Origin of the sequence: Paenibacillus azoreducens, assembly GCF_021654775.1 — a bacterium.
GTDB classification, from domain to species: domain Bacteria; phylum Bacillota; class Bacilli; order Paenibacillales; family Paenibacillaceae; genus Paenibacillus_AQ; species Paenibacillus_AQ azoreducens.
In genome coordinates, this window is sequence record NZ_AP025343.1 from 6,623,014 (window position 1) to 6,679,273 (window position 56,260).

The 56,260-nt window shown below is 48.4% G+C and carries 68 protein-coding genes, 2 tRNA genes, 3 rRNA genes and 1 other annotated feature (1 of these 74 cut by a window edge); of the genes, 3 read left to right on the forward strand and 70 right to left on the reverse strand.

Annotated elements, in window-relative coordinates:
• Positions 1–97: 97 nt before the first annotated feature.
• The 7 genes from L6442_RS29725 to L6442_RS29755 all read right to left on the reverse strand — a co-directional run bounded on the left by L6442_RS29725 (position 98) and on the right by L6442_RS29755 (position 6,637).
• Positions 98–3,026: ribosomal RNA gene (locus L6442_RS29725) — 23S ribosomal RNA — on the reverse strand.
• Between the two features lie 224 nt (positions 3,027–3,250).
• Positions 3,251–3,326, reverse strand: a tRNA-Ala gene (locus tag L6442_RS29730).
• A 98-nt stretch (positions 3,327–3,424) separates the two neighbouring features.
• Positions 3,425–3,501, reverse strand: a tRNA-Ile gene (locus tag L6442_RS29735).
• 47 nt (positions 3,502–3,548) lie between these two features.
• Positions 3,549–3,665, reverse strand: a 5S ribosomal RNA gene (gene rrf / locus L6442_RS29740).
• Between the two features lie 103 nt (positions 3,666–3,768).
• A 16S ribosomal RNA gene (locus L6442_RS29745) occupies positions 3,769–5,322 on the reverse strand.
• Together the 16S, 23S and 5S rRNA genes with 2 tRNA genes alongside form the textbook arrangement of a ribosomal RNA operon.
• Positions 5,323–5,668: 346 nt before the next feature.
• Positions 5,669–5,899, reverse strand: a complete 231-nt coding sequence (locus tag L6442_RS29750; RefSeq protein WP_194234568.1) for a hypothetical protein — start codon at positions 5,897–5,899, stop codon at positions 5,669–5,671.
• Between the two features lie 129 nt (positions 5,900–6,028).
• Entirely contained in the window at positions 6,029–6,637 is a 609-nt protein-coding gene (locus tag L6442_RS29755; RefSeq protein ID WP_212980834.1) for a stage II sporulation protein M, read from the reverse strand.
• Positions 6,638–6,883: 246 nt separating this feature from the next.
• On the opposite strand from L6442_RS29755, the gene pdaB reads away from it, so the two are divergent.
• Positions 6,884–7,690 (forward strand): polysaccharide deacetylase family sporulation protein PdaB, encoded by an 807-nt coding sequence (gene pdaB / locus L6442_RS29760; protein WP_212980833.1) that lies wholly within the window; start codon positions 6,884–6,886, stop codon positions 7,688–7,690.
• A 250-nt stretch (positions 7,691–7,940) separates the two neighbouring features.
• Here the strand turns inward: pdaB and L6442_RS29765 are convergent, their stop codons facing one another.
• On the reverse strand, positions 7,941–8,531 hold the full coding sequence (locus tag L6442_RS29765; protein ID WP_212980832.1) for a KinB-signaling pathway activation protein: 591 nt from the start codon (positions 8,529–8,531) through the stop codon (positions 7,941–7,943).
• 125 nt (positions 8,532–8,656) lie between these two features.
• Here L6442_RS29765 and gerD point away from each other — a divergent pair, with 125 nt between their 5' ends.
• A complete protein-coding gene (gene gerD, locus L6442_RS29770; protein ID WP_212980831.1) occupies positions 8,657–9,352 on the forward strand; it encodes a spore germination lipoprotein GerD in 696 nt (231 codons plus the stop codon).
• A gap of 128 nt (positions 9,353–9,480) precedes the next feature.
• On the opposite strand, the gene L6442_RS29775 is transcribed toward gerD, so the two are convergent.
• From L6442_RS29775 to L6442_RS29800, 5 genes are all read right to left on the reverse strand, one after another.
• Complete coding sequence (locus L6442_RS29775) at positions 9,481–10,578, reverse strand: Mrp/NBP35 family ATP-binding protein (RefSeq protein WP_212980830.1); 1,098 nt, start codon at positions 10,576–10,578, stop codon at positions 9,481–9,483.
• A gap of 454 nt (positions 10,579–11,032) precedes the next feature.
• On the reverse strand, positions 11,033–11,806 hold the full coding sequence (gene cwlD, locus L6442_RS29785) for an N-acetylmuramoyl-L-alanine amidase CwlD (RefSeq protein WP_212980829.1): 774 nt from the start codon (positions 11,804–11,806) through the stop codon (positions 11,033–11,035).
• 77 nt (positions 11,807–11,883) lie between these two features.
• Positions 11,884–13,053, reverse strand: coding sequence for a sulfate adenylyltransferase (sat, locus tag L6442_RS29790; protein WP_212980828.1), 1,170 nt, complete (start codon positions 13,051–13,053; stop codon positions 11,884–11,886).
• A gap of 25 nt (positions 13,054–13,078) precedes the next feature.
• Positions 13,079–13,771, reverse strand: coding sequence for a phosphoadenylyl-sulfate reductase (locus L6442_RS29795; protein WP_212980827.1), 693 nt, complete (start codon positions 13,769–13,771; stop codon positions 13,079–13,081).
• Positions 13,772–14,036: 265 nt separating this feature from the next.
• Entirely contained in the window at positions 14,037–14,537 is a 501-nt protein-coding gene (locus L6442_RS29800; protein WP_212980826.1) for a spore coat protein, read from the reverse strand.
• Positions 14,538–14,688: 151 nt separating this feature from the next.
• Here L6442_RS29800 and L6442_RS29805 point away from each other — a divergent pair, with 151 nt between their 5' ends.
• Positions 14,689–15,030: a hypothetical protein gene (locus tag L6442_RS29805; protein WP_237100130.1), complete on the forward strand. Its 342-nt coding sequence runs from the start codon at positions 14,689–14,691 to the stop codon at positions 15,028–15,030.
• 176 nt (positions 15,031–15,206) lie between these two features.
• Here the strand turns inward: L6442_RS29805 and rpsI are convergent, their stop codons facing one another.
• The 57 genes from rpsI to gltX form a co-directional block, all read right to left on the reverse strand.
• Complete coding sequence (gene rpsI, locus L6442_RS29810) at positions 15,207–15,599, reverse strand: 30S ribosomal protein S9 (RefSeq protein ID WP_194234558.1); 393 nt, start codon at positions 15,597–15,599, stop codon at positions 15,207–15,209.
• A 20-nt stretch (positions 15,600–15,619) separates the two neighbouring features.
• Positions 15,620–16,057 carry a 50S ribosomal protein L13 gene (gene rplM / locus L6442_RS29815; protein WP_194234557.1) on the reverse strand — a complete coding sequence of 146 codons (438 nt, stop codon included), beginning with the start codon at positions 16,055–16,057 and terminating at the stop codon, positions 15,620–15,622.
• Between the two features lie 173 nt (positions 16,058–16,230).
• Positions 16,231–17,016: a tRNA pseudouridine(38-40) synthase TruA gene (truA, locus tag L6442_RS29820; RefSeq protein WP_212980825.1), complete on the reverse strand. Its 786-nt coding sequence runs from the start codon at positions 17,014–17,016 to the stop codon at positions 16,231–16,233.
• A 242-nt stretch (positions 17,017–17,258) separates the two neighbouring features.
• Positions 17,259–17,624 carry a 50S ribosomal protein L17 gene (gene rplQ / locus L6442_RS29825; protein WP_194234555.1) on the reverse strand — a complete coding sequence of 122 codons (366 nt, stop codon included), beginning with the start codon at positions 17,622–17,624 and terminating at the stop codon, positions 17,259–17,261.
• Positions 17,625–17,657: 33 nt separating this feature from the next.
• Positions 17,658–18,602 (reverse strand): DNA-directed RNA polymerase subunit alpha, encoded by a 945-nt coding sequence (locus L6442_RS29830; RefSeq protein ID WP_194234554.1) that lies wholly within the window; start codon positions 18,600–18,602, stop codon positions 17,658–17,660.
• Between the two features lie 135 nt (positions 18,603–18,737).
• Positions 18,738–19,133 carry a 30S ribosomal protein S11 gene (gene rpsK, locus L6442_RS29835; protein WP_194234553.1) on the reverse strand — a complete coding sequence of 132 codons (396 nt, stop codon included), beginning with the start codon at positions 19,131–19,133 and terminating at the stop codon, positions 18,738–18,740.
• A 19-nt stretch (positions 19,134–19,152) separates the two neighbouring features.
• Positions 19,153–19,521 carry a 30S ribosomal protein S13 gene (rpsM, locus tag L6442_RS29840; protein ID WP_194234552.1) on the reverse strand — a complete coding sequence of 123 codons (369 nt, stop codon included), beginning with the start codon at positions 19,519–19,521 and terminating at the stop codon, positions 19,153–19,155.
• A gap of 21 nt (positions 19,522–19,542) precedes the next feature.
• The gene (rpmJ, locus tag L6442_RS29845; protein ID WP_003322638.1) at positions 19,543–19,656 is read right to left on the reverse strand and encodes a 50S ribosomal protein L36; all 114 of its coding nucleotides are present in this window, start codon (positions 19,654–19,656) and stop codon (positions 19,543–19,545) included.
• A gap of 228 nt (positions 19,657–19,884) precedes the next feature.
• Entirely contained in the window at positions 19,885–20,100 is a 216-nt protein-coding gene (gene infA / locus L6442_RS29850; RefSeq protein ID WP_006212898.1) for a translation initiation factor IF-1, read from the reverse strand.
• Between the two features lie 2 nt (positions 20,101–20,102).
• On the reverse strand, positions 20,103–20,417 hold the full coding sequence (locus tag L6442_RS29855; RefSeq protein WP_194234551.1) for a KOW domain-containing RNA-binding protein: 315 nt from the start codon (positions 20,415–20,417) through the stop codon (positions 20,103–20,105).
• Positions 20,418–20,420: 3 nt separating this feature from the next.
• Positions 20,421–21,173, reverse strand: a complete 753-nt coding sequence (map, locus tag L6442_RS29860) for a type I methionyl aminopeptidase (RefSeq protein WP_212980824.1) — start codon at positions 21,171–21,173, stop codon at positions 20,421–20,423.
• Positions 21,174–21,178: 5 nt separating this feature from the next.
• Positions 21,179–21,823 (reverse strand): adenylate kinase, encoded by a 645-nt coding sequence (locus L6442_RS29865; RefSeq protein ID WP_194234549.1) that lies wholly within the window; start codon positions 21,821–21,823, stop codon positions 21,179–21,181.
• A gap of 90 nt (positions 21,824–21,913) precedes the next feature.
• A complete protein-coding gene (secY, locus tag L6442_RS29870; protein ID WP_212980823.1) occupies positions 21,914–23,212 on the reverse strand; it encodes a preprotein translocase subunit SecY in 1,299 nt (432 codons plus the stop codon).
• Positions 23,212–23,652 (reverse strand): 50S ribosomal protein L15, encoded by a 441-nt coding sequence (rplO, locus tag L6442_RS29875; protein WP_194234547.1) that lies wholly within the window; start codon positions 23,650–23,652, stop codon positions 23,212–23,214. Before rplO ends, secY begins: the two co-directional genes overlap by 1 nt.
• Before the next feature lie 46 nt (positions 23,653–23,698).
• Positions 23,699–23,884, reverse strand: coding sequence for a 50S ribosomal protein L30 (gene rpmD, locus L6442_RS29880; RefSeq protein ID WP_194234546.1), 186 nt, complete (start codon positions 23,882–23,884; stop codon positions 23,699–23,701).
• A 12-nt stretch (positions 23,885–23,896) separates the two neighbouring features.
• The gene (gene rpsE, locus L6442_RS29885) at positions 23,897–24,394 is read right to left on the reverse strand and encodes a 30S ribosomal protein S5 (protein ID WP_194234545.1); all 498 of its coding nucleotides are present in this window, start codon (positions 24,392–24,394) and stop codon (positions 23,897–23,899) included.
• Positions 24,395–24,420: 26 nt separating this feature from the next.
• Positions 24,421–24,789, reverse strand: a complete 369-nt coding sequence (rplR, locus tag L6442_RS29890; RefSeq protein WP_194234544.1) for a 50S ribosomal protein L18 — start codon at positions 24,787–24,789, stop codon at positions 24,421–24,423.
• A gap of 83 nt (positions 24,790–24,872) precedes the next feature.
• Positions 24,873–25,415, reverse strand: a complete 543-nt coding sequence (gene rplF, locus L6442_RS29895) for a 50S ribosomal protein L6 (RefSeq protein ID WP_194234543.1) — start codon at positions 25,413–25,415, stop codon at positions 24,873–24,875.
• Between the two features lie 30 nt (positions 25,416–25,445).
• Entirely contained in the window at positions 25,446–25,844 is a 399-nt protein-coding gene (rpsH, locus tag L6442_RS29900) for a 30S ribosomal protein S8 (protein WP_194234542.1), read from the reverse strand.
• Positions 25,845–25,876: 32 nt separating this feature from the next.
• Positions 25,877–26,062 (reverse strand): type Z 30S ribosomal protein S14, encoded by a 186-nt coding sequence (locus L6442_RS29905; RefSeq protein ID WP_074961883.1) that lies wholly within the window; start codon positions 26,060–26,062, stop codon positions 25,877–25,879.
• A gap of 46 nt (positions 26,063–26,108) precedes the next feature.
• Positions 26,109–26,651: a 50S ribosomal protein L5 gene (gene rplE / locus L6442_RS29910; RefSeq protein ID WP_194234541.1), complete on the reverse strand. Its 543-nt coding sequence runs from the start codon at positions 26,649–26,651 to the stop codon at positions 26,109–26,111.
• A 31-nt stretch (positions 26,652–26,682) separates the two neighbouring features.
• Complete coding sequence (rplX, locus tag L6442_RS29915; protein WP_160045382.1) at positions 26,683–27,036, reverse strand: 50S ribosomal protein L24; 354 nt, start codon at positions 27,034–27,036, stop codon at positions 26,683–26,685.
• A gap of 84 nt (positions 27,037–27,120) precedes the next feature.
• On the reverse strand, positions 27,121–27,489 hold the full coding sequence (gene rplN, locus L6442_RS29920) for a 50S ribosomal protein L14 (protein ID WP_160045381.1): 369 nt from the start codon (positions 27,487–27,489) through the stop codon (positions 27,121–27,123).
• Positions 27,490–27,527: 38 nt separating this feature from the next.
• Positions 27,528–27,794, reverse strand: coding sequence for a 30S ribosomal protein S17 (gene rpsQ, locus L6442_RS29925; RefSeq protein WP_194234540.1), 267 nt, complete (start codon positions 27,792–27,794; stop codon positions 27,528–27,530).
• A 43-nt stretch (positions 27,795–27,837) separates the two neighbouring features.
• A complete protein-coding gene (gene rpmC / locus L6442_RS29930; RefSeq protein ID WP_036712586.1) occupies positions 27,838–28,035 on the reverse strand; it encodes a 50S ribosomal protein L29 in 198 nt (65 codons plus the stop codon).
• Complete coding sequence (gene rplP, locus L6442_RS29935) at positions 28,025–28,459, reverse strand: 50S ribosomal protein L16 (protein WP_194234539.1); 435 nt, start codon at positions 28,457–28,459, stop codon at positions 28,025–28,027. Before rplP ends, rpmC begins: the two co-directional genes overlap by 11 nt.
• Before the next feature lie 2 nt (positions 28,460–28,461).
• Positions 28,462–29,127, reverse strand: a complete 666-nt coding sequence (rpsC, locus tag L6442_RS29940) for a 30S ribosomal protein S3 (protein ID WP_127606518.1) — start codon at positions 29,125–29,127, stop codon at positions 28,462–28,464.
• Positions 29,128–29,140: 13 nt separating this feature from the next.
• A complete protein-coding gene (gene rplV / locus L6442_RS29945) occupies positions 29,141–29,473 on the reverse strand; it encodes a 50S ribosomal protein L22 (protein ID WP_076176740.1) in 333 nt (110 codons plus the stop codon).
• A 34-nt stretch (positions 29,474–29,507) separates the two neighbouring features.
• Positions 29,508–29,786 carry a 30S ribosomal protein S19 gene (rpsS, locus tag L6442_RS29950; protein WP_076176739.1) on the reverse strand — a complete coding sequence of 93 codons (279 nt, stop codon included), beginning with the start codon at positions 29,784–29,786 and terminating at the stop codon, positions 29,508–29,510.
• Positions 29,787–29,855: 69 nt separating this feature from the next.
• Positions 29,856–30,686, reverse strand: coding sequence for a 50S ribosomal protein L2 (gene rplB, locus L6442_RS29955; RefSeq protein ID WP_194234538.1), 831 nt, complete (start codon positions 30,684–30,686; stop codon positions 29,856–29,858).
• 12 nt (positions 30,687–30,698) lie between these two features.
• Positions 30,699–30,992, reverse strand: coding sequence for a 50S ribosomal protein L23 (gene rplW, locus L6442_RS29960; RefSeq protein WP_194234537.1), 294 nt, complete (start codon positions 30,990–30,992; stop codon positions 30,699–30,701).
• Positions 30,992–31,615, reverse strand: coding sequence for a 50S ribosomal protein L4 (gene rplD / locus L6442_RS29965; RefSeq protein WP_194234536.1), 624 nt, complete (start codon positions 31,613–31,615; stop codon positions 30,992–30,994). Before rplD ends, rplW begins: the two co-directional genes overlap by 1 nt.
• A gap of 26 nt (positions 31,616–31,641) precedes the next feature.
• Positions 31,642–32,265 carry a 50S ribosomal protein L3 gene (gene rplC / locus L6442_RS29970; RefSeq protein WP_212980822.1) on the reverse strand — a complete coding sequence of 208 codons (624 nt, stop codon included), beginning with the start codon at positions 32,263–32,265 and terminating at the stop codon, positions 31,642–31,644.
• Positions 32,266–32,304: 39 nt separating this feature from the next.
• Positions 32,305–32,613 (reverse strand): 30S ribosomal protein S10, encoded by a 309-nt coding sequence (gene rpsJ, locus L6442_RS29975; protein WP_005544556.1) that lies wholly within the window; start codon positions 32,611–32,613, stop codon positions 32,305–32,307.
• 524 nt (positions 32,614–33,137) lie between these two features.
• Positions 33,138–34,328: an elongation factor Tu gene (tuf, locus tag L6442_RS29980; protein WP_194234534.1), complete on the reverse strand. Its 1,191-nt coding sequence runs from the start codon at positions 34,326–34,328 to the stop codon at positions 33,138–33,140.
• Positions 34,329–34,442: 114 nt separating this feature from the next.
• On the reverse strand, positions 34,443–36,524 hold the full coding sequence (fusA, locus tag L6442_RS29985) for an elongation factor G (RefSeq protein WP_194234533.1): 2,082 nt from the start codon (positions 36,522–36,524) through the stop codon (positions 34,443–34,445).
• 47 nt (positions 36,525–36,571) lie between these two features.
• The gene (gene rpsG, locus L6442_RS29990; RefSeq protein ID WP_194234532.1) at positions 36,572–37,042 is read right to left on the reverse strand and encodes a 30S ribosomal protein S7; all 471 of its coding nucleotides are present in this window, start codon (positions 37,040–37,042) and stop codon (positions 36,572–36,574) included.
• A 45-nt stretch (positions 37,043–37,087) separates the two neighbouring features.
• The gene (rpsL, locus tag L6442_RS29995; RefSeq protein WP_036712553.1) at positions 37,088–37,507 is read right to left on the reverse strand and encodes a 30S ribosomal protein S12; all 420 of its coding nucleotides are present in this window, start codon (positions 37,505–37,507) and stop codon (positions 37,088–37,090) included.
• Positions 37,508–37,683: 176 nt separating this feature from the next.
• The gene (locus L6442_RS30000) at positions 37,684–37,935 is read right to left on the reverse strand and encodes a ribosomal L7Ae/L30e/S12e/Gadd45 family protein (protein ID WP_212980838.1); all 252 of its coding nucleotides are present in this window, start codon (positions 37,933–37,935) and stop codon (positions 37,684–37,686) included.
• A 183-nt stretch (positions 37,936–38,118) separates the two neighbouring features.
• On the reverse strand, positions 38,119–41,733 hold the full coding sequence (rpoC, locus tag L6442_RS30005) for a DNA-directed RNA polymerase subunit beta' (RefSeq protein ID WP_212980821.1): 3,615 nt from the start codon (positions 41,731–41,733) through the stop codon (positions 38,119–38,121).
• An 80-nt stretch (positions 41,734–41,813) separates the two neighbouring features.
• Complete coding sequence (gene rpoB / locus L6442_RS30010) at positions 41,814–45,359, reverse strand: DNA-directed RNA polymerase subunit beta (RefSeq protein ID WP_212980820.1); 3,546 nt, start codon at positions 45,357–45,359, stop codon at positions 41,814–41,816.
• 357 nt (positions 45,360–45,716) lie between these two features.
• Positions 45,717–46,322: a class I SAM-dependent methyltransferase gene (locus L6442_RS30015; RefSeq protein WP_212980819.1), complete on the reverse strand. Its 606-nt coding sequence runs from the start codon at positions 46,320–46,322 to the stop codon at positions 45,717–45,719.
• 260 nt (positions 46,323–46,582) lie between these two features.
• Complete coding sequence (gene rplL, locus L6442_RS30020) at positions 46,583–46,948, reverse strand: 50S ribosomal protein L7/L12 (protein ID WP_194234528.1); 366 nt, start codon at positions 46,946–46,948, stop codon at positions 46,583–46,585.
• A 69-nt stretch (positions 46,949–47,017) separates the two neighbouring features.
• Positions 47,018–47,521, reverse strand: a complete 504-nt coding sequence (gene rplJ, locus L6442_RS30025; RefSeq protein ID WP_194234527.1) for a 50S ribosomal protein L10 — start codon at positions 47,519–47,521, stop codon at positions 47,018–47,020.
• A gap of 95 nt (positions 47,522–47,616) precedes the next feature.
• Positions 47,617–47,775: a sequence feature (ribosomal protein L10 leader region), on the reverse strand.
• 65 nt (positions 47,776–47,840) lie between these two features.
• A complete protein-coding gene (gene rplA, locus L6442_RS30030) occupies positions 47,841–48,533 on the reverse strand; it encodes a 50S ribosomal protein L1 (protein ID WP_194234526.1) in 693 nt (230 codons plus the stop codon).
• 89 nt (positions 48,534–48,622) lie between these two features.
• Positions 48,623–49,048 carry a 50S ribosomal protein L11 gene (rplK, locus tag L6442_RS30035; protein ID WP_212980818.1) on the reverse strand — a complete coding sequence of 142 codons (426 nt, stop codon included), beginning with the start codon at positions 49,046–49,048 and terminating at the stop codon, positions 48,623–48,625.
• 69 nt (positions 49,049–49,117) lie between these two features.
• Positions 49,118–49,651: a transcription termination/antitermination protein NusG gene (gene nusG / locus L6442_RS30040; protein WP_036712536.1), complete on the reverse strand. Its 534-nt coding sequence runs from the start codon at positions 49,649–49,651 to the stop codon at positions 49,118–49,120.
• Positions 49,652–49,682: 31 nt separating this feature from the next.
• Positions 49,683–49,874 carry a preprotein translocase subunit SecE gene (gene secE, locus L6442_RS30045; RefSeq protein ID WP_194234524.1) on the reverse strand — a complete coding sequence of 64 codons (192 nt, stop codon included), beginning with the start codon at positions 49,872–49,874 and terminating at the stop codon, positions 49,683–49,685.
• Between the two features lie 21 nt (positions 49,875–49,895).
• Entirely contained in the window at positions 49,896–50,045 is a 150-nt protein-coding gene (gene rpmG, locus L6442_RS30050) for a 50S ribosomal protein L33 (RefSeq protein WP_076176720.1), read from the reverse strand.
• 395 nt (positions 50,046–50,440) lie between these two features.
• Positions 50,441–51,085, reverse strand: coding sequence for an RNA polymerase sporulation sigma factor SigH (sigH, locus tag L6442_RS30055; protein ID WP_194234523.1), 645 nt, complete (start codon positions 51,083–51,085; stop codon positions 50,441–50,443).
• A 163-nt stretch (positions 51,086–51,248) separates the two neighbouring features.
• Positions 51,249–51,770: an NYN domain-containing protein gene (locus L6442_RS30060; RefSeq protein ID WP_194234522.1), complete on the reverse strand. Its 522-nt coding sequence runs from the start codon at positions 51,768–51,770 to the stop codon at positions 51,249–51,251.
• 6 nt (positions 51,771–51,776) lie between these two features.
• Positions 51,777–52,520, reverse strand: coding sequence for a 23S rRNA (guanosine(2251)-2'-O)-methyltransferase RlmB (gene rlmB / locus L6442_RS30065; protein WP_194234573.1), 744 nt, complete (start codon positions 52,518–52,520; stop codon positions 51,777–51,779).
• 19 nt (positions 52,521–52,539) lie between these two features.
• A complete protein-coding gene (locus tag L6442_RS30070) occupies positions 52,540–53,007 on the reverse strand; it encodes a Mini-ribonuclease 3 (RefSeq protein ID WP_237100131.1) in 468 nt (155 codons plus the stop codon).
• Positions 53,004–54,410 carry a cysteine--tRNA ligase gene (gene cysS / locus L6442_RS30075; RefSeq protein ID WP_212980817.1) on the reverse strand — a complete coding sequence of 469 codons (1,407 nt, stop codon included), beginning with the start codon at positions 54,408–54,410 and terminating at the stop codon, positions 53,004–53,006. Before cysS ends, L6442_RS30070 begins: the two co-directional genes overlap by 4 nt.
• Before the next feature lie 93 nt (positions 54,411–54,503).
• Positions 54,504–55,187, reverse strand: coding sequence for a serine O-acetyltransferase (cysE, locus tag L6442_RS30080; protein WP_212980836.1), 684 nt, complete (start codon positions 55,185–55,187; stop codon positions 54,504–54,506).
• 140 nt (positions 55,188–55,327) lie between these two features.
• Positions 55,328–55,513, reverse strand: a complete 186-nt coding sequence (locus L6442_RS30085; RefSeq protein WP_212980816.1) for a hypothetical protein — start codon at positions 55,511–55,513, stop codon at positions 55,328–55,330.
• Between the two features lie 244 nt (positions 55,514–55,757).
• Positions 55,758–56,260, reverse strand: the 3' end of a protein-coding gene (gltX, locus tag L6442_RS30090; RefSeq protein ID WP_212980815.1) for a glutamate--tRNA ligase. Its footprint extends 961 nt past the window's final position; 503 of the gene's 1,464 nt are visible here — the last part of the coding sequence; its start codon lies off the right edge, out of view — the gene reads right to left on this strand; the stop codon is at positions 55,758–55,760.

Sequence of the window (56,260 nt, forward strand, 5' to 3'; positions counted from 1 at the left end):
TTAATTCTCCGTAGCATTTCCCGGTTTTAAATCCCGGGTCCCTCAAAAAGTAATCGGAATCATCCGCGAAGCATACGCTTCACTTTTTGGGGTAATTTAGGATAAGCCCTCGACCGATTAGTATTGGTCAGCTCCATGCATTGCTGCACTTCCACCTCCAACCTATCTACCTCGTCGTCTTCAAGGGGTCTTACTAGTTGGGAAATCTCATCTTGAGGGGGGCTTCACGCTTAGATGCTTTCAGCGCTTATCCCTTCCGTACGTAGCTACCCAGCCATGCTCCTGGCGGAACAACTGGTGCACCAGCGGTACGTCCATCCCGGTCCTCTCGTACTAAGGACAGCTCCTCTCAAATTTCCTACGCCCACGACAGATAGGGACCGAACTGTCTCACGACGTTCTGAACCCAGCTCGCGTACCGCTTTAATGGGCGAACAGCCCAACCCTTGGGACCTACTTCAGCCCCAGGATGCGATGAGCCGACATCGAGGTGCCAAACCTCCCCGTCGATGTGGACTCTTGGGGGAGATAAGCCTGTTATCCCCAGGGTAGCTTTTATCCGTTGAGCGATGGCCCTTCCATGCGGTACCACCGGATCACTAAGCCCGACTTTCGTCCCTGCTCGACTTGTAGGTCTCGCAGTCAAGCTCCCTTCTGCCTTTGCACTCTTCGAATGATTTCCAACCATTCTGAGGGAACCTTGGGGCGCCTCCGTTACTCTTTAGGAGGCGACCGCCCCAGTCAAACTGCCCACCTGACACTGTCCCCGCACCGGATTACGGTACCAGGTTAGAACCTAGATACGATCAGGGTGGTATCCCAACGGCGCCTCCACCTAAGCTGGCGCTCAGGCTTCTTAGGCTCCCACCTATCCTGTACAGATCGTACCCAAATCCAATATCAAGCTGCAGTAAAGCTCCATGGGGTCTTTCCGTCTTGTCGCGGGTAACCTGCATCTTCACAGGTATTAAAATTTCACCGGATCTCTCGTTGAGACAGCGCCCAAGTCGTTACGCCATTCGTGCGGGTCAGAATTTACCTGACAAGGAATTTCGCTACCTTAGGACCGTTATAGTTACGGCCGCCGTTTACTGGGGCTTCGGTTCACAGCTTCGGATTGCTCCTAACCGCTCCCCTTAACCTTCCAGCACCGGGCAGGCGTCAGCCCGTATACTTCGCCTTACGGCTTCGCACAGACCTGTGTTTTTGCTAAACAGTCGCTTGGGCCTTTTCACTGCGGCCCCCTCGTGCTATTCACACTACCGGGGCACCCCTTCTCCCGAAGTTACGGGGTCATTTTGCCGAGTTCCTTAACGAGAGTTCTTCCGCGCGCCTTAGAATTCTCTTCTCGCCTACCTGTGTCGGTTTGCGGTACGGGCACCTTCACCTGGCTAGAGGCTTTTCTTGGCAGTGTGAGATCATGACCTTCGGTACTGTAATTTTCCCTCCCCGTCACAGCCCAGCCTTATCGATGTGCGGATTTGCCTACACATCAGCCTCACTGCTTGGACGAGCATCCATCAGCTCGCGTCACTACCCTCCTGCGTCACCCCATCGCTCGTAGCGGTTTACGGTGGTACAGGAATTTCAACCTGTTGTCCTTCGACTACGCCTTTCGGCCTCGCCTTAGGTCCCGACTTACCCTGAGCGGACGAGCCTTCCTCAGGAAACCTTGGGCTTTCGGCGGATCAGATTCTCACTGATCTTTTCGTTACTCATACCGGCATTCTCACTTGTATACGCTCCAGCGCTCCTTACGGTACACCTTCAACGCTGTATACAACGCTCCCCTACCCCTGATACTTGCGTATCAAGCCATAGCTTCGGTGGTGTGTTTAGCCCCGTTACATTTTCGGCGCAGAGTCACTCGACCAGTGAGCTATTACGCACTCTTTAAATGGTGGCTGCTTCTAAGCCAACATCCTGGTTGTCTGTGCAACTCCACATCCTTTCCCACTTAACACACACTTGGGGACCTTAGCTGATGGTCTGGGCTGTTTCCCTTTTGACAATGGATCTTAGCACTCACTGTCTGACTCCCGGAACTAAGTCTATGGCATTCGGAGTTTGACTGAGCTTGGTAACCCTTGCGGGCCCCGCACCCAATCAGTGCTCTACCTCCACGACTCTTCTTTCCGAGGCTAGCCCTAAAGCTATTTCGGGGAGAACCAGCTATCTCCGAGTTCGATTGGAATTTCTCCGCTACCCCCACCTCATCCCCGAATTTTTCAACATTCGTGGGTTCGGGCCTCCAGTGCGTGTTACCGCACCTTCACCCTGGACAGGGGTAGATCACACGGTTTCGGGTCTACGTCCACGTACTATATCGCCCTATTCAGACTCGCTTTCGCTGCGGCTACGGCTTCTCACCTTAACCTTGCACGGGAACGTAACTCGCCGGTTCATTCTACAAAAGGCACGCCATCACCCATAGATCGGGCTCTGACTTCTTGTAAGCACACGGTTTCAGGTTCTATTTCACTCCCCTTCCGGGGTGCTTTTCACCTTTCCCTCACGGTACTGTTTCACTATCGGTCGCTAGGGAGTATTTAGCCTTACCAGATGGTCCTGGCAGATTCATACGGGGTTTCACGTGCCCCGCACTACTCGGGATCCGTCTCGGAGGGAACTGACTTTCGGCTACAGGGCTTTTACCTTCTATGCCGGGCCTTTCCAGACCTCTTCGCCTAACCAATTCCTTTGTAACTCCATGTGAGACGTCCCACAACCCCGGCCAGCAAGCTGACCGGTTTAGGCTAATCCGCGTTCGCTCGCCGCTACTGACGGAATCACTATTGTTTTCTCTTCCTCAGGGTACTTAGATGTTTCAGTTCCCCTGGTATGCCTCTTCACACCCTATGTATTCAGATGTGAGTGACTGGCTATTACACCAGCCGGGTTTCCCCATTCGGACATCCCCGGATCAAAGCTTGCTTACAGCTCCCCGAGGCAGTATCGTTGTTCGCCACGTCCTTCATCGGCTCCTAGCGCCTAGGCATCCTCCGTGTGCTCTTAGTAGCTTAACCATGTTCGCTCCGGTTTTGCGCTCATCGCTCTGTTGTTCGCTTGTTTCTCGATTGAATTAAATCAAGGTGGAAACAAGCTCGCAAAGGATCGCTGATCTCAAAACCTTCGCTGCTACTTTTTTTTACTTGGTCTTACAATGAAGACACAAGCAGCTAAAAGGATATTTCTAAAACGCAAATTCGTTTCGTTATCTAGTTTTCAAGGATCAAATGTAAATCATCATTGGTGGAGCCAAGCGGGATCGAACCGCTGACCTCCTGCTTGCAAGGCAGGCGCTCTCCCAGCTGAGCTATGGCCCCATATTTTGCCCCAAAAAGTAACGACAAGCTACGAAGTTTATCCCGATTACTTTCCGGAGACCCCGTATAAAGCAAGAAGTTTAGTTATGGGATTTATATGGTGGGCCCTAGTGGACTCGAACCACCGACCTCACCCTTATCAGGGGTGCGCTCTAACCAACTGAGCTAAGGGCCCATATTATTTTCTTGTGTACGCTCTTATGGTAACCCATAAGGGCATGCGCTTGGCAACGTCCTACTCTCCCAGGACCCTTCGGTCCAAGTACCATCGGCGCTGGAGGGCTTAACGGTCGTGTTCGGGATGGGTACGCGTGGAACCCCTCCGCCATCGCCACCAAACGCATTTTGAAAGAGGTTTGCTCTCTCAAAACTGAGCAACGAGTGAGATCGTTTTGCCTTACGGCATATTTGAATGTCTTCCTCAGAAGACGATTCTCCATAGAAAGGAGGTGATCCAGCCGCACCTTCCGATACGGCTACCTTGTTACGACTTCACCCCAATCATCTACCCCACCTTCGGCGGCTGGCTCCTTGCGGTTACCTCACCGACTTCGGGTGTTGTAAACTCTCGTGGTGTGACGGGCGGTGTGTACAAGACCCGGGAACGTATTCACCGCGGCATGCTGATCCGCGATTACTAGCAATTCCGACTTCATGCAGGCGAGTTGCAGCCTGCAATCCGAACTGAGACCAGCTTTGATAGGATTGGCTCCATCTCGCGACTTCGCTTCCCGTTGTACTGGCCATTGTAGTACGTGTGTAGCCCAGGTCATAAGGGGCATGATGATTTGACGTCATCCCCGCCTTCCTCCGGTTTGTCACCGGCAGTCATTCTAGAGTGCCCACCTTAAAGTGCTGGCAACTAAAATCAAGGGTTGCGCTCGTTGCGGGACTTAACCCAACATCTCACGACACGAGCTGACGACAACCATGCACCACCTGTCTCCTCTGTCCCGAAGGAAAGGTCTATCTCTAGACCGGTCAGAGGGATGTCAAGACCTGGTAAGGTTCTTCGCGTTGCTTCGAATTAAACCACATACTCCACTGCTTGTGCGGGTCCCCGTCAATTCCTTTGAGTTTCAGTCTTGCGACCGTACTCCCCAGGCGGAATGCTTAATGTGTTAACTTCGGCACCAAGGGTATCGAAACCCCTAACACCTAGCATTCATCGTTTACGGCGTGGACTACCAGGGTATCTAATCCTGTTTGCTCCCCACGCTTTCGCGCCTCAGCGTCAGTTACAGCCCAGAGAGTCGCCTTCGCCACTGGTGTTCCTCCACATCTCTACGCATTTCACCGCTACACGTGGAATTCCACTCTCCTCTTCTGCACTCAAGTCACCCAGTTTCCAGTGCGAACCAAGGTTGAGCCTTGGCCTTAAACACCAGACTTAAGCGACCGCCTGCGCGCGCTTTACGCCCAATAATTCCGGACAACGCTTGCCCCCTACGTATTACCGCGGCTGCTGGCACGTAGTTAGCCGGGGCTTTCTTCTCAGGTACCGTCACTCCGTTAGCAGTTACTCTAACGGTCGTTCTTCCCTGGCAACAGAGCTTTACGATCCGAAAACCTTCATCACTCACGCGGCGTTGCTCCGTCAGGCTTTCGCCCATTGCGGAAGATTCCCTACTGCTGCCTCCCGTAGGAGTCTGGGCCGTGTCTCAGTCCCAGTGTGGCCGTTCACCCTCTCAGGTCGGCTACGCATCGTCGCCTTGGTGAGCCGTTACCTCACCAACTAGCTAATGCGCCGCAGGCCCATCTGCAAGTGACAGATTGCTCCGTCTTTCATTACCGCTTCATGCAAAGCGATAAATTATCCGGTATTAGCTAACGTTTCCGCTAGTTATCCCAGTCTTGCAGGCAGGTTGCCTACGTGTTACTCACCCGTCCGCCGCTAACCATCAGAGGAGCAAGCTCCTCATCAAGTCCGCTCGACTTGCATGTATTAGGCACGCCGCCAGCGTTCGTCCTGAGCCAGGATCAAACTCTCCAAGAAAGTTTGTGACTCATTTTGAATCTGACGAGAAATTAATTCTCATTTGCTCGATCATCGATCCAGACAGTTGTCACGAACCCGATAATCTTGCGTTTTGGTTTCGTTACCGAAACCTTTATCTCACTCGTTGTTCAGTTTTCAAAGATCAAAATCTTTCGTTTTTTTCACCGCCGCATCTCAGCGGCGACTTTTATAATATATCATATTGCTCGATGCTTTGCAAGACTTTTTTTAAAAGTTTTTTCGGAGTTTTTCAACTCTTCAACATCTCACAGCTATCAGTTTCATAGAACCAAAACCGAAGCGAAAACTAATTTATCACAGAATATAGATGTCCGTCAAGCATTTAATGTTTGAATTGAGACAACTTACTGTTTCGTGCATATTTGGATAGTTCTTTTTGGGGTGCAAATCTCGCATACATACGGAATACGGTTTTATATCTTTTGGCAATCGCGTTTTTGACATCCTGATCCAATCGCTGATCACTCAAATCAAACAGCATTTCATCGAGTTCTTTGCGAAGCACATAATCCAATTCCTTGCATTCCTTATCATTAAAAAGCATACCCAGCATAATTGCCCGGCCTCCTTGTTTTTTCACAACATGTATTTTGGAATGTTCTCGATTCTACTGCCTTACTGTTATGCACAGTTTTTGGGAAAATTATGAATGTGATTTTTGATAAGTCCTTCCTGCAGATATTCATCCCTTCATTAAGGTAAAAGTTACTGTGCTTTCAATAATGGCAGCCACGAATAATAATATTACAATCCAGACCGAAGCGGTCACGGCTTTTCGAAACGCCTCCCTCCATCTCGCCCGCAATTCCCCCTTCCCGCTCCCGCCAAAACTGGAAAGAACCAAGAGTCCCATCTGAATGCCAAACGCGCTGGCGATAATTATAGCCGGTATCTCGATGATTCCATGAGGCAGCAATCCTTTGACAACCAGATCAAACAAACTTTCCCCATGATTGATCGAAGTATGTACAAGCAGTCCTACGACCATTCCATTCACCAACAGAAACAGCACCGGCAGAACCCCGATAAAAAGCCCCAAAAAAATCATGAGCACTGCTTTGATGCTGTTATTAAAGAAAATAAACACAAAAAAACTCCATTTCGGATGGGATGACAGGCTTAATTGATTACTGATTTCGCGTATACCGTTCATTTGCTGGTTGATCAATTCTGAAAGCGCACCGGTGCTGTACCATCCGACGGCGATGCCGAGAATAAATAAAAACGTAACGAATGCAAGTGTTTTGCGGATGGAACCTAAGTCTCTCAAAAAAGTTGAAGGATAAAACATATATAACCTCCTCTAGGGTAATAACTCGCTGGTACGAGCATACATTGAAGTAACCTGAATTTCGAAAGTCAAACCGCAAAAGCCTGTATTTCGCTTAAACCACGGTATTTTTCTTAAATAGTTACTTGCACCCTATGGGTGCAGTGAAAGTTCGGAAAACATCTTGATCCATCAGGTTTGGCATTTATCACCTCGAAAATCAGGGTAAACAAGCATAATCGAAGTGGGAAAGGGGCGACTATCGCAATGAATTCATTTTTTTATGTGCTGAACGGCCGCAAAATCAAACGAACCTTTTTTGTTCTGGCCGCGGCGCTGTTCGCGATCGGTATCATCTATGTAGAGTCAGACAACATTACGGTATTTTCTGAAGGGGCTCCCGAAGCCATTTACAGCGTTTCTACAGATAAGAAGGTGATCGCCCTGACATTTGATATCAGCTGGGGGGAAAAACGCGCCGAGCCGATCCTGAATGTCCTGAAAGACAAAGGCGTCGATAAAGCTACCTTCTTCCTCTCCTCTCCCTGGGGCAAAAGCCATCCGGATATCGTGAATAAAATCAAAACAGCCGGATTTGAGATCGGAAGCCATGGCCACAAACATGTCAATTACAGCAGCCTGAGCGACGAAGAAATCAAAACCCAGCTTCTTACAGCCAATTCTATATTAACCGATTTAACCGGAAAAGAACCACGTTTACTGCGTCTTCCAAATGGGGATTTTGATAAAAGAGTGCTGAAAATTGCCGACAGTCTAAACTACAAGGTTATTCAGTGGGATACCGACTCCCAGGACTGGAAAAATATCGGTGTCGAAAATATTGTAAATCGCGTTGTCACCAAAGCGCATCCAGGCGATATCGTCCTGCTTCATGCCAGCGATTCCTGCAAACAAACGCATGAAGCCCTGCCGGTCATCATTGACGAACTCCGCAAAAAAGGTTATGAGTTTGTTACTGTCTCCGATCTTTTGTCCCAAGCCGAAGCCAAAGGCCAGGAGGTCCATGACCAGGCTACGCTGCAGCAAGCGCTTGATGATGCCGCAGGGATGTAAGCCTTCAGAATATAAGAAAAACGTCTATCGACGTATTTTCATAGAAGACAGACCGCGCTTAGAGATAGTTTTTCTTGCGATTATAGAATTGTTCAGCGTAGCAAGAAAATTTATAAATTCTATAATCTTAAAAAACGTCTATCGACGTCCCTCAAGGAAGAAGGACCGCATTTGGCGGAAGTTTTTCTTGGATTATCAAGCCCCGCTTAAAACTTTAATTCATTTTCAAAGAAAAAGAGCTAAGTTTTCCTTAGCTCTTTTTTGGTTTTAGCAGCTTATGAAGTATTAAAATTTGGTATGCATTGCATGCGAGTAAAGGAACCACAATAAAAACAGTGGCATTGTTTACATTGATCTGCAGTCCCCCCACCATTTCTACGATCGTAACGGCCGTCATAAAAAAGATGGTTGGCACCCAAGCGGTAGCGTTGGTGGCTTTCGCTTTAAAATAAGCAACAATAATGGCTATGATCAAAATACCGCTGCCTAAAAGAATATCTGCGGTCTGACTGTGCTCTCTGCCTACGAACGAACGGAAGAACATGACTTCCAGCAGCGCAAGTACGGCAAGAACAAGCTGTATGTACTGCCAAACTTTTCTCGAAAAAACGCCGGTTGCCGTATAATTCAGGATCATATAAGCAAAAAAACCCAGCTGTGAATATACGCTTGTCATTGCTCCAAAACCGAATAAGATAAGCATATAAAACAATACATCGCTTACATCTTTAAATGATATGGACTCTCTGCTGAACGGCAGCACAAACCCGGTGATAATGGAGACAATGGCTCCTACAAGCAAGGTTTTAAAAAATAATTTGGACCAGTTTTTCAAGTTCAAATCGCCTGCACCCCCAAATGTTTATTTTACCAACGTTCACATTAAAAAACCATTCCCGTAAACGACATATTTCGAATTTTACTTTCGCATACTATATGCAGGATTACAATAAAGGAGTGACGCTCATGAAATGGACGGTTCCAGGCATATGGGGAATCATACTCGGAATATCTACCGTACTTTCAGGCTGCGGATCCGAACAGAGCTATGCACCGCCTCAGACCGATTATAAAGAGATGAAAACTATGGTCGTCGACATCCTGAAAAGCGATGAAGGCAAAAAGGCGGTCGAGGACGCGTTAAAACAGAGCGGAGGCGGCTCATCAGGCGGTCCGGGCATGCAAATGATGACCGCTCAGGCAACAGATCAAATCCGCAGCGCCGTTAAGGATACCATTACTTCCCCGGAATATAAAAAAGAATTTGAAAAAATCATGACCGATCCCCAGTTTGCCGGAGATTTCGCCAAAGCGATCAGTACCCAGAACAAGCAGCTGCACATGCAGCTTATCAAGGATCCGTCATATCAAAAAGCGGTTTCGGATATTATGAAATCCCCTGAAGTCATGAAGATGTTTCTTGACCTGACCAAAACGCCGGAATACCGTAAGCAATCCATGACCGTTATGCAGGAAGCCATGCAAAACCCGATGTTCAAAATCGAAGTGATGTCCCTTCTGAAAAATGTGGTGACCCAAGAGCTTCAGCCTAAAGTCGAAAAAGGCGGCGAAGGCGGCAAAAAGAAAGAAGGCGGCGGCGGGAAAGGCAAAGGCAAGGAAGGTGGCGGCGGCGGGGGTGATGGCGGTGGCGGCGGGTCCTGATCAGGTGAACCTCGAGCTATTTCACAAGGTAATCGCCATTCAATGCATCCACCACCTTCCGCTATAGAGCAGGAGCGGTACAACAAAGAAAAAAGCCCCTTTCGGGGCTTTTTTCTTTGTGAATACGTTTACGATTCACATTTGGCAATAATGCTGGCTGCCAGTTCATTATAGATCTGGCCGCTTGTCGTTTCGGATTTGTATACCGATGGCGAGAAATCCGGTTCCGAAATATGATTGTCTGGGGCGCCGAGCGGAAGCTGTGCCAGAAGTTCCGTATGCAGGGTTTCAGCCAACTGTCCGCCGCCGCCGCGGCCAAACACGAAATCTTTTTCGCCGCAGTGGGAACATTCATAATAAGCCATATTTTCAACCACGCCCAGAATCTCGTGCTGTGTCTGAATAGCCATTGCACCCGCACGGGCTGCGACAAAAGCGGCCGTCGCGTGCGGAGTCGTAACGATAATCTCCTTGCTTTGCGGCAGCATTTGATGCACATCCAGCGCAATGTCGCCGGTTCCCGGAGGAAGATCAAGCAGCAAGTAGTCCAGCTCGCCCCAATTCACATCGCCAAAAAATTGATGAAGCATTTTGCCGAGCATCGGTCCACGCCACACCACCGGATTGTTTTCACGGATAAAAAAGCCCATGGACATGACCTTAACGCCAAAACGCTCCACCGGTACAATCGATCCGTCCACGACGACAGGACCTTCCTCAATCCCCATCATATCCGGTACGCTAAATCCATAGATGTCCGCATCGATAAGCCCCACCTTTTTCCCCTGACGTGCAAGGGCGGCAGCCAAATTGACGGTAACGGTCGATTTACCGACCCCACCTTTCCCGCTCGCAACCGCGATAAAATGAACATCGGGATCATTCAGCAGTTCATTTTTCTCAAGCCCGGCGGCATGTCCTTTCACAAGCTTATCCTGGTCCGTTTGGGCCTCAGAGTTGCCCAAGATTTTACTGCGCTCATGCTCGTTGGCTTCGCGCATGCGGATATGGATCTCTTCCGCCCCGGCAGCCTGCAGACGTTCCCGGATTTCTTTTTCCAGCGCTTGTCCGTAGCCTTCACGATTGTCCAGCGTAATCACGGAAAGCGATATTTTGTTTCCTTTAACGACGATATCTCTTATCATTTGCAGTTCAATCATGCTTCTGCCGGTGGCAGTGTCCCCAATGGGATGCAGCAGTTCCTGAACTTGCTCACGCGATAACATGATGGCAGCACCTTCTCTTTATATATTGGCATCCGTTCACGGATAAGCCTTCTAGAGGTTGTTCAAAAAGTCCGCTTTTGATAAGAAAACCAATCGAGGCTCAATCAAGGATGAAAGGGCCGCGATTCAACGGTAGGTTTTCTTGCGATATAGAATTTCATCAGCGTAGCTAGATAACGAATAAATTCTATATCTAACACGAAGCGAATCTTGAATTCAGCCGGCCTAAGCAGATGCTTACGAAGTATGTTTCCTCCGGAAACATTTCAGGTGCTCACGCACCCACTACAAGCAGACGCCTTCGAAGTCGTTTTCTACGAAAACGTTTAGCTTCGCTCCTCAGTCCCTATCTTCATTCAACTGAAGCGTTTTGAAAAAACGCACATCGTAAGCATAAGCCTCGGTACTGAAAACCAGCCTTTTTGAACACGCACTTCTAGTAGGTATTATACCATCAACGCCCATTTTCTGAAGACAAATTCACCTTTTCCCCGGATAAATAACGCAGCACTCCCTTGTAAACGGCTGCAGCCACCTTCCTCTGGTAATTCTCGTCCCTTAGCAGCTGCGATTCCTGCGGATTGGAAAGGAACCCGACCTCCACCAGCGACGCGGGCATTTTCAAAGCTTGCAGCAGGTACACGGTATTTGTCGTTTTAGCGACTCGGTCCGTATTTTCGAGATTCCGTTTAATTTCGTCCTGAATCAGCACAGCAAGCGTTTGATTGTCGGGATGGCCAGGATAATAAAAGGTTTGCGCCCCGCTCCAGCGGCTGGACGGAAAACTGTTCAAATGAATGCTCAGAAACAGATCGACCTTGGTATCCTCGATCTTCTTCGCCCGCCGCTTCAAATCTTCAGTTTTGCGCTTGGAATATCCCTTGGTCTCGGCTTCGGCCAGGTCGTAGTCGCCTTCGCGGGTCATATAAACAAACGCCCCTGCTTGCTGCAAATAATCGCGCAGATACAGCGTAATCGCTAGATTCACATCCTTTTCGACCACTCCCTGCTTGCTTACAGCTCCGCCATCAGGTCCGCCATGACCGGCGTCCAGCGCAATCACTTTGCCTGAGAGCGGAAGGCTCCAGTGCTCGATCGTGTCTACAGCAGGCACTTTAAACATAACTATGGCGATAAATACAACGAGCAAGCATATGCCGATGAGCAGCTTTTTGACGGAACTTAGCCGAATCCACAGCACCTGCTTGCCAGGCCCCTGCTTGGACATCAAAAATCCACCTCCGTTCCCATATCGACTCTACTCATCTATATGGGAGAAGGTGGACAAATAGTACTTTAAGTACTTTAAGGCGTAACTTGCGCTCTCATTCCGGCTATAAGCACCTCAGCCACCTCCGGCCGGGTAAATTCCGGCGGCGGACACTGGCCGTCCCGCAGCAACCCGCGCACTTTGGTGCCGGAAAGGGTCAAATGCTCCTCTTTGGGATGCGGGCAGGTTTTGCTGGAGGCCATGTTTCCGCATTTCTTGCAGAAAAAGCTGTGTTCGAAAAACAGCGGTGTAATGCCAAGCTCCTCCGGCTTGAAACCGGAAAAGATCTCCTGCGCTTCATAAGTGCCATAGTAATCGCCAACCCCGGCATGATCTCTGCCAACGATGAAATGAGTGCATCCATAATTTTTACGTACAATGGCATGGAAAATGGCCTCTCTCGGGCCTGCATACCGCATAGCTGCAGGAAACACGCCCAGGAAGGTGCGATCTTCAGGATAATAGTTTTTCAGGAGCACCAGATAGCTTTTCATCCGAACATCGGCCGGCACATCATCGGATTTGGTCTCCCCGACAAGCGGATTCAAAAAAAGGCCATCCACGATCTCCATGGCACTTTTCTGAATATACTCATGGGCACGATGTACGGGATTGCGGGTTTGGAAGCCAACCACCGTTTTCCAGCCCTTTCGATGGAATAGTTCTCTTATCGCCGCCGGATCAAAATAAAATTCGCCAAATCTTTCCGGCTTAGGCCGGTTCATAATCTTAATGCTGCCGCCAACGCAGATCGGAGAACGCTCAAACAGCTTTTTCACGCCAGGATGCTCGGGATCATCGGTTTTGAACACCTTCCGCGCTTCGTCTCCCTGATCCGTTTCAAAGACACTCTCAACGGTCAAAATCGCATATATAATGCCGTCCTCTGCGCCCGTTAAAGCTACTTGTTCTCCGACGTTCAAACCTCGGGCAGTCTTTTCGTCCACCGATAATGTAACCGGCAGGCTCCATACCGTTCCATCGGCCAACCGCATAGAGTTTACGACACAGCGGTAATCCGCTTCGTTCATGAATCCCTCAAGCGGAGAAAAGGCACCGCTGCCAATCAAGTCGAGATCGGAAACCGTCCAGCTATTGATCCGGATCTGTTTGATTAGAGAGGCGGTATGCAGAAGCTCTTCCCGCTCCCTTCCTTCTGCAATCCGGTTGATAAGCTTGCCGCCATGCGGAAGAATCGCTGTCATGACTGTTACCTCCTTTCCATATCGATTATTGGTGAAGTCCGCATTCCGTCTTATCGCTTCCGGCCCAGCGTCCCGCCCGCGGATCTTCTCCCGGCTGAACGGGACGTGTACAGTGCTCGCAGCCGATGCTTGGATAATTCAGGTCATGAAGGGGATTGTAAAACACCTGGTTTTTCCGGATATAATTCCAGACGTCATCTGAAGTCCAATCCGCAAGCGGATTAAATTTTACAAGTCCGAACTTGTGGTCATATTCAACCTTCTTAGTATTTGCGCGCGTCGGGGCCTGATCTCTGCGAATGCCCGTTATCCAGGCATCATACTGTGAAAGAATGCGCGTCAGCGGTTCAACCTTGCGGATATTGCAGCATCCATTCGGATCGTTTTTCCAAAGTCCATCTCCATGCAAGGCTGCCTGCTCTTCCGGGGTCAATTTGGGGGATACTCTGACGAACTCGATTCCGTATTTGGACTCCAGCCTGTCTTTGGTTTCATAGGTTTCTTTAAAATGAAAATCCGTATCCAGATAAAAAATATCGGTTGAAGGGCTTACTTTTTGCAAAATATCAACCAAAACCACATCTTCGGCTCCAAAGCTGCAGGCAAACGTGAGGTTAGGAAATGTTTGAACGGCAACACGGATCAATTCCTCGACCGAAGCGTGCTCCAATTCAACCGCTTGAACCTCAATCCATTTTTCTTTTTCAAGCAAATTCATCGCGAATGTCTCTCCCCTTTCAAATCATGAACATGAATTAAATTAGTAAATACCAAGTGGTTTAATATGATTTAAATCCAGTATAAAGCAATTGATTTGGTTGTCAATCCTATAAAAGGAATTTAGGACCAAAACAACCCCACAAAGTGACGCATGACCTTCGAAGCTTATTCCGATTTACTTTGCGGGGACCCCGGAAGTTTATACTTTCTGATATGTCAAAAAAAGGGCCCCTCGAAATCGAAAGGTCCCTTCATGAATACAGTTAGAATTCCAATGCTCTCTTTGCGTTTCTCTTGTCGTCCTCAAGCATCCGATGCAGGTCGTATGGATGGTAAAAGCCACATTCCATCATATAGTTAAAGACTTGCGCATGGAATTTGATGGCGTTGTTGAGATGCTTCACAAATGTATCCCTCAACTGCGGAGTCGCCGTTTCCGTGATGGCATCGGCATATCTCATTATGTTGTTTTTGGCAAACTCGAGTAAATGACCTGCATAAAAGGCCGTCATATCCTCATGCTCTCCTTTGCCTTTTTGGTTCCTGGCTTCCATTGGAGCGAGTGAATAAAAGTGAAGCAGGTCCCGCAGATTCGATTCGGTACACCGGATCGCTTCCTCATACAATGCGTGCAGCTTTGGGTCGCATACCTCATGAATATGTTTTTTAAGAGCAATCAGATTATTGGACTGCGAAGCGGTAAGCTCATGCAATTTCAGCGTTTCATGCCATGCCAGATGCTTATGCTGTACATTTGGATGCAATTTAAGATCCCTCCGTTTCAGTGATACTACAACATATGATGAATTCGCCCAGTAGGCACATTGTCTCACTCCAAAAGAATAATTTTTTGCCCATTAAAGGAACAATACATAAGGGATCAAACAACACATCAAATCAGAGGAGGATTTTTCAGTGAACACATTCCAATCCAACCAAATTTCCCAAGTGGTACAGCAACTGATTCAACAAACTCAGCAAGCATCCCAGCAATATCAACAACTGTTAAGACAAGAAGAAAGCAATGCCATGCAGCTTGAGCAGCTGGCTCAACGCGAGCGCCATGCCGTTCAAGTGATCCAAAACGCTTTGCAAGGTCACCAAACCGCTATTCAGCAACTGCAGCAAATTTCGAGTATGGCCCATCAAATGGAGAGCACTACTCAATCCTACTCGGCGTATGGACAGCAGTCTAACCAAACGACAGGGAACTACCAAGGTTATCAAGGATATCAAGGCGGATACCAACGCCAATAGGATGAAGTTGGAATCAACGGAAGTTGGTTCTACGGAAGATACGCTTTGCACTTTGCAAAATTAAAGGCATAAAATACAAAAAAGAGCTGCATTTGCAGTTCTTTTTTGATAAGTAAAACAACAACAGCCCCCGGCCATAAAGGCCAGAGGCTGTGATCCTTGGTTGCAAGGAGATATTAACGTTTCGAGAACTGAGGCGCGCGACGAGCCGCTTTGAGACCGTATTTTTTACGTTCTTTCATACGTGGGTCACGAGTCAGGAATCCAGCCTTTTTCAGAGCTGGACGGAAGTCTGGGTCAGCTTTGAGCAGTGCACGGGAAATACCGTGACGGATAGCTCCTGCTTGACCGGAGATACCACCACCATGAGCAATAACGAGCACGTCGTATTGTCCCAGTGTTTCAGTCAGGTTCAGTGGTTGTTTAACGATCAGTTTGAGGGTTTCCAAACCGAAATATTCATTGATGTCGCGTTTATTGATGACAATGCGTCCTTCACCCGGTACAAGGCGAACACGTGCTACCGAATGTTTACGACGACCTGTCCCATAGTATTGTACTTGTGCCATGAAACTTGTCCTCCTTTTAATTATCCGCGAAGTTCGTAAACTTCAGGTTTTTGTGCTGCATGTGGATGTTCGGTGCCTGCATAGACTTTAAGTCTCAGCTTCATTTTTTCGCCCATACGGGTTTTAGGAAGCATGCCGTGAACAGCAGATTCCAATACACGTTCAGGTTTGCTGTTCAGCAGGTCTTGAGCGTTCGTCACTTTCAAACCGCCTGGATGCATAGAGTGACGATAGTATTTTTTGTTTTGCAGTTTTTTACCTGTCAAATGGATCTTCTCGGCATTGATGATGACAACGAAATCGCCGCCGTCAACATGAGGTGTAAATTGTGGCTTGTGTTTGCCGCGAATCAAAGCAGCTGCTTCGCTTGCCAAACGACCAAGCGTTTTGCCTTCGGCATCAATGATATGCCAATTGCGCTCAACTTCATTTGGCTTCGCCATATAGGTGGTACGCATGAATAGTTCCTCCTTGGTTTCATCCGAAAATCATTTATCTTCGTTCTTTGTCGTTAAAAGAAATCATTTGTAAATGTTAGGTTTGCCATTTTCTTATTTGGGGGCTGTGGGAGAGCCATAAGAAAACACAACTTTTATTTTACAGGAAAGGTAGTTAAATCGCAAGCCGAAATTTAATATTTTGCATCAAAATTCTCATACTCCACATTCCATAACATGAGTCCCTTCGATTCGGCCGTCGGCCCTGCTTTCATCCGGTCTTTCGCCTCAAGAATCGTAGCGATGTCTTCAGGTTTTTTGCGGCCTTTGCCCACTTCCAGCAGCGTGCCCACAATAATGCGGACCATATGCTGCAAAAAGCCGTTCCCGGTGATGTAGATATGGATCAAGCCCTGATCCCGGGTTCCCGGGCGGCACATGGATTGATCCCTATCGATATGGGCATCATATACAGTGCGGATATGAGATGGCTTGGTAGAGTGGCGGGACGCAAAGGATGTGAAGTCATGCGTGCCGATCAGATGCCTGAGCCCTTCAGCCATCGCCTCGACGTTCAGCTTGCCGTAATGATGGAGCTCCGTGTTTCTCCGGAACAGATCCGGATATTGATTGGCATTGATCGTATAGCGGTACGTCTTGCGTTTGGCCGATCGTCGCGAATGGAAATCAAGCGGAACATCCCTGGCTTCGGTGACCATGATGTCTTTCGGCAGCCTGGAGTTGAGCGCCAGGCCCCAGCGTTCCGCCGGAATCTGCGATTCGGTGTGAAAATGAAAGACTTGCCCCACAGCATGGACACCGGCATCGGTGCGCCCTGAGGCATGAATTTTCACTTTCTCTCCCGTCAGCATTTCAATGGCTTTCTCCAAATAATCCTGAATGGCATTGCCATCCGGCTGAGTCTGAAAACCGCTGTAATTCGTACCGTCATAGCTGACTATCATACATATATTGCGCATTCCCATAAACCTCCTGAATCCAATGCCGGTTTGCTCCTATTCCGCCTGCTTCACGAAACATAAAACGGCTCCGCCGTCATTCACGGCGAAGCCGTTCCAAGGTAAAGCCATAGGAACACGAAACGAAGCCTGTTACCCGGATAAGACATTCATCTTATTTCCGTGCACAGGCCCCGGACGTGAAAAAAAGGGTTTGATCAGAATCATACGATTCCTTCCCCCCTTTCCCCATCCTCACCTGTTTACGCGCGGTCAACCAGTTCGAGATAAACCATAGGCGCGGAATCACCGCGGCGAGGTCCGAGCTTCAGAATACGAGTGTATCCGCCTGGACGCTCAGCGTAACGGGTAGCCAGTTCGCTAAACAATTTTTGGATTGCATCTTGCTCTCCATCAATGGTTTCACGGCGAACGAATGCTGCCACTTGACGGCGAGCATGAAGGTCACCCTTCTTCGCTTTCGTGATCAGCTTTTCAGCGATGGAACGAACTTCTTTCGCTTTCGCTTCCGTCGTTTGAATGCGCTCATATAAGAACAGGTCGGTTACCAGGTCACGAAACAAAGCTTTACGTGCGCTGGAATCGCGGCCCAACTTTTGGTATGCCATGTTTTCCCCTCCTTCGCTAACGAATCTAAGATGCTATTCTTCTGTACGAAGCCCTAATCCGAGTTCCTCGAGCTTTTCTTGAACTTCCTCCAAAGACTTGCGGCCCAAGTTGCGGACTTTCATCATGTCTTCTTCGGTTTTCGTCGTCAGCTCTTGTACCGTATTGATGCCGGCACGTTTGAGGCAATTGTAGGAACGAACAGAGAGATCCAGCTCTTCGATCGTCATTTCAAGCACTTTTTCTTTTTTGTCTTCTTCTTTTTCGACCATGATTTCCGCATCTTTCGCTTCGTCGGTCAAACCAACGAACAGCATCAAATGCTCGGTCAAAATTTTGGCGCCGAGGCTAACAGCCTCTTCTGGACGAATGCTTCCATCGGTCCATACTTCAAGCGTCAATTTGTCGTAGTTGGTCACTTGACCAACCCGCGTATTCTCCACGCCATAGTTGACGCGGCTAATCGGGGTATAGATAGAATCGACCGGGATGACGCCAATCGGTTGATCATCACGTTTATTCTTATCTGCTTGGACATAGCCACGACCGCGGTTAGCAAAAATACGCATGTGAAGTCTCGACCCCGGACCCATCGTAGCAATATGGAGGTCAGGGTTGAGGATTTCAACATCGCTGTCCGCCCGGATGTCTCCTGCCGTCACAACACCTTCGCCTTCAGCATCAATCTCGAGGACTTTCTCCTCATCGGAATGAATTTTAAGCGAAAGAGCCTTCAGGTTCAGAATAATTTCCGTCACGTCTTCCATTACACCCGGAACCGTAGAGAACTCGTGCAGCACGCCATCAATTTGTACGGATGTTACGGCTGCGCCCGGCAGCGAGGAAAGCAGGATCCGACGAAGGGAATTCCCCAAAGTCGTTCCATATCCACGCTCAAGCGGTTCTACAACAAACTTGCCATAAGCTCCGTCTTCGCTGACGTCAACGGTCTCAATTTTCGGCTTTTCGATTTCAATCACGCAAGTACCCCTCCTTCAAGCGTCGCTCCTATTTGAAACTTTTACCTTACCCTTGTGCGATCATGTAGTATGCCTAAACAACCATTATTAGCAGATTGTGCCGGAAATATACCACATTTTTCAGGTTTGCTTCAATTAGACACGACGACGTTTAGGTGGGCGGCAACCGTTATGTGGAACTGGAGTTACGTCTTTGATCAGGTTGACTTCCAGACCTGCAGCTTGCAATGCGCGGATCGCTGCTTCACGGCCTGCACCTGGACCTTTAACCATAACTTCTACCGATTTCATACCATGTTCCATTGCAGCTTTAGCCGCGGATTCAGCAGCCATTTGCGCTGCGAACGGAGTCGACTTACGGGAACCTTTGAATCCAAGGCCGCCGGAGCTTGCCCAGGAAATCGCGTTTCCATGAGGATCCGTAATTGTTACGATGGTATTATTGAAAGTGGAACGAATATGAGCCACTCCGGATTCAATATTTTTGCGGTCACGACGTTTAGTACGTACGACTTTTTTCGGTTTAGCCATTGTCTTTTATCCCCCCTTCTTATTTCTTCTTGTTCGCTACAGTACGACGAGGGCCTTTCCGTGTACGAGCATTCGTTTTAGTACGTTGTCCACGAACCGGCAGACCGCGGCGATGACGAACCCCACGATAGCAGCCGATCTCAACGAGACGTTTAATATTCAAAGAAATCTCACGACGCAGGTCACCTTCAACCTTAACCGTTCTGTCGATCGATTCACGCAATTTGCTGACTTCATCTTCCGTCAAATCACGAACACGAGTGTCCGGATTGATGCCTGTTGTGCTCAGAATTTTCTGGGAAGTCGTTTTACCGATTCCGAAAATATAAGTCAAGGCGATCTCAACGCGTTTGTCACGTGGCAAATCCACACCAGCTATACGAGCCATTTTACGCTACACCCCCTTCTATTAACCTTGTTTTTGTTTGTGCTTCGGATTTTCACAGATAACCATTACAGTCCCTTTGCGGCGAATGACTTTGCATTTTTCGCAAATGGGCTTTACAGAAGGTCTTACCTTCATGTTAATTACCTCCCTCAAGTTTTGCAAAAAACAAAACTCGCTTCGTAAGGATTGATTAAAGTCTTGCTCTCGCAAAACTTAGTTCCGAATTTACCTCCATCATGAAGGAAGCAAATTCATATATAAGGATCAACCGGACTTTACAAGTGTAAACCCGCGATCAAACACTTTCAAGTGCCCTATAGGATCATAACATCCCGGACGTCCTATGAAAAGAAACGGTAAAAATTACTTACGGTACGTTATACGGCCTTTGGTTAAATCATAAGGCGATAACTGCACGACCACTTTGTCGCCTGTCAGAATACGGATAAAGTGCATCCGTAGCTTACCGGAAACATGAGCAAGAATTTGATGACCGTTCTCAAGCTCAACTTTGAACGTTGCATTCGGCAGCGGTTCAATAACCGTACCTTCCACTTCAATTACATCTTCTTTGGCCACAGTTAGTCTCCTTTCTCTTCAGCATGGGTTTCGGTGGACTTCATAAACTTCGCCACTGCAAAACGCAGTTTTCCGTTTGTGACCCGACCGCTTTCATTTAAACTGTTTGCGACCTCGCTGCTAATGAAGGACTGGGGTTGCAGATGAAGAACATTCTTTTTCTTCCTCTGATCAAACTTTCGTCTGTGCCCATCCGCAATATACACGAACCTGCTGTCCTCAATGGATACGACCACGGCCACCTGTCCGGCATTTTTGCCTTTCAGGATTTTCACAATCTGGCCGATTTGCAGGGTGCTTTGATTGCTCAATAACATCACCTACATATCCAGTTTTGTGAGAATTTCATGTCCGCCGTCAGTAACGGCAACCGTATGCTCGAAGTGAGCGCACATGGATCCGTCGACCGTAACGACCGTCCAGTTGTCTTCCAGCGTTTTGACATAACGCGAGCCGGCATTTACCATCGGTTCAATCGCCAGCACCATGCCGGGTTTGAGCCGTGGGCCCCGGTCCGGAACGCCATAGTTCGGAATTTCGGGTTCTTCATGCAGTTCTGCCCCAACTCCGTGTCCGACATACTCCCGAACAACAGAGAATCCGGCGTCTTCAATGACGCACTGGATGGCATGCGAGATCGTGAACAGGCGCACATCAGGTTTGACAAGCTCCAAGCCTGCATACAAAGATGCTTCGGTTACGTCCAGCAGACGCTGGGTTTCAGCCGAAATTTTGCCTACAGGATAGGTCCAAGCGGAGTCTCCATGATAACCACGGTACTGCGCACCGATGTCTAGCGTAATAATGTCGCCTTCGTTTAATTTGCGTTTGCCGGGAAATCCATGTACCAATTGATCATTGACTGAAGCGCAAATGCTGGCAGGAAAACCATTGTAGCCCTTAAAAGACGGCAGTGCTTTCTGACTGCGAATGTAGTGATCGGCAATAGCGTCCAGTTCCCCGGTCGTAATACCCGGTTCAATGTGTTTTGCCATGAGACGATGCGTTTCCGCCACAATTCGCCCTGCTTCCCGCATAAAGCCGAGTTCCGTTTCGGACTTACAAATGATCATTACGACTAACCTCGCAGCACCGATACGATTTCTTTCGATACCGTACCGATTTCTTGATCACCATCGATCTGACGCAAAAGACCTTTGTTCTCATAAAATGCTAGGAGCGGTGCTGTTTTGTTGATATATTCGTCCAGACGGGTACCTACGCTCTCTTCGTTGTCATCCGAGCGCTGATACAACTCGCCGCCGCATTTATCACATACACCTTCCTGTTTTGGCGGATTAAAGATCACATGGTAAGTAGCTCCGCAGCTTTTACAAATCCGGCGGCCCGTCAGGCGTGCCATCAATTTGTCGCGGTCGACCTTGAGGTTGACGACATGATCGAGCTGGGTATTCAGTCTGCTAAGAATTTCATCCAGCGCTTCCGCTTGCGAAAGAGTTCTTGGAAAACCATCCAATAAAAAACCTTTTTCGCAATCGGACTGCTGCAGACGTTCTTCCACAATGCCGATCGTTACGTCATCCGGTACCAGAAGTCCTTGATCCATGTATTCTTTAGCTTTAATCCCAATGGGAGTTCCCTGTTTAATCGCCAAACGAAATGCATCGCCGGTGGAAATATGGGGAATGCCGAATTCATTGACAATGACTTCCGCCTGTGTTCCTTTTCCTGCCCCAGGAGGGCCCATGAATAGTATGTTCACGTTTTTCTCTCCCTCCGTCTTGCCTCTTTACAAGAAACAACGCAATAAGTTGCCGGGAAGCTTAAAAGCCACTTCACCGGAACCTATTACTTATTTATTGATAAAACCTTTATAGTGGCGTTTGATCAACTGACTTTCGATGGTCTTCATCGTATCAAGTGCCACCCCGATGACGATCAGGAACGAAGTGCCTCCGATTTTAACTGCGCTTGGCAAGTGAGCCAGCGTACCAAAACCGATCGGCAAGATAGAAATAACAGCCAGGAAAAGTGCTCCGGTCATGGTAAGCCGGGACATTACACGGGTCAGATATTTCTCGGTAGCTTTACCTGGACGAATGCCAGGGATATAGCCGCCGTTCTTCTTCATGTTCTCAGCCATTTGGTTCGGGTTCATCTGCACGAAGGTGTAGAAGAACGTAAAACCAATGATCATCAGGATATACAATACCATACCGAGAGGGTAGTCATATCTCAAGTTGTTCATAATCCATTTAGCCCACTCATGATTAGACCAGAATCCCGCGATAATGGTAGGGAATTGCAGCAGGGATACGGCGAAGATAACCGGAATAACGCCAGCCGCATTGATTTTCAGCGGAATATGCGTATTCTGTCCACCATACATCTTGTTGCCGACCACACGTTTGGCGTATTGTACAGGAATTTTACGAATCGCCTGTTGGATGTAAATCACACCGACAATAATCGCTACAATCACAAGCAAGACGATTAGTGTTTTCAGCGTATTCATAAAAGTCTGACCTTCTTGAATAAACTCGGATTGAGCCGAAGAACGGATATAACCCGGAATATTGGCAACGATCCCGGAGAAAATCAGCAGGGAAATCCCGTTTCCGATTCCTTTTTCCGTCAGCTGCTCACCTAGCCACATCAAGAATGAGGTACCTGCTGTCAGCACGATGGCAATCAGCAGATAATCTGCAAAGGTCGCATTAGGAATCATTTCGGCCGAGTACATCCGGTTAAAACCGATAGATGTTGCAAATGCCTGGATGATAGCCAATGCTACCGTAAGGTACCGCGTCAATTGCGCGGATTTCTTTTTCCCGTGCTCCCCTTGTTTTGCCCACTCGGCCAGCTTCGGGATAACGTCCATCGAAAGCAATTGCACGATAATGGACGCGGTAATATACGGCACGATCCCGAGGGCGAAGATCGAGAACTGATGCAGCGCACCGCCCGAGAACGTGTTTAAGAGACCAAACAATTCTGCGCCTTGCTGATTCGTCTGTTCCAAGACCGCCTTATTGACGCCAGGAACAGGAACGAATGAACCGATACGGTAAATGATCAGCACAAACAAGGTGAACAAAATTCTTTTACGAAGGTCCTCAACCCGCCATATATTCTTTAGGGTCTTAAACATTAGATCACCTCGGTTTTACCGCCGGCAGCCTCGATCTTCTCTACCGCAGATTGAGAGAACTTGTTTGCTTTTACAGTCAACTTCACGGTTACTTCACCGTTGCCAAGAATTTTGATGCCGCTTTTCGTGTTTTTCACTACGCCGCTCTCCACCAAAAATTCAGGAGTAACTTCTGTGCCCTCTGCAAAGCTGTTCAGTTCCTCGATGTTAACAATCGCATACTCTTTCCGGGTAGGATTTACAAAACCACGTTTTGGCAAACGACGATACAGTGGGTTCTGTCCGCCTTCGAATCCAGGACGCACACCGCCGCCGGAACGAGCGTTTTGCCCTTTGTGACCGCGACCGGATGTTTTACCCGTACCGCTACTTGTACCGCGACCTACACGCTTGCGGTCTTTGCGGGAACCAGCAGCTGAAGTAAGTTCATGTAACTTCATCGTTCGTTGCACCTCCTTAATATTTGTAGGTTAATTCTAAAGCAGATTAACCTTCGATTTCTTTAACGGATACCAGATGGCTCACTTTGTTGACCATGCCGCGAATCGCGGGATTGTCGTTGTGCACCACGCTGGAATTAAGTTTACGCAAGCCGAGAGTTTTTACAGTCGTACGTTGATTTTCAGGACGACCGATCACACTGCGGACGAGGGTAATTTGAAGTTTAGCCATGACATTCCCTCCTTACCCGAGCAGCTCTTCGACAGATTTGCCACGAAGTTTGGCAACCTCTTCAACACGCTTCAGACGGGACAAACCTTCCAAAGTCGCGTTGACCATATTCATGGAGTTCGAAGTACCCAAAGATTTTGTCAAGATGTCACCTACACCAGCCAGTTCGAGTACCGCACGAACAGGACCGCCAGCGATTACTCCAGTACCTTCGGAAGCTGGTTTCAACAGAACGCGACCAGCACCAAAGTGGCCAGTTACCAGGTGAGGAATGGTTGTTCCTACGATCGGAACGTGGATCAGATTTTTCTTAGCATCTTCGATGCCTTTGCGGATCGCGTCAGGTACTTCGCCGGCTTTACCGATACCCGCACCAACCCAGCCTTTGCCGTCGCCGACAACAACCAGAGCGCTGAAGCTGAAACGGCGTCCGCCTTTTACAACTTTAGCTACGCGGTTAATATTTACAACTCTTTCAGACAGTTCTAAAGTGTTCGGATCTACACGCAAGTCGTTAACCTCCTTTTTAGAAATTCTTAGAATTCCAAGCCTGCTTCGCGTGCTGCTTCAGCCAGGGCTTGAATCCGTCCATGATACAGGTAACCGCCACGGTCGAATACTACCGCTGTGTGACCTTTTTCTTTCGCGCGTTTAGCAACCAGTTCGCCAACTTGACGAGCTGCTTCTACGCTGCCGCCGTTTTTAACGGAACCGCTCAGTTCTTTATCCACAGTGGATGCGGAAACGATGGTTACGCCTGCTACGTCGTCGATCAGTTGAGCATAGATATGTTTAGAAGAACGGAATACGTTCAGACGTGGACGAGCTGCAGTACCTTGGATTTTCTTGCGTACACGCAGATGACGTCTGACACGTGCTTTGTTCTTATCCTGTTTAGTAATCATGACTTCCCTTTCACTCCTTTCAGTTTGCCATTACAGCTTCACTTTAAGACGCACAGGGTAAAAAACTGATAAGTTTAGAAAACTTATTTCTTCTTACCAGCTTTACCTTCCTTACGGATGATGCGTTCGCCTTCATATTTGATACCTTTGCCTTTGTATGGCTCAGGTTCGCGAACGGAACGGATTTGGGCAGCGTATGCACCTACGCGCTCTTTATCGATCCCTTTTACGATGATTTTCGTATTTGAAGGCACTTCGAATTCGATGCCTGGTTCTGGAGTGATTTCAACCGGATGAGAGTAACCTACGTTCAGGACGATCTTATCTCCGGATTTGTTTGCACGATATCCGACCCCAACCAATTCCAGAGATTTGGAGAATCCTTCGGTTACGCCGCTTACCATGTTGTTGACAACGCTGCGGGTCGTGCCGTGAAGGGAACGATGCAGTTTGTTTTCAGATGGGCGTTCAACGACGATTTCGTTGTTCTCAACCGTTACTTTCATATCTTTGTGAAGTTCACGAGTCAAAGAGCCTTTAGGGCCTTTAACGGTGATTACGCTATTGTTCAGTGTGACATCCACACCGCTAGGTACTGCGATTGGTTTGCGACCAATACGGGACATGTGTTGCACCTCCTTGTTCTGTGACGTGTATTACCAAACGTAGCAGACAACTTCTCCGCCAGCTTTGGATTGACGAGCTTCCTTGTCAGTCATAATCCCCTTGGAAGTGGAGATAATCGCGATTCCGAGACCGCCGAGTACACGAGGAATTTCGTTGCTCTTCGTGTATACGCGCAGACCTGGTTTACTGATTCTCTTCAGACCGGAGATAACGCGTTCGTTGTTAGGGCCGTATTTCAGGAAAACACGGATAATCCCTTGTTTATTGTCATCGATATATTCTGCATCACGGATGAAACCTTCACGCTTCAGGATCTCAGCAATTTGCTTTTTCATCGTCGAAGCAGGCATTTCTACTGTTTCGTGACGCACAGTGTTAGCGTTACGAATACGAGTAAGCATATCTGCAATTGGATCAGACATAGTCATGTGTGTGAACCTCCTTCCCGGTTATAAACTACTTACCAACTTGCTTTTTTCACGCCAGGAATCTGGCCTTTATAAGCTAATTCACGGAAACAAATTCTGCAAATTTTGAATTTTTGCAGTACCGAATGTGGACGACCACAACGTTCGCAACGTGTGTAAGCACGAACTTTATACTTAGGCGTACGTTGTTGTTTTACTTTCATCGAAGTTTTTGCCACTTAGCCTGACACCTCCTAATAATTTTCGGAGAAATGGATTCACGAATTACTTCGCGAAAGGCATTCCCAATTGAGCGAGCAGCTCGCGGGACTCTTCGTCAGTTTTAGCCGTCGTTACGATAACGATATCCATACCACGGACTTTATCCACTTGATCGTACTCGATCTCAGGGAAGATCAGTTGTTCCTTGAGGCCAAGCGTGTAGTTACCGCGTCCGTCAAATGCTTTGGTGGACACGCCGTGGAAGTCACGTACACGTGGAAGGGTGATGTTGAACAATTTGTCCAAGAAGTAATACATGCGCTCACCGCGCAGCGTTACTTTCACACCGATCGGCATATTCTCACGCAATTTGAATCCTGCGATGGATTTTTTAGCACGAGTGATAACTGGTTTTTGACCAGCGATCAGCTGCATATCATTCACTGCGGAATCAAGTACTTTCGAGTTGGATACGGCATCACCCACACCCATGTTGATGACAACCTTCTCGACTTTAGGTACTTGCATTACCGTAGAATAGTTGAACTTCTGCATCAAAGCAGGAGTAATTTCGTTCAGAAAACGTTCTTTCATTCTTGCTGCCATGAATCATAAACCTCCTTTCTCCACTGTTCGATTAATCGATAACCTCTCCGGATCTTTTCGCTACGCGAACCTTTTTACCGTTATCGAGCACTTTATAACCAATACGGGTTACTTTGCCGCTCTTCGGATCAAGATGCATCACGTTGGATACGTGGATTGGCGCTTCTTGTTCGATGATTCCGCCTTGCGGGTTCATTTGGTTAGGCTTTTGGTGTTTTTTCACCATGTTCACGCCTTCCACCAGCACGCGGTTTTCACGAGGATAAGCTGCAATGACACGGCCTTTTTTGCCTTTGTCTTTACCGCTGATCACCATAACCGTGTCGTCTTTTTTGACGTGAAGCTTGTTGTTGTGGGATTCCAGAACCTTTTTCACTTTTGGCATTTGTTACACCTCCTGCAGCTTGCCGCTTTGGCAAGATAACTTGGAACGATCTATTCTATCGGTTATCCGATTCACCTTAAAGTCTTAGATAACTTCCGGTGCCAAGGAAACGATTTTCATGAAGTCTTTATCGCGAAGTTCACGTGCCACTGGTCCGAAAATACGAGTTCCGCGTGGGCTCTTGTCTTCTTTAACAACAACCGCTGCGTTTTCGTCAAATGCGATGTAAGATCCGTCTTTACGACGTACAGAACGCTTCGTACGAACCACAACAGCCTTGACTACGTCACCCTTTTTGACAACGCCGCCTGGTGTTGCTTGTTTTACGGAACAAACGATCAAATCGCCAATTGCTGCAGTACGACGACCTGTTCCTCCCAATACGCGGATACACATCAGTTCCTTCGCACCGGAATTGTCAGCCACTTGCAGACGTGTAAATGGTTGAATCATTGAAATTTCCTCCTTTCGGAAAAACTGTCGCTATATCTTTAGATGATAACCGCTTTTTCAACGACTTCTACCAGTCTCCAGCGTTTGTCTTTGGAGAGCGGGCGAGTTTCCATGATTTTAACGGTATCTCCGATTTTTGCAGTGTTATTCTCATCATGCGCTTTAAATTTTTTCGTATATTTAATGCGCTTGTGGTAGAGATCATGCTTTTTGTAAGTCTCAACAGCTACGACAATGGTTTTATCCATTTTGTCGCTGACAACTTTACCGATTTGCACTTTACGAGCATTGCGTTCTTCGCTCATCGTTAGCCTCCTTCCTGAATACAGGCAATATTGTCTGCATCAATTAACTAATCCCAAGTTCTCTTTCACGGATGACGGTTTTAGCACGAGCTATTTCCCTGCGCACATCACGGATCCGAGTCGGGTTATCAAGCTGTCCGGTAGCCAATTGAAAACGGAGGTTAAAGAGTTCTTCTTTAAAGCCCGCAATCTTTTGCTCAATTTCTGCAGTGGTCAAGTTACGCAGATCATTAGCTTTCATTTGCTTCACCACCCAATTCTTCACGTTTCACAAACTTCGTTTTGATCGGCAGCTTGTGAGCGGCGAGACGCATCGCTTCGCGAGCAACTTCCTCTGGCACGCCTCCAAGTTCAAACATAATCTTGCCTGGTTTGACAACTGCGACCCATTTTTCAACGTTACCTTTACCGCTACCCATACGCACTTCAAGAGGTTTTTGAGTAATCGGCTTATCAGGGAAAATCTTAATCCAAACTTTACCACCGCGGCGGATGTAACGAGTCATCGCAATACGCGCAGCTTCGATTTGGCGGTTTGTGATCCAAGTTGGCTCCAGAGCCTGCAGACCGAATTCGCCGAAGTTCAGCTCAGTGCCGCCTTTTGCCATACCTTTCATGTGACCGCGTTGCTGCTTGCGGTGTTTTACACGTTTTGGTACCAACATGATTAGTTGCCTCCTTCCTGAGCTACTTGTTTCTTAGCCGTAGGAAGAACCTCTCCACGATAGATCCATACTTTTACGCCGATACGGCCGTAAGTCGTATGTGCTTCAGCTGTACCGTAGTCGATGTCAGCACGAAGCGTATGAAGTGGAACAGTTCCTTCACTGTAGCCTTCTGTACGAGCGATTTCAGCGCCGCCAAGACGTCCGCTGACTTGTGTTTTAATCCCTTTAGCGCCGGAACGCATTGTTCTTTGGATTGCTTGTTTCAGTGCACGACGGAAAGAAACGCGACGTTCCAATTGTTGTGCAATGCTTTCCGCAACCAGAATTGCGTCCATGTCCGCATGTTTGATTTCAGAAATGTTGATGTGAACTTTTTTACCGCCTGCAATTTTCGTAACTTGGCTCCGCAGCACTTCGACTTCAGAACCACCTTTACCGATAACCATGCCTGGTTTCGCAGTGTGGATAGTCACATTCACACGATTTGCCGCTCTTTCAATCTCAATGCGAGATACAGCGGAATCTTTCAATTTATTTTTAAGGTATTCACGAATTTTAACGTCTTCCAGCAAAAGATTTCCGAAATCTTTGCCTGCATACCATTTCGATTCCCAATCACGGATAATACCGATCCGGAGTCCGACTGGATTTACCTTTTGGCCCACACGTTATCCCTCCTTATTTTTCAGATACCACCAAAGTAATGTGGCTGGTGCGTTTGTTGATTCGGCTCGCACGACCCATGGCACGTGGACGGAATCTCTTCATGGTTGGCCCTTGGTTTACGAAAACCTGGCTCACAACCAAATTGTTAATATCCATAGAGTAGTTATGCTCAGCATTGGCGATCGCTGAGTTCAGCAGCTTCTCTACAACCAGGGAAGCCGATTTCGGAGTGTGGCGAAGAATGGCGATTGCCTCACCAACTTGCTTGCCGCGAATCAAGTCAACCACGAGTTTGACTTTACGAGGAGCAATCCGGATCGATCTAGCATGTGCTTTTGCTTCCATTTATTTTACCTCCTCTCAAACAAAGAGCTTCAAATTATCTTCTTGTTTTCTTGTCATCGTCCGTATGACCTTTGTAAGTACGTGTTGGAGCAAATTCGCCCAACTTGTGACCTACCATGTCTTCCGTTACGTATACAGGCACATGCTTGCGTCCATCGTATACACCGAACGTATGACCGATAAATTGTGGGAAAATCGTAGAGCGGCGGGACCAAGTTTTGATAACAGCTTTCTTGTTCGACTCGTTCATCACTTCTACTTTTTTCAGCAGGTACCCATCAATGAAAGGTCCTTTTTTCAAACTGCGACTCATCTATAAAATCCTCCCTTCATCCAATCTCTCGTTACTTTCGGCACTTCACGAAGTTATGCACAACGTGCATTATTTCGTGCGGCGGCGAACGATATATTTGTCAGAAGCTTTTCCTTTTTTACGCGTTTTGTAACCAAGGGTTGGTTTGCCCCATGGAGACATTGGCGATTTACGTCCGATTGGAGCGCGGCCTTCACCACCACCGTGAGGGTGATCGTTAGGGTTCATAACAACACCGCGAACTTCAGGACGTTGTCCGAGCCAGCGGCTGCGGCCTGCTTTACCGATTTTGATCAGCTCATGGTCTCCGTTACCTACGGAACCGATCGTAGCGCGGCAAGTTTTCAGGATGTGGCGAACTTCACCGGAAGACAAACGTACAGTTACGTATTTTTCTTCTTTACCAAGAAGCTGAGCTTCGGTACCGGCTGCACGAACCAATTGTCCGCCTTTGCCTGGCTGCAATTCGATATTGTGGATAACAGTACCCACTGGAATGTTTTCCATTGGCAGAGCGTTACCGATTTTGATGTCGGCGCCTGCTCCGGATTCGATCTTATCTCCGACTTTCAGACCTTTAGGAGCGATGATGTAACGTTTCTCTCCGTCTGCATAGTGGATCAGAGCGATGTTGGAAGTACGGTTCGGGTCATACTCGATTGTAGCAACGGTACCTGGTATGCCGTCTTTCGTACGTTTAAAGTCGATGATACGGTATTTACGTTTGTGTCCGCCGCCGTGATGACGAACTGTAATTTTACCTTGGTTGTTGCGGCCAGCTTTTTTGCTGAGCGGTGCAAGCAACGATTTCTCCGGCTGATTTGTCGTAATCTCTTCAAAAGTAGAGACGGACATGTTACGTCTTGCCGGGGAAGTCGGTTTATACTTTTTAATAGGCACGTTTATTCCTCCTTACTCTACAGATTCAAAAAACTCTAGCGCTTTGCTGTCCTTGCTCAGCGTTACGATGGCTTTTTTCCACTCGGTTGTGTAACCGTTGTAGCGGCCATAACGTTTTGGCTTAGCTGGAACGCGCATAGTGTTAACGTTGGTTACTTTCACTTTGAAAATAGACTCAACGGCTTGTTTGATTTCGGTTTTGTTGGCACGAATATCAACTTCAAAAGCATATTTCAAATCGCTCATGTAGTCAGCCGTACGTTCTGTAATAACAGGACGTTTGATAATATCACGAGGATCTTTCATTACGCGAGCACCTCCTCTACCTTCTGAACTGCTTCTTTCGTAATGATCAGCTTGTCGTACAGAAGTACGTCAAGAACATTAATGCCGTCTGCCGCTACGAATTTCACACCAGGAATATTACGAGCGGAAAGAGCCACATTATCATCATAGCTAGGAGCCACGATCAGAGCTTTACGTTCCACTTTAAGGTTGTTCAGGATGGATGCAAATTCCTTCGTTTTTGGCGTGGACAATGCAAGTGCATCCAAAACAATAATGTTGTTATCGATTACTTTCGAAGACAACGCGGATTTGATCGCCAGACGACGAACTTTTTTAGGAAGTTTGAACGAGTAGCTGCGTGGTGTTGGACCAAACACAGTACCGCCGCCTTTCCATTGTGGTGAACGGATCGAACCTTGACGAGCACGGCCGGTGCCTTTTTGTTTCCAAGGCTTACGTCCGCCGCCGCGTACTTCAGAACGGCCTTTCACTTTATGCGTACCGCGGCGCAAAGATGCTCTTTGCAGCAATACGGCTTGGTTCATGACATGAACGTTTGGCGTAATACCGAATACCGCTTCGTTCAATTCCAATTCTTCTACTTGGCTTCCGCTGACATTAAACACGGATACTTTTGGCATTTATTGTTCCTCCTTTCCTTAGGTGATTATTTTTTCACCGTTTCGTTGATTTTCACGAAGCTGTTTTTAGGTCCTGGGATCGCACCTTTGATCAGGAGAACATTGCGTTCTACGTCCACTCTAACGATCTCAAGTTTTTGAACCGTAACGGTCACATGGCCCATGTGTCCTGGAAGGCGTTTGCCCTTAGGAACGCGGTTTGCTTGGATGGAACCCATGGAACCTGGTCCACGATGGTAACGGGAACCGTGAGCCATTGGTCCGCGGCTTTGTCCCCAACGTTTGATGTTACCTTGGAAACCTTTACCTTTGGAAGTACCTGTTACGTCAACATATTCGCCTTCCACAAAAATATCGGCTTTCAGTTCTTGGCCAACCTCGTATGCTCCGAGGTCAACACCGCGAACTTCGCGAACGTAGCGCTTAGGTGCAGTATTTGCCTTTTTGGCATGACCTGCTTCAGGTTTATTGGCATTCTTTTCTTTTTTATCGGAGAAACCGATTTGGATCGCTTCGTATCCATCGTTCTCGATATCTTTCTTTTGCAGAACAACGCAAGGACCTGCTTCGATAACCGTTACAGGAATTACATTACCTTCAGCGGTAAATACTTGGGTCATTCCGAGTTTTTTTCCTAAGATACCTTTCATGTTGACACCTCTTTTCCCTTCTTGATTCCTTGACGGAAATTACAGTTTGATTTCGATATCTACACCGGACGGCAGGTCCAAGCGCATAAGAGCATCCACAGTTTGTGGAGTTGGGTTAACAATGTCGATCAGACGCTTATGAGTGCGCATTTCGAATTGCTCCCGAGAATCCTTATACTTGTGTACCGCACGGAGAATAGTAATGATTTGTTTTTCAGTTGGAAGTGGAATCGGTCCGGATACGCCAGCACCAGAACGTTTCGCAGTTTCAACAATTTTCTCAGCGGATTGATCAAGAATTCTGTGATCGTAAGCTTTCAAACGAATACGAATTTTTTGCTTTGCCATTTTAGTCCCTCCTTCTATCGCCCAATTTGGTATCGGACATACTCCGTGAAAATTTTCTAACACACTGCTCCATGGCAAAGGGGCCGGGTGTGTCAGTAACCTCTCACATCATCGCAACGTCTCAGAACAACATTCACTATTATATAGAAAGAGCGGGCATATTGCAAGCTTTTCATTAGAAAAACATCATTCTTTTCAAATCGATGCGCAGCATTGATTTGGCAGGCAGTTTCGGTTGGTCCAAACTCTTCTTCTATCTACTCTTTACGAGCAGTTCCGACTTTTCCTTCTATATATAATAGATCATTTCTGGATGTTACATATGAGAGCGTTATTAATTAGAAATTCTATATAATCATCAAAACAAAAGGCGCTGCTCATTAAGAGCAGCACCTCCTGTGACTTTCATTTACATCACAATGTTACTGGTTCCAGTACAATGTTGCAAAGCGAAGAGCTTATCGCCCTATATTTGAAATCGAAGAATTCATAAGCTTCAATGAAGCAAAGTCATTCCAAGATTATTACTTGATGATGCTTGCTACCGCGCCTGCACCAACGGTACGTCCGCCTTCGCGAATGGAGAATTTAGTTCCTTCTTCGATCGCGATTGGGGAGATCAGTTGTACAGTTACAGTGATATTGTCGCCAGGCATAACCATTTCGGAACCTTCTGGCAGGTTGATGATACCCGTTACGTCAGTTGTACGGAAGTAGAACTGTGGACGGTATCCAGTGAAGAAAGGCTTATGACGGCCACCTTCTTCTTTAGTCAGAACGTAGATTTGAGCCGTGAACTCAGTGTGTGGGTTAACGGAACCTGGTTTAGCAAGTACTTGACCGCGTTCGATTTGGTTACGGTCTACACCACGAAGCAATGCACCGATGTTGTCGCCTGCTTGAGCGGAATCAAGCAATTTGCGGAACATTTCTACGCCGGTAACAACGGATTTTTTAGTTTCTTCTTTGATACCAACGATTTCAATTTCGTCGCCGACTTTAACAGTACCACGTTCTACGCGGCCTGTAGCAACGGTACCGCGGCCAGTGATGGAGAACACGTCTTCGACAGGCATAAGGAAAGGTTTGTCAGTGTCGCGTTCTGGAGTTGGGATGTATTCGTCGATGATGTTGAACATTTCAACGATTTTTTGTGCCCACTCGCCATCTGGGTTTTGCAGAGCTTCACGAGCAGAACCTTGGATGATTGGAGTGTCGTCGCCTGGGAATTCGTATTCGTTCAACAGGTCACGAACTTCCATTTCAACCAGTTCAAGCAGTTCAGCGTCTTCAACCATGTCGCATTTGTTCAAGAATACAACGATGTAAGGAACGCCTACTTGGCGGGACAACAGGATGTGTTCGCGAGTTTGCGGCATAGGGCCGTCAGCTGCGGATACAACCAGGATTGCGCCGTCCATTTGGGCAGCACCAGTGATCATGTTTTTAACATAGTCGGCGTGTCCTGGGCAGTCAACGTGTGCATAGTGACGAGCAGGTGTTTCATATTCAACGTGGGAAGTGGAGATCGTGATACCACGTTCGCGTTCTTCTGGAGCTTTGTCGATTTGGTCGAAGGACATTGCAGCACCACCGTAAGTTTTGGACAATACAGTAGTGATAGCAGCAGTCAGAGTAGTTTTACCATGGTCAACGTGACCGATAGTACCGATGTTAACGTGCGGTTTAGTACGTTCAAATTTAGCCTTTGCCATTTTGAACAATTCCTCCTTAAATGAAATAAATAGTTGTATGTTTATGCTGGCCGGCATTTATGCAGGATATCTTGGATGTTGTTATCCGGCCAGACTTTTAAAACGTCGAAATCCTTATTCGGCAGTGCCTTTGGACTTGGAGATAATCTCTTCAGCGATGTTCTTAGGAACCTCTTCGTAGTGGGAGATTACCATGGAGAACACGCCGCGTCCTTGGGTACCGGAACGAAGCGTCGTCGAGTATCCGAACATTTCGGACAGAGGCACCTTCGCACGGATAATTTGAGCGCCGGAACGGGAATCCATACCTTCGATGCGTCCACGGCGGGAGTTCAGCATACCCATTACGTCGCCCATGTATTCTTCAGGGACCGTAACTTCGACTTTCATGATTGGCTCGAGCAGAACAGGACTACATTTGTCCTTAGCTGCTTTAAGCGCCATGGAACCGGCAATCTTAAACGCCATTTCATTGGAGTCGACATCATGGTAGGAACCGTCTACGATTGTAGCTTTAATGTCTACAAGCGGGAAGCCGGCGAGTACACCATTCTTCATGGCTTCCTCGATACCATTCAGTGCAGGCTGAATGTATTCTCTTGGTACCGCACCACCGACGATTTTGCTGTCGAATTGGCTGCCGGTACCAGCTTCGAGAGGTTCGAATTCAACCCAAACGTGACCGTATTGACCACGACCACCGGATTGACGTACGAATTTACCTTCGACGCGAGCTGGTTGACGGAAGGTTTCGCGGTAAGCAACCTGTGGTTTACCCACGTTGGTGTCTACCTTGAATTCACGACGCATACGGTCAATGATGATGTCGAGGTGAAGCTCACCCATACCAGCCAAGATTGTTTGGCCGGTTTCTTCATCTGTATGAGCACGCAGCGTAGGATCTTCTTCTGTCAATTTGCCCAAAGCAACGCCCATTTTATCTTGGTCGGCTTTGGTTTTAGGTTCAACGGCAATCTCGATAACCGGCTCAGGGAAGTTCATCGATTCGAGGATTACCGGAGCCTTTTCGTCACAAAGCGTGTCGCCTGTGCCCGTATCTTTCAAACCTACGGCAGCCGCGATATCACCAGCGTGAACTTCAGTGATTTCTTGACGGCTGTTCGCATGCATTTGAAGAATACGGCCAATCCGTTCACGTTTGCCTTTGGTAGCATTCAATACGTAAGATCCGGATTGAAGAATACCGGAATATACGCGGAAGAATGTCAATTTACCAACATAAGGGTCTGTCATGATTTTAAATGCCAAAGCCGAAAACGGCTCTTCGTCGGAAGAGTGGCGTTCAACTTCGGATCCGTCCTCAAGATGACCCTGGATCGAAGGAACGTCCGTAGGAGCAGGCAAGTAATCAACAACAGCGTCCAGCACAAGCTGAACCCCTTTGTTGCGGTAAGAAGAGCCGCAGACAACCGGGAAGATCTTAACTTCTACAACACCTTTACGAAGTGCTGCTTTCAGTTCAGGAACGGTGATTTCTTCACCTTCCAGATACTTCATCGTCAAATCTTCGTCGAGTTCCGCAACCTTCTCGATCAGTTCAGCGCGAAGCTCTTCGACTTTGTCTTTGAACTCAGCCGGAACTTCAGTTTCTTCGATGTTTTGACCCAGATCGTCTTTGTACATATAAGCTTTTTGTTCGATCAGGTCGATGATGCCTCTGAAGTCGTTTTCTGCGCCGATCGGCAATTGAATCGCTACTGCGTTCGCTTGCAGACGATCGCGCATGTCGTTAACGACGTTCAGATAGTCGGCACCGATAATATCCATTTTGTTTACATATGCGATCCGTGGTACGCCGTAACGGTCAGCCTGTCTCCATACGGTTTCAGACTGAGGCTCAACGCCCTCTTTCGCACTGAAAACACCTACTGCCCCATCCAATACACGAAGGGAACGTTCAACTTCAACAGTGAAGTCAACGTGCCCCGGGGTGTCAATAATATTTACGCGGTGACCTTTCCAAGAAGCGGTCGTCGCAGCGGAAGTAATCGTGATCCCGCGCTCCTGTTCCTGCTCCATCCAGTCCATCGTTGCCGCACCTTCGTGAACTTCACCGATTTTGTGCGTACGGCCTGTGTAGAACAAGATCCGCTCTGTGGTGGTCGTTTTACCAGCGTCAATATGCGCCATGATCCCGATATTACGTGTATTTTTCAAGGAGAACTCTCTTGCCATGAAATAGTCTCCCTTCAAAATTGAAGTGTAATATTTTGAGCTGAATCCTACCAGCGGTAGTGTGCAAACGCTTTGTTCGCTTCAGCCATTTTGTGTGTATCTTCGCGTTTCTTAACGGAAGCGCCTGTGTTATTGGAAGCATCAATGATTTCTGCCGCCAAACGCTCTTCCATCGTTTTCTCACCGCGGCTGCGGGAGTAGTTTACGAGCCAACGAAGTCCGAGAGCAGTACGTCTCTCTGGTTTTACTTCGATAGGCACCTGGTAGTTAGCACCACCGACACGGCGAGCTTTAACTTCCAGTACTGGCATGATATTTTTGATTGCCGCTTCAAATACTTCCATAGGATCTTTACCTGTACGTTCTTGAATCAGGTTGAACGAATTGTAAAGAATGCTTTGAGCAACACCTCTTTTACCATCCAGCATAATGCGGTTGATCAGACGAGTAACCAGCTTGCTGTTGTACACCGGATCTGGCAGCACGTCTCTTTTGGCAACTGGACCTTTGCGTGGCATGGATATCCCCCTTTCTTACGTCATGAATTCCAAAGCGAATTCGCTTTATTTTTTAGCTTTTGGACGCTTAGCGCCGTATTTGGAACGAGCCTGCATACGGTTGTTCACGCCTGCAGTATCAAGTGCGCCGCGAACGATATGGTAACGTACACCCGGAAGGTCTTTTACCCGTCCACCGCGAACCAATACCACGCTGTGCTCTTGCAGGTTATGTCCGATCCCCGGAATGTAAGCTGTCACCTCAATGCGGTTCGTCAAGCGAACACGGGCATATTTACGAAGTGCGGAGTTCGGTTTTTTCGGAGTCATTGTACCTACACGGGTGCAGACACCACGTTTTTGAGGAGCGCTCAAATCCGTATCTTCACGCTTCAAAGCGTTATATCCTTTCTGCAATGCAGGGGATTTCGATTTGTAGATTTTTGCTTGACGTCCTTTGCGAACCAGTTGGTTAATTGTTGGCATGTTAGCCACCCCCTTCCCAGATTAATCATTCTCCTTACAAACCTCTTTTTAAGTCCACAGACCCAGGCGGTTCATAAAAGAACAAATGAAAAGTTTTTGCCGAGAGAAGTTGATCTTCTCTAACAAAAACGTTTCTTACGAATTGAAATTGTCGAACTCGCGTTCATGCCATATCACTATGGTTTCACGATGGCAGCCATCGCTGCACCCACTTCAATCCCGCATGCTTTCCCCAAATGCTGCATGGTGTCCACATAGGTGATCTTCACGCCGTGTTTATCACACAAACTTTCAATCTTTGAAATGAGCCGGAATTCCGCATCCTCAGCCACATATACTTCAGCGGCTTGGTCTAACTCCACAAGCTTCATGGTTTGTTTGGCCCCGATTTTTACATGAGCATCCTGTAATCCTTTTTCATTAGACATCATTACGATTCCTCCAAAAGCACAGGGATGTTGCTACTCACGCACCTTTGCTATATTAGCACCTGCGCAGGCCGATGTCAAGAAGTTCAGCTATTAAATTTCACTAGGAAAATCATTGAAAAGCTCCTGCGGGAACAGCAGGCTCCGCCTGCCGCCCCGCAAGTTGCTTTCCTATCTCTTGCATCATTCTACCGTTGCAGTTTCCAATTCCTTTTCGCTGTCCGTTTCCTCGTTCGGATTATCGAATCTGACATTGCGGTAACGGTTCATACCGGTACCCGCAGGAATCAGCTTACCGATAATGACATTTTCCTTCAGGCCGAGCAGCTGGTCGACTTTGCCTTTGATGGCGGCGTCGGTCAGCACGCGCGTCGTTTCCTGGAAGGAAGCGGCGGACAGGAACGAGTCTGTCTCCAGGGAAGCTTTGGTAATCCCGAGCAGGACAGGTTTGGCCACGGCCGGTTCCTTGCCTGAAAGGATCGCTTCCTTGTTGGCTGCCTCGTAGTCGTAAATATCGGTGAAGGATCCTGGCAGAAGCGTTGTATCTCCCGCATCGACGATACGGATTTTACGCAGCATCTGTTTGATCATAACTTCAACGTGTTTGTCGTTGATTTCTACGCCCTGGTTCCGGTATACGCGCTGAACTTCCTGAAGGATGTAGTTCTGCACGCCGCGGATCCCTTTGATGCGCAGCATTTCTTTAGGGTCAATCGAACCTTCGGTCAACTCGTCGCCTGCTTCGATTTCCATTCCCTCTTGTACGCGCAAACGGGAACCGTAAGTGACGGAATAAACCTTGGTTTCGGCTTCGCCTTGAATTTCGATCTCGCGGCGGTCTTTCGCTTCGCGAATTTCCTTGACGATACCGTCGATTTCACTGATTGTTGCCTGACCTTTCGGATTACGGGCTTCAAACAGCTCCTGAATACGCGGAAGACCTTGCGTGATGTCGTCGCCGGCTACACCGCCGGTGTGGAACGTACGCATGGTAAGCTGGGTTCCCGGTTCACCGATGGATTGCGCAGCGATAATGCCGACTGCTTCGCCAATTTCGACGAATTTGCCGGTAGCCAGGTTGCGTCCGTAACATTTCTTACATACGCCATGACGAGCGCGGCAGCTAAGAACGGAACGGATTTGCAGCTTGGTTACACCCGAATCTACGATCAAGTTTGCTTTATCAGAGTCGATCAGTTCATTGCGGTTAACCAAAATTTCTTTGGTTTCCGGATGGCGGACCGTTTCGAAACAATAGCGGCCTTCGATACGATCGTAAAGATCCTCGATAACCTCTTTACCGTCTTGAATCCGGCTGACTGTGAAACCTTTATCCGTACCGCAATCTTCCTCACGCACGATCACGTCTTGCGCAACGTCAACCAGACGACGGGTCAGGTAACCCGAGTCAGCCGTACGAAGCGCCGTATCCGCCAGACCTTTCCGGGCCCCGTGTGTGGACAGGAAGTACTCGAGGACTGTCAGTCCTTCACGGAAGTTCGATTTGATTGGGAGTTCGATAATCCGGCCCGACGGGTTGGCCATCAGACCCCGCATACCGCCCAGCTGGGTGATCTGCGATTTGTTACCCCGTGCTTTGGAGTCGACCATGAGCATGATGGAATTGAAGCGATCCATCGATTTCATGAGCACTTCCGTAATATCGTCTTTGGCTTTGGACCAGATGTCGATAACCCGGTCGTACCGTTCTTCGTTCGTAATCAGACCGCGGCGGTATTGGTTGGTTACAACCGATACTTTCTCCTCGGACTCTTTCAAAATCTCTTGTTTTTCGTCAGGAACGATAACGTCCGCTACCGCAACCGTTACACCGGCACGGGTGGAGTATGTGAACCCGAGCTGTTTGATTTTATCCAAAATAACGGAAGTTTCCGTCGTATGGTAAATTTCGAAGCAGCGGGCGATGATTTGCCCCAGATATTCTTTGCCGACGGCGCTGCTGACTGGCAATTCGTTCATGCGCTCACGAATGTCCGCACCTTTGTCATATACGAAATATTTCTCAGGCGTACCGTTGAACAGATTGTCGCGGGTTGCTTCGTTAATGTATGGGAAGCTGCTTGGGAAAATTTCGTTGAAAATGATGCGTCCAACGGTCGTCAAAAGCATTGCGTTTTGTTGTTTTTCCGTAAAGCATGTTTTGCCGAGCGCTTTAACCGGAATGGCAACGCGCGCATGCAAACCTGCCGATCCGCGCTGGTAAGCGGATACCGCTTCGTTGACCGAACCCAAAATCATGCCGGATCCTTTTTCCTCTTTGTTATCCATTGTCAGATAGAAGGAACCAAGAACCATATCCTGGGATGGGGTAACGACCGGTTTACCGTCTTTAGGGTTCAGGATGTTGCCGGATGCCAGCATCAGAATGCGAGCTTCAGCCTGCGCTTCCGCAGACAGCGGAACGTGAACCGCCATTTGGTCACCGTCGAAGTCGGCGTTGTAAGCCGTACATACGAGCGGATGCAGACGAATCGCGTGTCCTTCAACCAGAATCGGTTCGAACGCTTGAATACCCAAACGGTGAAGCGTCGGAGCACGGTTCAGAAGCACCGGATGTTCTTTGATGACTTCTTCGAGCACATCCCATACTTCCGGGCTTACGCGTTCAACTTTGCGTTTCGCGCTCTTGATGTTATGAGCAAGGCCTTTGTTGACCAGTTCTTTCATGACAAACGGTTTAAACAGCTCCAAGGCCATTTTCTTCGGCAGACCGCATTGATACATTTTCAGGTACGGTCCAACGACGATAACGGAACGACCGGAGTAGTCAACGCGTTTACCGAGCAGGTTTTGACGGAAACGCCCCTGCTTACCTTTCAGCATGTGGCTGAGGGATTTCAGCGGACGGTTGCCTGGACCCGTAACAGGACGACCGCGGCGGCCGTTGTCGATCAAGGCGTCTACCGCCTCCTGCAGCATCCGTTTTTCGTTTTGCACGATAATGTCCGGAGCGCCCAGGTCAAGCAGGCGTTTCAGACGGTTGTTACGGTTGATCACGCGACGATACAGGTCATTCAGGTCAGACGTGGCAAAACGTCCGCCGTCCAACTGTACCATCGGACGAAGTTCCGGAGGAATAACCGGCAGGACGTCCATGATCATCCATTCAGGCTTATTGCCGGAATTGCGGAAGGCCTCGATAACTTCAAGGCGTTTGATCGCACGGTTGCGGCGTTGGCCTTGAGCGGTGCGAAGCTCTTCTTTCAGGAACTCGAGTTCTTTTTCGACATCCAGATCCTGAAGGAGTTTTTTGATAGCTTCGGCGCCCATGCCTGCCTGGAATCCGTAGCCGTATTTTTCACGGTAGCTGCGGTATTCTTTTTCAGACAACAGTTGTTTCTTTTCCAGAGGCGTATCTCCTGGATCGGTTACAACATAAGATGCAAAGTAAATGATCTCTTCCAGAGATCTTGGAGACATATCCAAAGCGAGACCCATACGGCTCGGAATGCCTTTAAAGTACCAGATATGGGATACAGGAGCTGCCAGCTCGATATGGCCCATCCGTTCGCGGCGCACCTTTGCGCGGGTCACTTCGACGCCGCAGCGGTCGCAGACAACGCCTTTGTAACGGACGCGCTTATATTTGCCGCAATGGCATTCCCAGTCTTTTTGCGGTCCAAAAATCCGTTCGCAGAACAGGCCCTCCTTCTCCGGTTTCAGCGTACGGTAATTGATGGTTTCCGGTTTCTTTACTTCTCCGCGGGACCATGAACGAATTTTTTCCGGGGATGCAAGCCCGATTTTCATGAATTCGAAATTGTTTACGTCCAACAAGGAGCAACCCTCCTAGTCCTATTGTTTTAATCCGAGAATGAGGCAGACGGGTTAACCCCGTCCGCCGATCAATCACGAACTTATTCCGCTCCGACTTCCGCGCCTTCCAGATTGAGGCTCAGCTTATCGCCTGCAGTCTCATCTTCATCATCGAGCTCTTTCATCTCGATTTCCTGCTCGTCGCCGCTCAGGATCTTCACATCCATGCCCAGAGACTGAAGCTCTTTGATCAAGACCTTGAACGATTCAGGAACACCCGGTTCCGGAACGTTCTCGCCCTTGACGATGGATTCGTACGTCTTCACCCGGCCGACCACGTCGTCGGATTTGACGGTGAGGATTTCCTGCAGCGTATATGCTGCGCCGTAAGCTTCCAGCGCCCACACTTCCATCTCACCGAAGCGCTGGCCGCCGAACTGAGCTTTACCACCCAGAGGCTGCTGCGTAACGAGAGAGTAAGGACCAGTCGAACGGGCATGGATTTTATCGTCAACCATGTGCGCCAGTTTAATCATGTGCATGACGCCGACCGTAACTTCACGTTCAAATCTTTCCCCGGTACGTCCGTCATACAGCACGGTTTTACCGTTGCGCTGCATGCCTGCTTCTTCCATCGTGTCAAACACGTCATATTCGCTGGCACCGTCGAATACCGGCGTTGCCACGTGAATGCCAAGCTGCATGGCCGCAAAGCCCAGATGGACTTCGAGTACCTGCCCGATGTTCATCCGTGAAGGGACGCCGAGCGGATTCAGCACGACCTGTACAGGCGTACCGTCCGGCAGGAACGGCATATCTTCTTCCGGAAGGATCCGGGCCACAACCCCTTTGTTACCGTGACGTCCGGCCATTTTGTCACCCTCAGAGATTTTGCGTTTCTGAGCGATGTAGACGCGAACCAGTTGATTTACGCCAGGAGGCAGCTCATCGCCGTTCTCGCGGGTAAATACTTTAACGTCAACGATAATCCCGTCGCTACCATGCGGCACGCGCAGGGATGTATCGCGAACTTCGCGGGCTTTCTCGCCGAAAATCGCATGCAGGAGACGTTCTTCCGCAGTCAGTTCCGTCACGCCTTTTGGCGTTACTTTACCAACCAGGATGTCGCCGGCGCTGATTTCCGCACCGATGCGGATAATGCCGCGCTCATCAAGGTTCTTGAGCGCATCTTCACCTACGTTTGGAATATCGCGGGTGATTTCTTCAGGTCCAAGTTTGGTATCTCGCGCTTCGGACTCGTATTCTTCGATGTGAATCGAAGTGTACACATCCTCTTTAACCAACTTTTCGCTCAGCAGGATCGCATCCTCGTAGTTGTAGCCTTCCCAGGTCATAAACGCAACGACGACGTTGCGGCCCAGGGCGAGTTCGCCCATCTCGGTGGAAGGTCCGTCAGCCAGGATGTCACCTTTCTTCACAATTTCGCCTTTTTTAATGATCGGGCGCTGGTTAATGCATGTTCCTTGGTTAGAACGCATAAATTTGTGTAATTTATGTTTAACGATATCGCCCTTGACCTCTTTGCCGTCAATGGTTTCGATCCGGCGCACCCAGATTTCGTCCGCGCTCGAACGTTCCACAATGCCGTCATGCTTGGAAACGATACATACGCCCGAATCCTTCGCAGACTTGTGTTCCATGCCGGTTCCGACCAGCGGAGCTTTAGGCACAAGGAGCGGCACTGCTTGACGCTGCATGTTCGAACCCATCAACGCGCGGTTGGAGTCATCGTTTTCGAGGAACGGAATGAGCGCCGTCGCAACGGATACAACCTGTTTTGGAGAAACGTCCATGTAATCGACGCGATCGCTCGGCATCGGCAAAATGTTGTCGGACTGTTTGTTATAACGGACGATAACCATTTCTTCCGCAAACGTTCCGTCTTCATTAAGCTTCGCATTCGCCTGGGCAACAACGTAATTGTCTTCTTCATCAGCCGTCAGGTAGTCGATATGATCGGTAACGACACCCGTCTTCGGATCTACCCAACGGTAAGGAGCTTCAATGAAGCCATACTCGTTGATACGGGCAAATGTTGACAAGGAGTTGATCAAACCGATGTTCGGACCTTCCGGCGTTTCGATCGGACACATCCGGCCGTAGTGACTGTGGTGGACGTCGCGGACTTCAAAGCCTGCACGCTCACGGGTCAAACCGCCTGGACCGAGTGCAGACAAACGGCGTTTATGCGTCAGCTCGGCAAGCGGATTCGTTTGGTCCATAAACTGCGAAAGCTGGGAACTTCCGAAGAATTCTTTAATCGATGCGATTACAGGACGGATATTGATCAGCGCTTGCGGCGTAATCACGTTCGCATCCTGAATCGACATTCTTTCGCGTACAACGCGTTCCATACGGGAAAGCCCGATACGGAATTGGTTTTGCAGCAGTTCGCCTACGGAACGCAGACGACGGTTGCCCAAATGGTCAATGTCATCCGTGTTGCCGATGCCATGCAGCAAATTAATAAAGTAGCTGATCGAGGAAATAATATCAGCAGGCGTAATATGCTTCACCGATTTATCGATGTTGCCGTTCGCGATAACTTTAACGACTTTCCCGTCTTCGATCGGCGAGAATATGTCGATAGTTTGCAGCGGAATATCGACCGCATCCAGCACACCGTTAGCAACGTGATAGGTTTTGTGACCAACCATCGTATCCAGATGAGGCATAATCTCATCAAGCAAACGGCGATCCACCATTTGTCCGGCTTCAGCGATAATTTCACCCGTCTGGGTGTCGATCAGCGATTCGGCAAGACGTTGGTTAAAGAGGCGGTTCTTAATGTGAAGCTTTTTATTAATTTTATAACGGCCGACATTGGCCAAATCATATCGTTTAGGATCAAAGAAACGCGCTACGAGGAGACTTTTCGCATTATCCAGCGTAGGCGGTTCGCCCGGACGAAGGCGTTCATATATCTCAATGAGCGCTTTTTCAGTAGAATCGGTATTGTCTTTGTCCAGCGTATTGCGGATATATTCGTCGTTGCCAAGCAGGTCCAAAATTTCGGCGTCGCTGCCGAAACCAAGCGCTCTCAGCAAAACGGTAACCGGAATTTTACGGGTGCGGTCAATACGGACATACATGATGTCCTTCGCATCCGTCTCCAGTTCCAGCCATGCACCGCGGTTCGGAATGACCGTCGCAGTATATGTCTTCTTGCCGTTTTTATCGACTTTCGTGCTGAAGTAGACGCTAGGAGAGCGTACCAACTGGCTGACAATGACCCGTTCTGCGCCATTGATAATAAACGTACCGGTCTCCGTCATCAGCGGGAAATCGCCCATGAATACTTCCTGTTCTTTGACTTCTCCGGTTTCTTTGTTGATGAGCCGTACTTTCACCCGCAAAGGCGCCGCATACGTTACGTCGCGTTCCTTCGCGTCATCGACGGTGTATTTTGGTTCACCAAGACTGTAGTCAATGAACTCCAGCACCAAATTTCCCGTAAAATCCTGAATTGGCGAGATATCCTGGAACATTTCGCGCAATCCTTCCTCCAAAAACCATTCGTATGATTTTTGTTGGATTTCGATCAGGTTCGGAACCTCAAGTACTTCATTAATTCGCGCATAACTTCGCCGAGTGCGTCGACCATACTGAACAAGATGTCCTGCCAACTTTAACTCACCCCTCATGTCTACTTACTTCAAAAATTGATTGCGAACCTCTGTTTGGAACCTTATAATGGATTCATATAGAGGATTCATCCACAAATAAAGAAAAGCCCTCACCCGAATGCTTTCGAACAAAGAGCAACTTATCCATGGTCTTTCTAGCTAAACATAGATGCGGCTTCATATCCTGTAGATTTGCCCAAAATGTACATATTATACGTGAACATGGTCTTGTTTATGCATCTCCCCGCATAAAAACTATTGACATTTCAGTCAACTAAAGACAAGAAGCCTATCCTAATACTGACATTTTACAATAATACCATATCAGTATTTTCAAGTCAATAGCTCTGTTGCACATTATTTCGAAATTTTTACGGCCTTGAAAATGCGGTAGCCTTTATCCTTCGTTACTTCCTCCACCTGCCCGAACAAGTCTTCCAGTTTGGCTTTAGCCGAAGGCGCCCCTTGTTTTTTCTGAATGACAATCCACAGTGCTCCTCCATCCCGCAAATGCGCGTAAGCTTGCTCGAAAATGGAATGCACCGTTTGTTTCCCGGCACGGATCGGCGGATTGCTGAGCACGACGTCAAAGTTCTTCCCTGCAACGCCCGCAAACAAATCGCTCTCGAGAATCGTTACGTTTGAGATACCGTTCAGTTTTGCATTTTCTTTGGCCAATTCCACCGCACGGGAGTTCACATCAAGCATGGTCACATGACCGCCGGCGGCAAGCTTCGCAGCCGCTAAACCAATCGGACCGTAGCCGCAGCCCACATCCAAAACTTCCGCATGCTCCGGAATTTCCATCGCCTCGATCAGCACCTTGCTGCCATAGTCCACGCCCTTTTTGGAAAACACGCCGGCATCGCTGACGAACCTCAAAACCTGACCGCGTAGATGTTCATCCAAATAGCGCCGGTCATGGCTCGCTTCCGGCTGGCTTGAATAATAGTGCTGCGACATGATCTCCCTCCGTATCATCGGTTATATTAAGATTATAGAATTTATAAGTTTTAAGCAGAGCTTAAGCAATTCTATAATCGCAAGAAAAACATCCGCTAAATGCGGCCCTCGTTTCTTAGATGTACGTTGATAGACGTGTTTCTTATTACAGCCTCTCCCATCCGTATCGAATTCAATCCTGCGGGAGGAGCGTTTTTACAAAAACAAACCCCTTGAGAAATTCAAGGGGTTTGTTATGTTTAAAGCTGCTTTAGAAGGAATTACTTCACTTCTACAGTAGCGCCTGCTTCTTCCAACTTAGCTTTGATGGAGTCAGCTTCTTCTTTACCCACTTTTTCTTTCAGTGGTTTTGGTGCGTTGTCAACGAGGTCTTTAGCTTCTTTCAAGCCGAGGCCAGTGATTTCGCGAACCGCTTTGATAACGTTGATTTTGGAAGCGCCAGCGCTAGCCAGAATTACGTCGAATTCTGTTTGCTCAGCTGCTTCAGCGCCGCCAGCTGCGCCGCCTACTACAGCAACCGGAGCTGCAGCAGTTACGCCGAATTCTTCTTCGATTGCTTTAACCAGATCGTTCAGTTCCAAAACAGACATGCCTTTGATTGCTTCCAAGATTTGCTCTTTACTCATGGTTGAACCTCCATTTTATAATTAAAATTTTTTAGTGTTTTACTTCATACTGCATGAAGAAGCAGGTGCTTACGCGCCTTGTTCTTCTTTCTCTGCAACGGCTTTAACTGCAAGCGCGAAGTTGCGCACAGGAGCTTGAAGCACGCTGAGGAGCATGGAAAGGAGACCTTCGCGGGATGGCAGTTCTGCCAGCGCTTTTACTTGGTCAACGCCAACTACACGGCCTTCGACCACGCCACCTTTCAATTTCAAAGCCTCGTTTTTCTTAGCAAAATCGTTAAGGATTTTAGCTGGAGCCACGGCGTCTTCCGCACTGAAAGCAATCGCTGTAGGACCGGTCAATACTTCGTTCAGTTCTGTCAGCTCAGCAGCAGCGGTAGCGCGGCGCAGCAATGTGTTTTTAAGCACCTGGAATTCAACGCCAGCTTCGCGAAGCTGCTTACGCAGTTCGGTTACTTGGGAAACGTTCAATCCACGGTAGTCAGCTACAACGGTCGTTGCGCTTCCGCGCAATTTAGCCGTTATGGCATCTACGGATTCTTGTTTCGCTTGAATCACTTTTGCGTTTGCCAATGTCTACACCTCCTGAAAGTTTCGCTGTCCGGCATCCGGGGAGCACCGGACCATTACTGGATGAGGAACAAGCCGTCCCCCATCCTTTACTGATTCTAGGCAAGTAAAAAGCCTCCGTAGAATCACGAAGGCCTGATGAATAACGATTGTCCGAAATCACTTCAAAGCAATCATCTATATTCTATCACAACACCTCGGTAGGAAATTAAGCCTTTAGGGGCACCTACTGTCTACGGTAAGCATATTCAACTTTAATGGTCAATCTCACAACAACTTTTACAGATTATCAGATAACGCGACATAAGTCAACGTTATTTTCTTATCTGAAAGAAGCTGTGTTCACGCGTGCACTAGGTCCCATCGTCGAGGATACAGCGATCCCTTTCAGATAAACACCTTTTGCAGCAGCCGGTTTAGCACGGTTGAGCGCATCGATGAGAGCTTTGAGGTTCTCATTCAATTTTGCGGCATCAAAGGATACTTTACCGATTGGAGCGTGAATTTGACCTGCTTTATCCAGACGGTATTCGATTTTACCAGCTTTGATTTCTTGAACCGCTTTGGCAACATCGAATGTAACTGTACCTGCTTTAGGGTTAGGCATGAGGCCTTTACCACCGAGCAGACGACCCAGTTTACCGACTTCGCTCATCATGTCAGGTGTAGCTACGCAGACATCGAATTCGAACCAGCCTTGTTGGATTTTGTTGATCATGTCTTGATCGCCAACATAATCCGCGCCAGCCGCTTCCGCTTCTTTCGCTTTATCACCTTTTGCAAATACCAGTACACGTTGCGTTTTGCCTGTGCCGTGAGGCAGGACAACCACGCCACGAACAGCCTGGTCTTGTTTACGTGGGTCTACGCCCAAACGAACTGCAGCTTCAACGGTTTCGTCGAATTTGGCAGTCGCAGCCTTTTTCACAAGCTCAACGGCTTCTGCTGGCTCGTAAAATGCTTCGCTGTCAATCAGCTTGGCAGCTTCAACATATTTCTTACCATGTTTCGCCATGTTTGTTCCTCCTTTGTGGTTTTAACGGAAATTCCTCCCACATATGCCAGTCACATTGACCGGTTGTCGCAGAAAAACCGAAATAAAAATTAATCTTCGATATTGATACCCATGCTGCGGGCAGTACCTTCAACCATACGCATAGCAGCTTCAACGGAAGCAGCGTTCAGGTCAGGCATTTTGGTTTCGGCGATTTCACGAACCTTGTCGCGTTTAACCGTTGCCACCTTTTTCTTGTTAGGTTCGCCGGAACCCTTCTCGATTTTTGCAGCTACGCGAAGCAGAACTGCAGCCGGTGGAGTTTTGGTGATAAACGTAAAGGAGCGATCTTCAAATACCGAGATTTCAACCGGAATAATCAGACCAGCTTGGTCAGCGGTACGCGCGTTGAATTCTTTACAGAATGCCATGATGTTGACACCTGCTTGACCCAATGCAGGACCTACTGGTGGCGCCGGATTCGCTTTCCCTGCAGGAATTTGCAGTTTCACCATTTTGATTACCTTTTTTGCCATGTAAGACACCTCCTTAAAAGTGGTTAACGGGACCTATAGCCCCTCCCACAAGAAACCTGAAGAAAATATTTATATCTTCTCCACTTGAGTATAATCCAGCTCAAGCGGGGTTTCCCGTCCAAACATGTTGACGTGAACTTTGAGTTTGCTCTTGTCGGCAAGAATTTCTTCCACGGAGCCCACAAAATTCGCAAACGGACCAACTTTGATACGCACGGATTCCTTAATGTCGAATTCGATCTTCGGTTTAGGTTCTTCCATGCCCATATGCTTCAGGATTTGATCAACTTCCTCCGGAAGCAAAGGCGTCGGTTTGGAACCCGAACCTGTCGAACCAACGAACCCTGTAACCCCTGGCGTGTTGCGCACAACATACCAAGAATCGTCGGTCTGGATCATTTCAACCAAGACATATCCGGGGTAAACTTTTCTCATGACGGTCTTTTTCTTACCGTCTTTGTTCACCACTTCTTCTTCCATCGGAACAAGAACGCGGAAAATCTTGTCTTCCATGCCCATGGACTCAACGCGTTTTTCCAAATTGGCCTTAACCTTGTTCTCATACCCGGAATAGGTATGAACAACATACCATCTTTTCTCCATTGTTTCCATATCAAGCCACCCTGGACCCTTCTTAAATAATCGCTTCGATCACAGCGGAAATGCCGATATCCAGAACCCAAAAATAAATCGTGACGAATGCAATGGTGCCAAGGACGATCAGTGTGTAATTCGTCAGCTCTTTACGATTAGGCCAGCGAACTTTTTTGAGTTCCGCCCAGCTTTCAGAGAAAAAGGAAAACAGAGACTTGAAACCTTTTTTCACGCCGACTACACCTCCAAAAAACTATCTAGTTTCGCGATGAGGAGTTTGCTCGTTACAGAACTTGCAAAATTTCTTCATCTCCATGCGGTCGGGGTGATTTCGCTTGTTTTTGGTAGTTGTGTAGTTTCTTTGTTTGCAATTCGTACAAGCCAAAGTGATAATTACCCGCATGCTGTGCACCTCCCGAAGACGTCCTTCTTTTCAGAAGGCTCTATATTTCCTAGCAGAACAGCCCAAGCCCTTCATTGCTGAAAAGAAAAAAAACCGTTCCTGCGAAATGAATAAGAAACAAAAACCTGCGGTTTTTGCCTACTCATCCATTAAAACACGCGAATTTAGGCCTACCTAAAACACTTTATCATAAGGGTCAACCCGTGTCAACGAAAGAATCCCCTTGTTCACAGCATGCCGGGATTCGCTTTTTCCTTGTTATCTCAAGCCTTTTTTCTCTGCTGATCTCCGCCTGCATTCATTTACCATTATGATTCATTCATGCAATACTTAAACCCGACATGTCCAATCGTGAAAAAAAAGACTCCATAAAGAGCCTTTTCGTTTCAAAGCGTCTAATTGTCGCGCACTTCCAAATAACGTTCCAGCTTGCGTTTGACACGCTGCAAGGCGTTGTCAATCGATTTCACATGCCGCTTGAGATCTACCGCGATCTCTTGATAGGAGCGGCCGTCCAAGTAAAGCATCAACACTTTGCGTTCCAGGTCGCTTAAAATCTCGGACATTTTGTCCTCAAGACCCACGAACTCCTCTTGATTAATAATCAGTTCCTCTGGATCGGACACATGGGAACCGCAAATCACATCCAGCAGCGTCCGGTCGGAGTCTTCATCGTAAATCGGCTTGTCCAGCGATACATATGAGTTCAACGGAATATGCTTCTGTCTTGTCGCGGTCTTGATCGCCGTAATGATCTGCCTGGTAATGCAGAGCTCGGCAAAAGCCTTAAACGAAGACTGCTTGTCCGTCCGGAAATCGCGGATCGATTTGTACAGACCGATCATGCCTTCCTGAATGATGTCCTCTCGGTCAGCGCCGATCAGAAAGTAAGACCTGGCTTTGGCACGCACGAAATTCCGGTATTTGTTAATCAAAAATTCCAGTGCTTCGCTATCGCCTTCACGAAAATATTCGACAACGTCCTCATCTGACTTATACTCGTAATCCGACAACGTTAATTCTTTGAGGTCTACACTCACCAAGAATCCCCCCGGCTGCAACGCAAGGTACACCGTTACTCTGTGAAATATACGAACAGTATATATGATGGCAGTTGACACCGTCAACCACGTATTACCTAAAAAAGAACGCAAATAACAAAATTGTCAAGAGATTCAAAATTGTAAGTCGTTCCAATTTATGTTATTCCCTGCGCCATTTCTCGAATATTTCCCTGAGATCCGGTTTAAGCTTGCTTTCCAGCGTATTTCGTTTCGATGGGGCATGGTCATGCCGGATGCGGTTTTGGATCGCTTTCTCGCAATTCTCCACCTCGATGAGAAGCTCCCGTGCGGAAACCCGCAGCGCGCCGCGGGCAAAGATCACATGCTGCTCGATGAAATCGCTGGTGGCAACATAGATTTTGCGGCTGCGAAGACTTAGCTCCCCGACAAGCCGCTCTATACATTCATCGGCAGTTTCCTTCTCTTTTGTGAAGTAAACCTGAATTTTACTTTGGGCAAAAGATTTGCCAAGCCCAGGCACCCGGTACGCGTCGAAGACGGCAATCACTTTACGGCCGGTAAAAGCCTGGTAATCGGCCAGCTTCCCAAGCAGCTCATCGCGCGCCTCCTGCATGCTGATTTGCGACAGCTTCGCAAGAGATGGCCAAGCTCCGATCATATTGTAGCCGTCCACCAGGAGCACATCCCGCAAATCTGCCATTCCAGGTTAACCTTGATTGCGGCGGCGCAATACTTCATACATCACTACGCCTGCAGCCACGGAGGCGTTCAGCGAGTTGATCCGTCCGTTCATCGGCAGCTTGATCAGCACGTCGCATTTTTCCCGAATCAGCCGTCCCATGCCTTTGCCTTCATTGCCGATGACGATGGCTACCGGTCCATCAAAGACATTCGTCTCATAAATCCCCGCGGCGGCCGATACGTCTGTGCCTACGACCCATATCCCTTTCTCCTTCAGGGAATCGATCGTCTGCGCCAGATTGGTTACCCTCGCAACCGGAACATACTCCGCCGCACCGGCGGAGGTTTTGGAAACGGTGGCCGTTACCTGGGCGGAGCGGCGCTTCGGCACGATCACTCCATGTACGCCGGTGCAATCCGCCGTGCGCAAAATAGATCCAAGGTTGTGTGGATCCTCGATCTCGTCCAGCAGCAGAATAAAAGGCGGCTCCCCTTTATTTTCAGCAGCCTGCAAAATATCCTCCACTTCAGCGTAAGCATAAGGAGCGACTTGAGCCACGACGCCTTGATGCTGAACGCCCGGCGCCATCTGGTCGAGTTTTCGCTTATCCACTTGCTGGATGACGACGCCAAGCTTTTTAGCCTCGATGATAATCGGCTGCGTCAAATGCTTTTGCGCATTTTCAGCAACCCAGATTTTATTGATCGTGCGGCCGGATTTCAGCGCTTCGATAACCGAATGCTTTCCGCCGATGATTTCTTCCTCCATAACATCCTCCACAAAGCTTTTATTTTTCATGCTGCTGCTCCATATATTCTATGCCCATGCCGATCAGTTCCCGCATCCGTTCTTGCTGCCTGGAGTAATACAAATATCCGATCAAGCCCTCAAAAGCCGTCGCATGCCGGTATTCCAGTACATCGGCATTTTTGGGAATGCTGCCTGATTTGGCATTGCGCCCCTGCCTTACGACATCTTTTTCTTCTTCCGTCAAAGCCGGCTCAAGCGCGGCGAGAATTCTGGCTTGCGCCTTGGCCGATACCATTGCGGTCGCCCGCCGGTGAAGCTGATGCGGCTTGAGGTTCGTTTTGGAAATGAGGTACTGCCTGACCCCCACTTCATAAATGGCATCCCCGATATAAGCAAGCACGATCGGAGGGATCAGCCGCGGCTGGCGGGAAGGCGGATATTCGAACCATCCGGACCATTCCGCCCCCGCTCCCGGCGGCATCCCCATGTGATTTCCGCCGCTCATTTACGCCGCCAACGCATGCCCTGCGCCGTATCCTCAAGCAAAATCCCTTGCGCTGCCAATTGATCGCGAATTTCATCGGCACGGCTCCAGTTTTTGTCTTTGCGGGCCTGCGTCCGTTCCGCAATAAGCTTCTCCACCTCTTCATCCAGCAGCTGTTCTTCATCTGCGATGTATAGGCGAAGCACGGCATTCAACTCTTCAAAGACGGCCAACATCTCTTTAAGCTCCTCAGGATTCACCGCAGGTTCCTGCAGCAGCGAATTGGCTTCATTCACCCACTCGAAGATCGAGGTTATGGCATCCGGCGTATTAAAGTCGTCATCCATCTTTTCGTAGTACTGCTTCAAAATGCCTTCCAGCTTTTGCTTCAATTCCTCGCGAACGGGGCCATGGCCGTCAGGAACTGCGGTATTGAGCCGATGCTTCAGGTTGGAGACTGCATTGGCGATCCGCTCCACGCTGTTTGTCGCCTGATCCATCGTTTCGGCATTAAAGTTAAGCGGATTGCGGTAATGGGTTGAAAGCATGAAATAACGGATGGCTTCTTTTTTGAATTGCTTGCGCAAATCTTTGACGAGTATCCCGTTGCCAAGCGATTTCGACATTTTTTCGTTGTTGATTTTGATATAGCCGTTATGCATCCAGTATTTGGCCAGCGGCTTGCCTGTCAGCGCTTCGGATTGGGCTACCTCGCATTCATGGTGCGGGAATTGCAAATCCTGTCCGCCCCCGTGGATATCGATCGTGTCCCCCAAATAGCGCCGGGCCATGGCCGAGCATTCGATATGCCAGCCCGGGCGGCCGTTGCCCCATGGACTGGACCAGAAGATTTCCCCCGGCTTCGCTGCTTTCCAGAGCACAAAGTCTTCTGGATGTTCCTTGCGCTCATCGACGTTGATTCGAATGCCGAACTGCAGCTCGTCGAGCTTTTGATGCGACAGCTTGCCGTAGTCCGGGAATTTATTTGTCCGGTAAAACACGTCCCCGCCTTTTTCATAGGCAAATCCCTTTTTCTCAAGCTCCTGTATGAAGGCGATGATATTGTCCATATTCTCGGTTACCCGCGGGTTAACCGTTGCCTTTTGAATACCGAGCCCTTCCAAATCCTCGTAGTAGGCCTTGATAAACGTATCGGCCACTTCCGGCACGGTACTGTTCATCTGTTCCGCTTTGCGGATCAGCTTGTCGTCTACGTCGGTAAAGTTGACGACATAGTTCACTCCATTGCCGATTTGTTCAAGATACATGCGAACCACGTCGAAAAAGATCATCGGCCGCGCATTCCCGATGTGAATATAGTCGTACACTGTCGGACCGCATACGTACATTTTTACCTTTCCTGGTTCCTGCGGCACAAATTCTTCTTTGGACCGATGCAAAGTATTGTATATTCGAAGCGCCATAATCACGTTTCCTTTCGTTTTAGAGGTTGTTCAAAAAGTCCACTTTTGATAAAGCCTGATCGAAGCCTATGCAAGGATGAGCGACCGCGGCTTTTATTCCCCGGAATTTCCGTCTTGGGCCGTATGAACCCAAGCCCGTTCCCCGCTCTCTTTTTTGATGTTTTCGAGTTCGCTCCGCAGCCTGTCGATCTCTGTTTGCATGTAGCGGATCGAATCCACGATCGGATCCGGGAGCTGGTGGCTCAATCGATCCACGCGGCGGCCGTCCTGCTTGACAATCCGGCCTGGGATGCCCACGACCGTACTGTTGGAGGGAACTTCCCGCAGCACAACCGAATTGGCTCCGATATTGCTTTGGTCCCCCACTTTGAAAGATCCGAGAACCTTGGCGCCGGAAGCAATGACGACATTGTTGCCGATGGTCGGGTGGCGCTTCCCCTTTTCCTTGCCCGTACCGCCCAACGTTACGCCTTGGTAGATGACGACATCATCGCCAATTTCACATGTCTCGCCGATCACCACTCCCATGCCGTGGTCGATGAAGAGCCTATTTCCTATTTTGGCACCGGGATGGATCTCGATTCCTGTCATAAACCGGCTGCACTGCGAAATGATGCGGGCAAGGGTGAACCATCGGCGGGTATACAGTTTATGCGCAATCCGGTGAGCCCAGATGGCGTGCAGTCCCGAATAGGTGAACACCACTTCAAACAGACTTCTGGCGGCCGGATCATTTTCAAATACCGTTTGGATATCCGATTTGATTCTCTTAAACATATCCGTTCCCCTTTTCGTCCTCTTCTCTTCCTTCGCTCCCAGGATTCCGTTTGTTTCTAAAGTACCAAAAAACGCCTCGGCAGCTTTCGCTGCAGAGGCGTTATACGCGGTTCCACTCTGCTTGAATCCGTTCCTTTTGCTCATACGCCAAAAGCTTCAGCGCATTTTCGCAAAACGAATCCATCTTTCACGTCCTTATAACGGGGGACCTTCCGGCATAGTCTAACGGTTCGATAATCGAACCGCTCATCCATGCAGCTCACAGGCGCATTTCCGCAGTCGGCATATGGATAACTTCCAGCCGCATGGAAAGCATGATTCTCCATGAGGTTATCCTCTCTGGCAAATGCCTGGGGTTAAAGCGTACTTCTCCTGTTCGTCGCCATTGGCAACTTATAGATGTACTTATGTGTTAGGGACTCGCAAAAGTCCCCTGTCTATTTCGGACCTGACGATAAAGACAGGTTTTATAGATCTTATTTTGGTAGTTATTATATCCGATAATACGCTGCGATGACAAGAATGTTTTAACCGGATGCGCGAAAGGTTTTGCAGCTTTTTCAAAAGCTCCTATTCTCCTTTGATCTGCGATTTCAAACGTTCGATCACGCGATCCTTACCCAGGAGGTAAGTCGTTTCATTCAAATCACGGCCGTGCATTTGGCCTGTCAGAGCCACGCGGATCGGCATAAAGAGCTGCTTGCCTTTAACGCCGGTTTCCTTCTGCACTTCCTTGATCAAAGCCTGGATCCGGGCTGCCGAAAATTTCTCTTCCGCTTCAATTTTGTCCAGCAAAGCCTTCAGTACCGTCGGCACCTGTTCTTCAGCAAGTACCGGCAGGGCTTCCTGATCGATCTCCAATTGGGTGCGGAAAAACATGGCGGACAGATCGACGATATCCGAAGCTGCGGTCATTTGCTCTTGATACAGAGCCACAAGTTTATTCGCCCAAGTTTCCTGCTCTTGGCTCAGTTCGGCCGGCAGGCGACCCGCTTTTTGCAGATGGGGAATGGCCAGCTTGGCGATCCGTTCCGGATCGGCATGCTTGATGTAATAGTTGTTCAGGTGAGCCA

Bases quoted from the DNA above. Each gene is read 5' to 3' on its own strand.
- L6442_RS29750 (WP_194234568.1), bottom strand. From the start codon at position 5,899: ATGCTGGGTATGCTTTTTAATGATAAGGAATGCAAGGAATTGGATTAT.
- L6442_RS29755 (WP_212980834.1), bottom strand. From the start codon at position 6,637: ATGTTTTATCCTTCAACTTTTTTGAGAGACTTAGGTTCCATCCGCAAA.
- pdaB (WP_212980833.1), top strand. From the start codon at position 6,884: ATGAATTCATTTTTTTATGTGCTGAACGGCCGCAAAATCAAACGAACC.
- gerD (WP_212980831.1), top strand. From the start codon at position 8,657: ATGAAATGGACGGTTCCAGGCATATGGGGAATCATACTCGGAATATCT.
- L6442_RS29775 (WP_212980830.1), bottom strand. From the start codon at position 10,578: ATGTTATCGCGTGAGCAAGTTCAGGAACTGCTGCATCCCATTGGGGAC.
- cwlD (WP_212980829.1), bottom strand. From the start codon at position 11,806: ATGTCCAAGCAGGGGCCTGGCAAGCAGGTGCTGTGGATTCGGCTAAGT.
- sat (WP_212980828.1), bottom strand. From the start codon at position 13,053: ATGACAGCGATTCTTCCGCATGGCGGCAAGCTTATCAACCGGATTGCA.
- L6442_RS29795 (WP_212980827.1), bottom strand. From the start codon at position 13,771: ATGAATTTGCTTGAAAAAGAAAAATGGATTGAGGTTCAAGCGGTTGAA.
- rpsI (WP_194234558.1), bottom strand. From the start codon at position 15,599: ATGGCACAAGTACAATACTATGGGACAGGTCGTCGTAAACATTCGGTA.
- rplM (WP_194234557.1), bottom strand. From the start codon at position 16,057: ATGCGTACCACCTATATGGCGAAGCCAAATGAAGTTGAGCGCAATTGG.
- truA (WP_212980825.1), bottom strand. From the start codon at position 17,016: ATGCGCAATATATGTATGATAGTCAGCTATGACGGTACGAATTACAGC.
- rplQ (WP_194234555.1), bottom strand. From the start codon at position 17,624: ATGGCATACCAAAAGTTGGGCCGCGATTCCAGCGCACGTAAAGCTTTG.
- rpsK (WP_194234553.1), bottom strand. From the start codon at position 19,133: ATGGCTAAACCGAAAAAAGTCGTACGTACTAAACGTCGTGACCGCAAA.
- rpsM (WP_194234552.1), bottom strand. From the start codon at position 19,521: ATGGCTCGTATAGCTGGTGTGGATTTGCCACGTGACAAACGCGTTGAG.
- rpmJ (WP_003322638.1), bottom strand. From the start codon at position 19,656: ATGAAGGTAAGACCTTCTGTAAAGCCCATTTGCGAAAAATGCAAAGTC.
- L6442_RS29855 (WP_194234551.1), bottom strand. From the start codon at position 20,417: ATGTTATTGAGCAATCAAAGCACCCTGCAAATCGGCCAGATTGTGAAA.
- map (WP_212980824.1), bottom strand. From the start codon at position 21,173: ATGATCATTTGTAAGTCCGAAACGGAACTCGGCTTTATGCGGGAAGCA.
- secY (WP_212980823.1), bottom strand. From the start codon at position 23,212: ATGTTTAAGACCCTAAAGAATATATGGCGGGTTGAGGACCTTCGTAAA.
- rplO (WP_194234547.1), bottom strand. From the start codon at position 23,652: ATGAAGTTACATGAACTTACTTCAGCTGCTGGTTCCCGCAAAGACCGC.
- rpmD (WP_194234546.1), bottom strand. From the start codon at position 23,884: ATGGCTAAACTTCAAATTACCCTCGTCCGCAGTGTGATCGGTCGTCCT.
- rplR (WP_194234544.1), bottom strand. From the start codon at position 24,789: ATGATTACTAAACAGGATAAGAACAAAGCACGTGTCAGACGTCATCTG.
- rplF (WP_194234543.1), bottom strand. From the start codon at position 25,415: ATGTCCCGTATTGGTCGCAAACCAATCGCAGTACCTAGCGGTGTGGAT.
- rpsH (WP_194234542.1), bottom strand. From the start codon at position 25,844: ATGACTATGTCTGATCCAATTGCAGATATGCTTACTCGTATTCGTAAC.
- rplE (WP_194234541.1), bottom strand. From the start codon at position 26,651: ATGGCAGCAAGAATGAAAGAACGTTTTCTGAACGAAATTACTCCTGCT.
- rplX (WP_160045382.1), bottom strand. From the start codon at position 27,036: ATGCCAAAAGTGAAAAAGGTTCTGGAATCCCACAACAACAAGCTTCAC.
- rplN (WP_160045381.1), bottom strand. From the start codon at position 27,489: ATGATTCAACCATTTACACGTCTGCAAGTGGCTGACAATTCCGGTGCG.
- rpsQ (WP_194234540.1), bottom strand. From the start codon at position 27,794: ATGAGCGAAGAACGCAATGCTCGTAAAGTGCAAATCGGTAAAGTTGTC.
- rpmC (WP_036712586.1), bottom strand. From the start codon at position 28,035: ATGAAAGCTAATGATCTGCGTAACTTGACCACTGCAGAAATTGAGCAA.
- rplP (WP_194234539.1), bottom strand. From the start codon at position 28,459: ATGTTGGTACCAAAACGTGTAAAACACCGCAAGCAGCAACGCGGTCAC.
- rplV (WP_076176740.1), bottom strand. From the start codon at position 29,473: ATGGAAGCAAAAGCACATGCTAGATCGATCCGGATTGCTCCTCGTAAA.
- rpsS (WP_076176739.1), bottom strand. From the start codon at position 29,786: ATGAGTCGCAGTTTGAAAAAAGGACCTTTCATTGATGGGTACCTGCTG.
- rplW (WP_194234537.1), bottom strand. From the start codon at position 30,992: ATGAAAGATCCTCGTGATATTATCAAACGTCCTGTTATTACAGAACGT.
- rplD (WP_194234536.1), bottom strand. From the start codon at position 31,615: ATGCCAAAAGTATCCGTGTTTAATGTCAGCGGAAGCCAAGTAGAAGAA.
- rplC (WP_212980822.1), bottom strand. From the start codon at position 32,265: ATGAAAGGTATCTTAGGAAAAAAACTCGGAATGACCCAAGTATTTACC.
- rpsJ (WP_005544556.1), bottom strand. From the start codon at position 32,613: ATGGCAAAGCAAAAAATTCGTATTCGTTTGAAAGCTTACGATCACAGA.
- tuf (WP_194234534.1), bottom strand. From the start codon at position 34,328: ATGGCAAAGGCTAAATTTGAACGTACTAAACCGCACGTTAACATCGGT.
- fusA (WP_194234533.1), bottom strand. From the start codon at position 36,524: ATGGCAAGAGAGTTCTCCTTGAAAAATACACGTAATATCGGGATCATG.
- rpsG (WP_194234532.1), bottom strand. From the start codon at position 37,042: ATGCCACGCAAAGGTCCAGTTGCCAAAAGAGACGTGCTGCCAGATCCG.
- rpsL (WP_036712553.1), bottom strand. From the start codon at position 37,507: ATGCCAACAATTAACCAACTGGTTCGCAAAGGACGTCAAGCAAAAATC.
- L6442_RS30000 (WP_212980838.1), bottom strand. From the start codon at position 37,935: ATGTCTAATGAAAAAGGATTACAGGATGCTCATGTAAAAATCGGGGCC.
- L6442_RS30015 (WP_212980819.1), bottom strand. From the start codon at position 46,322: ATGTCGCAGCACTATTATTCAAGCCAGCCGGAAGCGAGCCATGACCGG.
- rplL (WP_194234528.1), bottom strand. From the start codon at position 46,948: ATGAGTAAAGAGCAAATCTTGGAAGCAATCAAAGGCATGTCTGTTTTG.
- rplA (WP_194234526.1), bottom strand. From the start codon at position 48,533: ATGGCGAAACATGGTAAGAAATATGTTGAAGCTGCCAAGCTGATTGAC.
- rplK (WP_212980818.1), bottom strand. From the start codon at position 49,048: ATGGCAAAAAAGGTAATCAAAATGGTGAAACTGCAAATTCCTGCAGGG.
- nusG (WP_036712536.1), bottom strand. From the start codon at position 49,651: ATGGAGAAAAGATGGTATGTTGTTCATACCTATTCCGGGTATGAGAAC.
- rpmG (WP_076176720.1), bottom strand. From the start codon at position 50,045: ATGCGGGTAATTATCACTTTGGCTTGTACGAATTGCAAACAAAGAAAC.
- L6442_RS30060 (WP_194234522.1), bottom strand. From the start codon at position 51,770: ATGGCAGATTTGCGGGATGTGCTCCTGGTGGACGGCTACAATATGATC.
- rlmB (WP_194234573.1), bottom strand. From the start codon at position 52,520: ATGGAGGAAGAAATCATCGGCGGAAAGCATTCGGTTATCGAAGCGCTG.
- L6442_RS30070 (WP_237100131.1), bottom strand. From the start codon at position 53,007: ATGAGCGGCGGAAATCACATGGGGATGCCGCCGGGAGCGGGGGCGGAA.
- cysS (WP_212980817.1), bottom strand. From the start codon at position 54,410: ATGGCGCTTCGAATATACAATACTTTGCATCGGTCCAAAGAAGAATTT.
- cysE (WP_212980836.1), bottom strand. From the start codon at position 55,187: ATGTTTAAGAGAATCAAATCGGATATCCAAACGGTATTTGAAAATGAT.
- L6442_RS30085 (WP_212980816.1), bottom strand. From the start codon at position 55,513: ATGGAGAATCATGCTTTCCATGCGGCTGGAAGTTATCCATATGCCGAC.